Annotated in this window: 29 protein-coding genes and 1 pseudogene (1 of these 30 running past the window's edge); 15 read left to right on the top strand and 15 right to left on the bottom strand. The window is 49.8% G+C overall.

Annotation, left to right across the window (positions count from 1 at the left end; genetic code table 11):
- Positions 1 to 582 precede the first annotated feature (582 nt).
- The gene (locus ACU52_RS04015; protein WP_053397845.1) at positions 583 to 2,331 is read left to right on the top strand and encodes a polysaccharide lyase; all 1,749 of its coding nucleotides are present in this window, start codon (positions 583 to 585) and stop codon (positions 2,329 to 2,331) included.
- A 291-nt stretch (positions 2,332 to 2,622) separates the two neighbouring features.
- On the opposite strand, the gene ACU52_RS14975 is transcribed toward ACU52_RS04015, so the two are convergent.
- Positions 2,623 to 3,003, bottom strand: a complete 381-nt coding sequence (locus tag ACU52_RS14975; RefSeq protein ID WP_053397859.1) for a PAS domain-containing protein — start codon at positions 3,001 to 3,003, stop codon at positions 2,623 to 2,625.
- A gap of 93 nt (positions 3,004 to 3,096) precedes the next feature.
- Positions 3,097 to 3,600: pseudogene (locus tag ACU52_RS14970) on the bottom strand (plasmid pRiA4b ORF-3 family protein); the annotation flags it as partial.
- Positions 3,601 to 4,243: 643 nt separating this feature from the next.
- Between ACU52_RS14970 and ACU52_RS04005 the strand changes: the two are divergent.
- Positions 4,244 to 4,813: a hypothetical protein gene (locus ACU52_RS04005; RefSeq protein ID WP_053397844.1), complete on the top strand. Its 570-nt coding sequence runs from the start codon at positions 4,244 to 4,246 to the stop codon at positions 4,811 to 4,813.
- A gap of 167 nt (positions 4,814 to 4,980) precedes the next feature.
- On the opposite strand, the gene polA is transcribed toward ACU52_RS04005, so the two are convergent.
- Positions 4,981 to 7,746: a DNA polymerase I gene (polA, locus tag ACU52_RS04000; RefSeq protein ID WP_053397843.1), complete on the bottom strand. Its 2,766-nt coding sequence runs from the start codon at positions 7,744 to 7,746 to the stop codon at positions 4,981 to 4,983.
- An 87-nt stretch (positions 7,747 to 7,833) separates the two neighbouring features.
- Between polA and ACU52_RS03995 the strand changes: the two genes are divergently transcribed.
- Positions 7,834 to 8,811, top strand: coding sequence for a polyprenyl synthetase family protein (locus ACU52_RS03995; protein WP_021855794.1), 978 nt, complete (start codon positions 7,834 to 7,836; stop codon positions 8,809 to 8,811).
- Positions 8,812 to 8,982: 171 nt separating this feature from the next.
- Here ACU52_RS03995 and ACU52_RS15795 read toward each other — a convergent pair whose 3' ends face one another.
- The 7 genes from ACU52_RS15795 to mnmG form a co-directional block, all read right to left on the bottom strand.
- The gene (locus ACU52_RS15795) at positions 8,983 to 9,213 is read right to left on the bottom strand and encodes a four helix bundle suffix domain-containing protein (protein ID WP_316936641.1); all 231 of its coding nucleotides are present in this window, start codon (positions 9,211 to 9,213) and stop codon (positions 8,983 to 8,985) included.
- A gap of 499 nt (positions 9,214 to 9,712) precedes the next feature.
- Positions 9,713 to 10,666 (bottom strand): deoxyribose-phosphate aldolase, encoded by a 954-nt coding sequence (gene deoC / locus ACU52_RS03985; protein WP_053397842.1) that lies wholly within the window; start codon positions 10,664 to 10,666, stop codon positions 9,713 to 9,715.
- Positions 10,667 to 10,679: 13 nt separating this feature from the next.
- Positions 10,680 to 11,012 carry a nucleotide pyrophosphohydrolase gene (locus tag ACU52_RS03980; RefSeq protein ID WP_053397858.1) on the bottom strand — a complete coding sequence of 111 codons (333 nt, stop codon included), beginning with the start codon at positions 11,010 to 11,012 and terminating at the stop codon, positions 10,680 to 10,682.
- 166 nt (positions 11,013 to 11,178) lie between these two features.
- Positions 11,179 to 11,631, bottom strand: coding sequence for a D-aminoacyl-tRNA deacylase (gene dtd / locus ACU52_RS03975; protein WP_053397841.1), 453 nt, complete (start codon positions 11,629 to 11,631; stop codon positions 11,179 to 11,181).
- 203 nt (positions 11,632 to 11,834) lie between these two features.
- Positions 11,835 to 13,709, bottom strand: coding sequence for an excinuclease ABC subunit UvrC (uvrC, locus tag ACU52_RS03970; RefSeq protein ID WP_053397840.1), 1,875 nt, complete (start codon positions 13,707 to 13,709; stop codon positions 11,835 to 11,837).
- Between the two features lie 415 nt (positions 13,710 to 14,124).
- A complete protein-coding gene (locus ACU52_RS03965) occupies positions 14,125 to 14,655 on the bottom strand; it encodes an adenine phosphoribosyltransferase (RefSeq protein WP_021855787.1) in 531 nt (176 codons plus the stop codon).
- 719 nt (positions 14,656 to 15,374) lie between these two features.
- Entirely contained in the window at positions 15,375 to 17,246 is a 1,872-nt protein-coding gene (gene mnmG / locus ACU52_RS03960; RefSeq protein WP_053397839.1) for a tRNA uridine-5-carboxymethylaminomethyl(34) synthesis enzyme MnmG, read from the bottom strand.
- Between the two features lie 239 nt (positions 17,247 to 17,485).
- Between mnmG and ACU52_RS03955 the strand changes: the two genes are divergently transcribed.
- The 9 genes from ACU52_RS03955 (at position 17,486) to ACU52_RS03910 (ending at position 34,019) form a co-directional block, all read left to right on the top strand.
- Positions 17,486 to 18,163, top strand: coding sequence for a fumarate reductase (locus ACU52_RS03955; protein WP_053397838.1), 678 nt, complete (start codon positions 17,486 to 17,488; stop codon positions 18,161 to 18,163).
- 52 nt (positions 18,164 to 18,215) lie between these two features.
- Positions 18,216 to 20,198: a fumarate reductase/succinate dehydrogenase flavoprotein subunit gene (locus tag ACU52_RS03950; protein WP_021855783.1), complete on the top strand. Its 1,983-nt coding sequence runs from the start codon at positions 18,216 to 18,218 to the stop codon at positions 20,196 to 20,198.
- A 4-nt stretch (positions 20,199 to 20,202) separates the two neighbouring features.
- Positions 20,203 to 20,955, top strand: coding sequence for a succinate dehydrogenase/fumarate reductase iron-sulfur subunit (locus ACU52_RS03945; RefSeq protein ID WP_021855782.1), 753 nt, complete (start codon positions 20,203 to 20,205; stop codon positions 20,953 to 20,955).
- 715 nt (positions 20,956 to 21,670) lie between these two features.
- Positions 21,671 to 22,096, top strand: coding sequence for an Hsp20/alpha crystallin family protein (locus tag ACU52_RS03940; protein WP_053397837.1), 426 nt, complete (start codon positions 21,671 to 21,673; stop codon positions 22,094 to 22,096).
- Between the two features lie 333 nt (positions 22,097 to 22,429).
- Complete coding sequence (locus tag ACU52_RS03930) at positions 22,430 to 24,316, top strand: AraC family transcriptional regulator (RefSeq protein ID WP_082335155.1); 1,887 nt, start codon at positions 22,430 to 22,432, stop codon at positions 24,314 to 24,316.
- A 284-nt stretch (positions 24,317 to 24,600) separates the two neighbouring features.
- Positions 24,601 to 27,660, top strand: coding sequence for a T9SS type A sorting domain-containing protein (locus ACU52_RS03925; RefSeq protein WP_082335154.1), 3,060 nt, complete (start codon positions 24,601 to 24,603; stop codon positions 27,658 to 27,660).
- A 728-nt stretch (positions 27,661 to 28,388) separates the two neighbouring features.
- Entirely contained in the window at positions 28,389 to 30,275 is a 1,887-nt protein-coding gene (locus ACU52_RS03920; protein ID WP_053397833.1) for a helix-turn-helix domain-containing protein, read from the top strand.
- Positions 30,276 to 30,864: 589 nt separating this feature from the next.
- Positions 30,865 to 32,286, top strand: a complete 1,422-nt coding sequence (locus ACU52_RS03915; RefSeq protein ID WP_204374652.1) for a T9SS type A sorting domain-containing protein — start codon at positions 30,865 to 30,867, stop codon at positions 32,284 to 32,286.
- A 392-nt stretch (positions 32,287 to 32,678) separates the two neighbouring features.
- Positions 32,679 to 34,019: an MATE family efflux transporter gene (locus tag ACU52_RS03910; protein ID WP_053397831.1), complete on the top strand. Its 1,341-nt coding sequence runs from the start codon at positions 32,679 to 32,681 to the stop codon at positions 34,017 to 34,019.
- Positions 34,020 to 34,227: 208 nt separating this feature from the next.
- Here ACU52_RS03910 and ACU52_RS03905 read toward each other — a convergent pair whose 3' ends face one another.
- From ACU52_RS03905 to ACU52_RS03885, 4 genes are all read right to left on the bottom strand, one after another.
- Complete coding sequence (locus ACU52_RS03905) at positions 34,228 to 35,838, bottom strand: carboxylesterase/lipase family protein (RefSeq protein ID WP_053397830.1); 1,611 nt, start codon at positions 35,836 to 35,838, stop codon at positions 34,228 to 34,230.
- A 42-nt stretch (positions 35,839 to 35,880) separates the two neighbouring features.
- The gene (locus tag ACU52_RS03900; protein WP_053397857.1) at positions 35,881 to 37,128 is read right to left on the bottom strand and encodes a class I SAM-dependent methyltransferase; all 1,248 of its coding nucleotides are present in this window, start codon (positions 37,126 to 37,128) and stop codon (positions 35,881 to 35,883) included.
- A 530-nt stretch (positions 37,129 to 37,658) separates the two neighbouring features.
- Complete coding sequence (locus tag ACU52_RS03890) at positions 37,659 to 38,555, bottom strand: metallophosphoesterase (protein ID WP_370798912.1); 897 nt, start codon at positions 38,553 to 38,555, stop codon at positions 37,659 to 37,661.
- Positions 38,556 to 38,805: 250 nt separating this feature from the next.
- The gene (locus ACU52_RS03885; protein WP_053397828.1) at positions 38,806 to 41,589 is read right to left on the bottom strand and encodes a TonB-dependent receptor; all 2,784 of its coding nucleotides are present in this window, start codon (positions 41,587 to 41,589) and stop codon (positions 38,806 to 38,808) included.
- Between the two features lie 585 nt (positions 41,590 to 42,174).
- Between ACU52_RS03885 and ruvB the strand changes: the two genes are divergently transcribed.
- The 3 genes from ruvB to ybeY all read left to right on the top strand — a co-directional run bounded on the left by ruvB (position 42,175) and on the right by ybeY (position 44,291).
- Positions 42,175 to 43,215: a Holliday junction branch migration DNA helicase RuvB gene (ruvB, locus tag ACU52_RS03875; protein WP_053397826.1), complete on the top strand. Its 1,041-nt coding sequence runs from the start codon at positions 42,175 to 42,177 to the stop codon at positions 43,213 to 43,215.
- Positions 43,216 to 43,282: 67 nt separating this feature from the next.
- On the top strand, positions 43,283 to 43,762 hold the full coding sequence (gene coaD, locus ACU52_RS03870; RefSeq protein WP_021855771.1) for a pantetheine-phosphate adenylyltransferase: 480 nt from the start codon (positions 43,283 to 43,285) through the stop codon (positions 43,760 to 43,762).
- Positions 43,763 to 43,874: 112 nt separating this feature from the next.
- Entirely contained in the window at positions 43,875 to 44,291 is a 417-nt protein-coding gene (ybeY, locus tag ACU52_RS03865) for an rRNA maturation RNase YbeY (protein WP_021855770.1), read from the top strand.
- Positions 44,292 to 44,406: 115 nt separating this feature from the next.
- On the opposite strand, the gene ACU52_RS03860 is transcribed toward ybeY, so the two are convergent.
- On the bottom strand, positions 44,407 to 45,756 hold the 3' portion of the coding sequence (locus tag ACU52_RS03860; protein WP_053397856.1) for a S41 family peptidase. 195 nt of this gene lie beyond the right edge of the window; only the last 1,350 of its 1,545 coding nucleotides appear in the window; the start codon falls outside the window, past its right edge; the stop codon is at positions 44,407 to 44,409.

Raw genomic sequence — 45,756 nt, 5'->3', positions numbered from 1 at the left:
GTCGGATTTTTCGCTTTGCTCAACAACTCGTGCATATCCGACAGTACAATAGTCTTGTTGTTTCCGGTCAACTTGTTGGCTTTAACTTAGCCATCCAATTTCTACACCTTTGTCAGCCAACGATATAAATCTACAATGCAAATGTGCCGGCGGATCTGCGCTCCGCCGGAAATAAGTATCAGGATTTTCAATCCGCTGTCTTCCTTTTTATTATTCAACGATAGCATGATGCAGATTGATGTGTAGAAAACAAATCTGAATGTTTTTCGGATCTCGGTGCAGGCTGATTATGGAAAAAATCGGAATGCTTTTCGGATCACAAATTAGCTGCGCTGACCTTCGGTTCTTATATTCTATGCTGTCGGATAGCATATCCGACAGAACAATAGTTTTGTTGTTTCCGGTCAATTTGTTGGCTTTAACTCCTTTAATTTCTCGATATACGTCATCTTGTTTTTACCTTTTGATTTAAATTATTTAACTTTAAAAATAAAGTATGTTAATTGTATGTTACTTTTACACTTATTCTCCGTCTAATATCGGAAATACTTGAAAATTTAATTAGGTTTAAACACGTTATATATGAAAAAATCATTGGCAATTATGGCCGCTGTGACAGGACTGTGCGCACAGCAGGCTATGGCTCAGTATCCTCAGATTACGCCCGAAGCAAAGGCTAAGTTTGAGGCACAGCGTGCCGAGTGGGAGGCTCATTCAGACTCTGCTTGGCAGGTAGCGTTCCCCATCGTAAAGAAAGAGGCCATGGAAGGTCGCCCCTATGTGCCATGGGCATGGCGTCCTTACGACCTGAAGCAGGCCAAGATACCTGCATTCCCCGGTGCTGAGGGCGGCGGTATGTACACTGCCGGCGGACGCGGCGGCAAGGTGCTCGTCGTAACCAACCTCAACGACGACGGTCCCGGCTCATTCCGCTGGGCTTGCGAGCAGGGCGGTGCGCGCATCATCGTGTTCAACGTGTGCGGTATCATCAACCTGAAGACTCCTATCATTCTGCGCGCTCCTTACGTTACCATAGCAGGACAGACAGCTCCCGGCGACGGCGTGTGCATTGCAGGCGAGTCGTTCCAGGTGAACACTCACGACGTTATCGTGCGCCACATGCGCTTCCGCCGCGGTAACACACACGTGTGGAACCGTGAAGACTCTTTCGGCGGCAACCCCGTAGGAAACATCATGATAGACCACTGCTCTTGCGAGTGGGGACTTGACGAGAACATCTCTTTCTACCGCCACATGTTCGACATGGGCGACGGCAAGCCTTCGCGCAAGGAGCCTACAGTGAACGTTACAATACAGAACACTATCTCGGCTAAGGCGCTCGACACATACAACCACGCCTTCGGCTCTACCATCGGCGGCGAGAACACCACATTCATGCGTAACCTCTGGGCCGACAACACAGGCCGTAACCCGTCAATAGGATGGGGCGGTGTGTTCAACTTCGTGAACAACATCGTATACAACTGGGTTCACCGTACTGCCGACGGAGGCGAGTTCTCTACAATGAGCAACTTCATCAACAACTACTATAAGCCCGGACCTCTCACTCCGAAAGATTCGCCTATAGGCTACCGTATCGTAAAGACTGAGAGCCGCAGCAAGAACCTCTTCCCGTATCAGCAGTTTGGCCGCGTTTATGCCATCGGCAACATCATGGAAGGCAACGAGGCTGTTACAAAGGACAACTGGGACGGCGGTATACAGATTGCCGACAAGGACCTGAAGGGCGAGGGCGGCATTCCTGAGGACGTTATGGCCCTGATGAAGTCTAACGAGCCGTTCCCTATGGCTCACATGACCATCATTCCGTCTGAAAAGACATTCGACTACGTGCTCGAGAACGTAGGTGCAACGCTGCCTATACGCGACATCGTTGACCAGCGCATCATCGAGGAGGTTCGCACAGGCAAGGCTTACTATGTGAAGAAGCTGCCGAAGGAGAATCCTTATGGCGACATGTGGGGACTGAGCGACAAGTCGAAGAACGAGGACGGCTTCTTCAAGTATCGTCGTCTGGACAAAGACTCTTACAAGTACGGCATCATAACAGACCCGGCTCAGATGGGCGGATATCCCGAATATAAGGGTGAGCCCCGCGTTGACACCGACGGCGACGGTATGCCCGACGAGTGGGAGATTGCCAACGGTCTTAACCCCAACGACCCGAGCGACGCCAACGGCGACTGCACAGGCGACGGATATACCAACATCGAGAAGTATATCAACGGCATCAGCACCAAGGTTAAGGTTGACTGGACTGACCTGAAGAACAACCACGACACTCTGGCCGGAAAGACAAAGCTGTTCTAATAAAAAGTAGTTAAAGAAGTTAGAGGAGTTAAAGTAGTTAAAGTCAAATGTCTTGCGGCTGTTTACGATGTCGTCAAGGCTTTATTTAAAGACTTTTAGCTACGTTAGCTCCTCTAATTTTTGTTTATGACAATGCTTCTTGCATAATCATAAGAAATAAGATAAATCTTTGTTGTATATCTTATTTTCTATTCAATTTATTTGATATTTTTAATCGGCACTTTCCTTTTTAGTGCATTTGGCTTTAACTCCTTTAACTCCTACGAAGAAAGGCATTTGGCTTTAACTCCTTTAACTCCTTACATAGTGCGGCATCTCCTCCGGTATCACCATCGAAATCTCTACCAGGCCGGCCACTTTGCCGTCGCGTTTCCACGTTGTCTGATATATCATTTTCTTCACTCCGTTCTTCTGTATCGTGTACGAGTTAGTGCCGTCTGTGGCCATCAGTTCGCGTATCTTGGCCTGCGACTGCGGGCTGTGACATTCGAACATGTTGTGCCCAATCAGGTCGCCGTGGCTGGCAAACGTGGCGCGCGATTTCTCGTTCATATACAGTATTTTTCCCTCTGTGTCGCACACTGTTACGGCACAGTGCATCTGCTCGGCCCATTCGTCGTCGTAGAACGGTTCAAAGAGGTCGAGGCTCTCGTCGTCAATTTCTTCTTCCATTATAAATTTCAGATTTTTAAGTTCTATGTTAATTACGTCAAGATCAAGTTTGTAGTCTTCAATGCGCTCACCCTTTTTCAGCCCCAGTTCAGCCCTTATGCGGCGCGCTTCCGCGCTGTTAGGCTTCGTCTCGAGCGTTTCCTTCAGCATCTCGTAGCCCATCGGTCCGCCGCAGTTTTCGGGCGGGCAGCAGCCCTTTCCGGCGGTGCATACAGGGTGAGGATAAATCACGGTCAGAATGTCCTCGAGCACTATCTCATGCACCCAGTCGTCGCCGAAGTCGTAGACATACAGCAGTTTTTGGCGGTCTGTGCCGAACACGTCGCAAAGCTTTGTTTCCTGCTCATCAAGGCTTTTTCTGTACATATTGCTGTCTACGTTGCTTAACATGTCGTCATCGTAGCATCTTGAGCTTATCTCAAAGTTGCCTCCGTAGGGCTTATCGCCAAATCTGTGCAGGTGTTCGTTGTTCCATCCGAAGCTTATCTGTATTGTATGGTGAAATTCTTCAAAAGTGCAGTTCTCTGGTATGATGACTCTTCGCCATACAGGCGGTTTCTTCACGTTCAGCAGTTTAATCTTAAATTGGTATGCCATAGGTTAGATGAAATTAGGTATTATTGTATGGCAAATATAATGTTTTTTGGCGAATAATTAAGTGTTGAGGTGTTTAGTTTTCCATACTTTTTTGTTTTCGCCCTCTCATGCCGCTTTTTAGTGTTGCGCTAATTAGGTTTTATTTTATAATCTTACATAATGCGACATTCTTGATGGCATTTTTATCGGCTTTTACTTTATTATTTCATTTTTGGTAATTGGGTTTGTCATGCTCTCAGTTATGTCAAAATATTTTTGCATATCCATTGTTTTACATCAGTTGTAGTGTTGTAGGTCTGAAATTATATTATATCCCGTCATTTTCAATGTTTTTATCTATGAAATACTGTGTTTTTGCAGAAAAATATTTACATTTGCATTGTGTATGTGATCTGAATCTAATGCATTACGACATTTTGGAATAAAGAAGCGTTATGCTTGTCTTATTGATGCAACTTGAGAAATTTCTAATTGGATATAATGGCGGGATGATGACTCGCATTTATGGTGTGAGCTATTGTCATAGCATCTGTATTTAAGAATTTTTTCATGATTTACATTGAAGATGTTGGCGTAGCAGTCTCACGCTTCAACGTATATTAAAGTGCCTTGTTGGGACTGGCAGGACAGGAGATTTTTTACTATGAAAAAGTTGTTTTTATTGTTTCTTGTATTGTTAACATGCGTTGTGTCATATGGGCAGGAAGTCTCTAGTGTGACACGTTTTCTTGGAATACCTATTGATGGCACAAAAGCAGAGATGATAAGTAAACTCAAAGACAAAGGGTTTACCAGCGTACCTGAGACTGACGGAATGCTTGAAGGTGAATTTAATGGAAAGGATGTTTATGTTATTGTTCAGACAAATAACAGGAAGGTTTGGCGTATAGCTGTTATGGATAAAAATAAATGTGATGAGGCGCAAATAAAAATTAACTTCAATAATCTTTGCTATCAATTTGAGAATAATTCGAAGTATCTTGGTATGGCTGATCAGATGATACCAGAGAGCGAAGATATAAGTTATGAGATGACGGTTAATAACAAACAATATCAAGCTTCGTATTGTCAAAAACTGAATGTAGAAGGTGATACGCCGAGTAGTATGTTAAATCGTTTAGTTTGGTTTACTATAAATAGAACATATGGAGAGTATTGCATTTCTCTTTTTTATGAAAATCGTTATAATATGGCTAATGGTGAAGATTTGTAATTATTGTCATTTATGGTAATAATTATGTAATTAGCAGATTTTCAATAACTTGTAAAGGGCAGTCTTACGCAATACGGAAGACTGCCCTTTATTATATGACATGTAGTTCATCATGGAGTATGAAGCATGGTTTAAATTACTTTTCACTCTTCACTTTTCACTTAAATTTAGTGTGCTTCAAGCCAGTTGGAGCCCCAGCCGCAGTCGGCAACTAATGGTACGTTGAGCTTGTATGCGCCCTGCATTTCTTCGAGCACTATGCGCTCAACGGTCTCTTTCTCCTCAGGCACAACGCTGAAGTTTAGTTCGTCGTGCACCTGCAGAATCATCTTGGAGCGCAGATTTTCGTCCTTGAAGCGCTTGTAGATGCGCACCATGGCCACCTTTATTATGTCGGCGGCAGAGCCTTGTATAGGGGCGTTGATGGCGTTGCGCTCGGCAAAGCCGCGCACCGTGCCGTTGTGCGAATTGATGTCGGGCAGATAGCGGCGGCGACGGAAGAATGTCTCTACGTAGCCCTGTTCGCGCGCCGTCTGCTTGGCCTTCTCCATATATTCGTGCACCTTCGGGAAGGTGATGAAGTAGCCGTCTATCAGCTGCGACGCCTCCTGCCGGCTGATGTCCAGACGCTCTGCCAAACCGAACACCGTGATGCCGTATATTATGCCGAAGTTGGCGCGCTTGGCCTTGGTGCGCTGGTCGCGCGTCACGTCGGCAATGTCCTCTTTGTATATCTTTGCTGCCGTTGCGGCATGTATGTCGTGGCCAGAACGGAAGGCCTCTATCATGTTTTCGTCGCCGCTCAGATGAGCCATCACGCGCAGCTCAATCTGACTGTAGTCGGCCGAGAAGAACAGGCTGCCTTCCTCGGGTATGAACGCCTTGCGTATCTCCTTGCCGTCCTCGCCGCGCACGGGTATGTTCTGCAGGTTAGGGTCAGACGAAGAGAGTCGGCCGGTGGCAGTGGCGGTCTGGTTGAACGATGTGTGTATGTGTCCGGTCCGCGGGTTTATCAGCTTCGGCAGCGCGTCGACGTATGTGCCTAACAGCTTCTTTAATCCTCTGTGTTCCAGTATCTTACCCACAATCTCGTGCTTTCCGCTGAGCTGTTGCAGCACCTCTTCCGACGTTACATATTGTCCCGTCTTTGTCTTCTTGGGCTTCTCCACAATCTTCAGCTTGCCGAACAAAATTTCGCCAACCTGCTTGGGCGACGCTATGTTAAACTCTTCGCCCGCCAGCTCGTATATGCGCTTCTCTATGTCGCTGAGCCTCTTTGTCAGAATCTCCGACGTTTCGGCCAGCGCCGCCGTGTCTATCCTCACTCCGTTTAACTCCATCTCGGCGAGCACTCGTACCAGCGGCATCTCTATTTCGTAGAAGAGTTGGGTTACGCCTACCTCTTCGAGTTTCGGTTCAAGATAGTTTTTCAGTCGCAGCGTTACGTCGGCGTCCTCGGCAGCATAGTCGACGATCTGCTCGGGCGGCAGGTCTCTCATCGACTTCTGCTTCTTTCCTTTCGGTCCGATAAGCTCCTCTATGTGTATGGTCTGATATCCGAGACATGTCTCAGCCATGTAGTCCATGTTGTGGCGAAGCTCCGGCTGGATGAGGTAGTGGGCTATCATCGTGTCGAACAGCTGACCTGTCACGCACACACCGTAGCTTGCCAGCACCTCCATGTCGTACTTGATGTTTTGTCCGACTTTAAGAATTTCGGGGTTTTCGTATAGCGGTTTGAATATGTTAACTATCTTTTGCGCTTCTTCACGATTGGCAGGAACAGGCACGTAGAACGCCTCAAATTCCTTCACAGAGAAGCTCAAACCGACCAGTTCGGCATCGATTGCGCTCGTTGAAGTGGTTTCTGTGTCTAGACTGAGAATTTTTTTTGTCATGAAAAAATCACAGATTTTCTTCATTTCTTCCTCATTATCAATGAGTTTGTATGTGTGAGGCAGTTCGTTTAACGCTCTCAGACTAGCGTTTTTTGAAAAAACTTGGCCGTCGGTCGGATTTTCTGCGAATAAATCGAGTTGAATTTGAACGCTTTTTTTATTATTTTCAGCTTTGTTAAGAAACTTGTCTGCGAGCGTCTTAAACTCCAGTTCGGTGAAGATTTTGCGAAGTTCGTCGGCGTCGGGCTCGCTCACCTTCAGTTCGTCGAGGTTGAGCTCAACCGGCACGTCGGTTTTTATCGTCGCGAGGAATTTCGAGAATTTTATCTGCTCGGCATTCTCTTCAACTTTTTTCTTCAGTGCACCCTTCAGCTTGTCGGTCTGCTCGAGCAGCTGCTCCACGCTGCCAAACTCGTTGATAAGTTTCACGGCAGTCTTCTCGCCGACGCCCGGACATCCCGGAATGTTGTCGGCCGAGTCGCCCATCAGTCCAAGGAGGTCGATCACCTGACTTGTGTTTGCAATGCCATACTTGGCGCACACCTTCTCGGCATCGAGCGTTTCGTATCCTCCGCCGTGGCGCGGGCGGTACATCATGACGTTCTCTCTTACCAGCTGTCCGTAGTCCTTGTCGGGCGTAAGCATATATGTCATCACGCCTTCAGCCCCGGCCTTGAGCGCCAGTGTGCCTATCACGTCGTCGGCCTCGTATCCATCGGCTTCGAGCACCGGTATGCGCATGGCCTTGAGCAGGCTCTTAATGATGGGCACAGCGCGACGTATGTCCTCGGGCGTCTCCTCTCTCTGTGCCTTATATTCGGCGTAGGCCTCGGTGCGGAAGGTAGGGCCGTGGGGGTCGAAGGCCACTCCCAGATATGTGGGTTTTTCTTTCGTGAGCACTTCGTGCAGCGTGTTGCAGAAGCCCATCACGGCCGACGTGTTGAGCCCTTTAGAGTTGATACGGGGGTTCTTTATAAATGCGTAATACGAGCGGTATATCAGCGCGTAGGCGTCAAAAAGGAACAGCTTATCCATGTAATATGAGTTTTTTACGTGTAAAATTACTAATTTTTTAGCATTAATCCGATAAAATAATTACTTTTGTATTAAAATTGCAGCATGATGGATTATTTATCTCTTATTAAGGAGCCCATAAAAGCAGAACTCGATGACTTCATCAGTCTGTTCAACAAGTCGCTCACACATACGGACAACCTGCAGGAAGAAATCTTCAGGCGTATACGCCAGCGCGCCGGAAAGCGCATGCGCCCCATGCTAATACTGCTCATGGCCAAGAACTATGGCTCGGTGAGCAGCGCCACACTGCACGCCGCAGTGGGCCTGGAGCTGCTGCATACGGCCAGCTTGGTGCACGACGACGTGGTTGACGAGAGCACCGAGAGGCGCGGCCAGGCATCGGTCAATGCCCTGTATGACAACAAAGTGGCAGTGCTCATTGGCGACTATATCCTTTCTACGGCGCTGCTGCATGTGGCTGAGACGCACAACGAACTGATAATCAAATATTTGGCTGAACTGGGAAGGACGCTGTCTAACGGCGAGATACTGCAGCTTACGAGCATATCCAACGAGCAGATTTCAGAAGAAATCTACTATAATGTGATACGTCAGAAGACAGCCGCGCTCTTTGAGGCATGCTGCGCAATGGGTGCGATATCTGCCGGAATGCCTGAAAGCGAGATAGGCAAGGCCATGAAATTCGGTCAGACGCTGGGCATAATCTTCCAGATAAGAGACGACATCTTCGACTATTACGACTCGTCGGAAATAGGCAAGCCTACTGGCAACGACATGGCTGAGGGCAAGCTGACGCTGCCTGCCATTTATGCCGTGAACAACTCGGCGCCCGACAGCATACGCAAGCTGGCCTATAAGGTGAAGGAGCGCACGATAACTCAGGACGAAATAGCCATCCTGGTGGACTATACCAAGGAGCACGGGGGCATTGAATATGCCGAGAAACGCATGGAGGAAATGCGCCGCGAGGCAATGGAGTTTATCGAAACTGAGGTTACTGACGACGCGCTTCGCCGCAGTCTCGAGGCCTATCTGAGCTTTGTCATTGAGAGGACAAAGTAAAGTAGAGAGCGATAGAGAGATTCTTGGGGGATTATGTCTTCTGATGGGAGCGATGAGAACTGTTATGGGAGTAATGGGACTTATGTGACCTGTAATTTGTTGAAAATCAGAGATTTTAGATATTGCGCAGGGCTTGCTGAAAAGGCAGGTTCTGCGTTTTTTGTTGGCTTATTATTGGTTCTGTCTGCGCCATTCTTTGCGTGCCGCATACATCTCTCCTTTTATTCCTCCGTGTGTCAAGAACTCGGTTTTCAGATGATCTATGAGCTTTCTCAGCAGCGAGTCAGTCTGATGAATAAGAGTTATCGCTATGTTGGCTATTGTCTCGTCCGGCCTTACCGTTATGGTCTTGCAGAAATAGGCGCTGTCTGTATGCTTCTTGCATGCTTTTCTTGTCTGCATTGCCTTAGTGCTGTTGACGCTCCATTGTTCAAGATTTCTTACTCTCTGATAGTCTTCATAATCAATTAAAAGCTCCTGCAGACTGGCTTTTGCAACGTTTGTAAGCTTCAGTTCGGCCTCTCTCCAGGTGCTGCTTGCTGCGCTTCCCTAGGCAATATTCTGCTTGCCTGAGCGTGCAGCCTGAATCATTTGGTCGATGGTTCTGTCGGCCTTGTCGGGATATTTATGCGCAAAATAAAAAGTGATGTCATAAATACATTCAGCCTTCTGACGAACAATAAGTTATCTGTAGTGTCCGCGCTGCTGAATAAAGTTGTTTTCCATGTGTTTTTGTTGCAGGTTAAATGCCGCGTTTTGCGGCTTGTTGTTAAGGTTAAAAATGACTTATGAGGCTGTAAAACATGGCTAATCAGCTGTCAGTTAGCCTATTATGCTCATGTTTTATCAGCCCCATAAGTCTTATAGGTCCCATCATCTCCGGGCCCTCACAATCCCTCTTTTAGAAGAATTTTGTCTCTTCGCCGAGCAGTTCGCTTAGCAGCATGTTGGCCAGACGGCTTGTGCCGAGGCGGAACCACTTGTTGGTGAGCCATTTTTCGCCCAGAACCTCTTTAACGATGGTGTAGTAGATAAGTGCGTCCATCACCGAATTGATGCCTCCTGCGGGCTTAAAACCAATCTGTATGCCTGTCTCGTCGTAGTATTCCTTGATGGCCTGGCACATCACGTAAGCAGCCTCCGGCGTAGCGGCAGGCTCAAGCTTGCCCGTAGACGTCTTGATATAGTCGGCGCCGGCATACATCGCTATTATTGAAGCCTTCTTTATGTTAGAGGCTGTCTTGAGGCATCCTGTCTCGAGGATAACCTTCATAGGAGCTTCGCCGCATGCCTGTTTCAGCTCGTTGATGTCGTCGGCCACGCCTTCATAGTCGCCGCTGAGGAACTTGCCCACGGGCATAACGATGTCAATCTCCGTTGCACCGTCCTTAACGGCAAGCGCTGTCTCGGCCACCTTGACCTCGATAACGGCCTGTGAAGACGGGAAACTGCCTGAAACACAGGCTATCTCTACGCCGTCGATTTCGAGCGACTCGCTCACGGTCTTGGCAAAGCATGGATATACGCAGATTGTTGCCACGTGGGGCAGGTCGGGGTAGGTGGCGTCAAACTCGTTCACCTTCTCCGTGAAGGCCAGTATGCTTTCCTCCGAGTCGGTGGTCTTGAGCGATGTCAGTTCGATGCTTCCGAAGAGGAATTTCTTTATCTCCGGCGTGTCGTTCTCGTGCACCTTCTCGGCTATAATCTTCTTTACTGCCTCGCGCACTTCAGCGTCGTCAATCTCGGTGTTATATTTGCTCAGAGCCTCGTCGTATTTGCTCATTTTCGGAAACTCTGTCTCGTGCTTGTGCTCGTGTGAGCATTCGTGCTTCTTGTTGTCGTTTTCTGTTGCCATAATGATATAATTTTTAATTTTTGCTTTTTAATTTTTCATTGTTTATATGCCTCGTCTTGTCGCGGCTGGTCTTCTTTTCGAGGTTCTTTCTTAGTGCCTCCGTGAGGTCAACTCCCGTCTGGTTTGCCAGGCACATCAGCACCCACAGCACGTCGGCCATCTCGTCTGCCGGGTCTTGTTCTTCGCCCTGCTTGAAGCTCTGGTCGCCATACTTGCGTGCCATGATGCGCGCCAGCTCGCCCACCTCCTCGGTGAGGCATGCCATGTTGGTCAGTTCGCTGAAGTAGCGCACACCATACTGCTTTATCCATTGGTCTACGAGCTGCTGTGCCTCGCGTATTGTTATGTCGTTGTCCATATATTTATGCGTTTATTTTGCTTGTAAGGCGTTTTCTCTCCTTTTGCTTATAACTATGCCGCCGGTGCTGTTTTGTGGCCTCAGAGGGGCTTAAATGCGGTTTGTTGTGCTTTCAGCTGCCGTCTTGGCCTGCCTGATGCACCGGGCGTGGCGGCTATTCCTTGTGTCTGGTGTCCATGCAGATGGTTACGGGACCATCGTTCATCAGCTCAACCTTCATGTCGGCTCCAAACTCGCCCGTGCCTACCTGGCGGCCTATTTCGCGGCTCAGCTTGTCGCAGAACTCGTTGTATAGCGGAATAGAAACTTCATGCTTGGCGGCATGAATCCATGAGGGGCGGTTGCCTTTCTTGTAGGATGCCAGCAGGGTGAATTGGCTGATGACGAGTATCTCGCCGTTGATGGCTGTTATAGGTATGTTCATCACGCCCTGTTCGTCGTCGAAGACGCGCAGCGATGCCACCTTCTTTACCAGCCAGTCGACATCTTCCGACGTGTCGCCTTCTGCCACTCCGAGCAGTATCATGTAGCCCTTGCCGATGGCCGACTTTACCTGTCCGTCAATCGTTACCGACGCGCGGCTTACGCGCTGTATTACTATCTTCATTTGTTTTTAGTTGTAAAGTTAGCGTTTCTGCTTCTTATTGCCAAATGTTTTATATGAAAAAAGGTTATTTTTGCCTGTCTCTGCCGCTTTTTTCCGTGTCTTTTTGCAGTGCTGCCTACCATGTTTCGTGGCCGTCAGAATGCGCCTGTGAGGCCCTCAGGGCATGTCTTTTGCAGCCTTGTCAGGCACGTTTCGGCGCCTCTTTACGCCTCGTCTTGCTGCTCTTCCGGGCAGTCTTCTGCTGCGGTCTGTTGCCCGCCGTTGAAGTGGTTGTATACCATGGATGCCTTGGCTTTTCCGAGCAGCGATGTCAGCTTGTCAAGGTCGGTCTCCTTTATGCGCTTCACGGTCTTCAGTTCCTTCAGCAGCAGGTCTTTTGTCTTGGGTCCGATGCCCTTAATGTCGTCCAGTTCCGAGTGCAGCGCATGCTTGCTGCGCTTGTCGCGGTGGAAGGTTATGGCAAAGCGGTGCACCTCGTCCTGCATGTGCGTTAGCAGGTGGAAAAGCTCGCTGTCGGTCTTCATTCCGACCACTACGGGCGGCCATCCGTAGAGCAGTTCGTTGGTGCGGTGGCGGTCGTCTTTGGCCAGTCCGGCTATAGGAATGTCGAGGTGAAGTTCGCCCTCTACAATCTCTCTGACCACGCTCATCTGTCCCTGTCCGCCGTCGGTTATTATGAGGTCGGGCAGGGGCTGTCCTTCGTCGCGCAGACGGGTGTAGCGGCGCCTTACAACCTCCTGCATCGAGGCATAGTCGTCGGGGCCTGTAACCGTCTTTATTATGTATTTCCGGTAGTCTTTCTTGCTCGGTTTCATCTTCTTGAACACCACGCAGGCCGCCACGGCGTCGGTTCCGCTGATGTTAGAGTTGTCGAACATCTCTATCTGATAAGGCATCTTGGGCAGCTTCAGGGCGTTCTGAATTTCCTTCATCAGGCGCACTGATTTCTGCTCCGGATTGAGCTTTTCGGCCTGTTTCAGGCGGTCGAAACGATACTGTTTGCCGTTCATCACCGACAGGTCGAGCAGCGTCTTCTTATCGCCTCGCTGCGGCACGGTGAACGTAACGCCTTCGAGCGTCATGTCGGGGATAAAAGGCACTATTATTTCGCGCGACGTACTGCCCACTTTCTCGCGTATTTGCAGTATTCCGAGCTGCAGAATCTCGTCTTCGCTCTCGTTCAGCTTCTTCTTCATCTCGAACGTAAAGGCCTGGTTTATGCTGCCGTTCATCACGTGGATATAGTTCACATAGGCCGTTTTTTCGTCGTCTGTTACCGAGAAAACGTCTACATTATTGATCGTGTGGCTCACCACTTCGCTCTTTGAACAGAAGTTTTCGAGCAGCAGATACTTCTGTTTTATGGCTTCTGCCTCCTCAAAACGCAGTTCTTCGGCCAGTTTCTGCATCTGCGCGAAGAGCATTTTCGACAGCTCGCGCGTGTTTCCTTTCAGTATTTCGCGCGCCTGGGCGATGCTCTCCTGATACTCCTCGTAGCTCTGCTTGCCTATGCACGGCGCGCCGCAGTTCTTGATGTGATACTCCAGGCAGGGCTTATATTTGCCCTGTTCGATGCCTTCGCGCGTTATCGGAAAGCGGCAGGTGCGCGGCTTATACAGCTTTTTTATCAGGTCGAGCACGGCATACATCGAAGGCAGATGGCTGTAAGGGCCGTAATAAGAGCCCCATTTCTTGTTTATTGTGCGCGTCTTGAATATGCGCGGCAGATATTCTTTAGTTACGCAGATAGAGGGGTAAGTCTTGCCGTCTTTGAGCAGAATGTTGTATTTGGGCTGATATTTCTTTATCAGACTGTTCTCGAGCAGCAGCGCGTCTTCTTCGCTGTTCACCACGGTATATGTTATGTCGTGAATCTTGCTTACAAGCACCTTGGTCTTGTATCTGTCCACTTCCTTATGAAAGTAGGACGACACGCGGTTCTTCAGGTTCTTGGCCTTGCCAACATATATTATGGTGCCGCTCTCGTCATAGTATTGATAGCTGCCCGGCTTGTCGGGCAGGTTGCTCACAATGGCCTTCAGCCGTGCCAGCCTCTTCTCGTTTTCTTCTTTAGTCATGCCGCGTAAGTGCCTTATTTAAAATGGTTTTGAAAAAATTTGTTTCACGTGAAACTTTAAATAGAGGAGTTAAAGGAGTTATGGTAGTTAGAGTAGTTAAAGCCATTTGCCTTGCCGGTTGAATACGCCTTGCCTATGTGTCCTTATTCTGTATGTAGTGAGCTTTGGCTTGATGAATATTATAGCATTATGTCTGTAGCGTTTCGGAATGCTATAATGTGTCGGCATACGTAATGGTAGCTTCTATAAGGTATCAGTCTTATATCTCTGAATACTCTTTTAAAGATATAAATAATGCCCGTTATTTTGCTCTTGCAACATAAGAAGTTTTGTAATAAAGCGCGGGCTAATGGCTTTAACTCCTTAGCCCGCGCAGTGGGCGATAACTACTCTAACTTCTTTAACTCCTAAAAATTTATACCTGCAGCAGGCTTGTTATGTCTGTGCCTTCTTCGAAGTTGCTGCGGCCGTTGAGGTCTTCGTGTATAAGTTCGATGAGGAAGTTTACGTATACTTTCTTCGGGTTAAACTTCTTCACAAGGTCGTACGCAGCCTTCATGGTGCCGCCTGTAGCCAGCAGGTCGTCGTGCAGCAGCACGATGTCGTCCTCGGTGATGGCGTCCTTATGAATCTCGATAGTGTCGGTGCCGTACTCCTTCGAGTAGCTCTCCTGTACGGTTTCGCCGGGCAGCTTGCCGGGCTTACGGCACAAAACAACGCCGGCGTTGAGCTTTATGGCCAGTGCAGAGGCCATGACGAAGCCGCGGCTCTCTATGCCCACAATCTTGGTTACGCCCTTGTCTTTGTACATCTCGTAAAGCTCGTCTTCCATTATCTGGAGACATTTCGGATTCTTAAACAGTGTTGTTACGTCTCTGAAATTTACTCCTTTCTGCGGAAAATCAGGAATACATCTCAGATTCTCCAATAGCGTTTTGTTGTTCATCTTTTCTTTTTAGTTACGTACTTTATACTAATATTATCTCTTGTTCGCTGTTTTCGGCGCGTTGTGCGCTATATATATTATATGTGTGCGGCATGGCGTTGCGGCGGCCTTGTTTTCCGGCTGCGCTGCCGCATGATTTTTCCGCCTGCGGCGTTTTGCGGCCTTTCCGGCGCATGTTCTCGCCGTGGTTTTTTTCGTCCGTACTTCCGTCTTTTTCGCCCGTTGTGTTGCATTTTGCTGCTGCGGACAGATACTGCCGCGGCTTATGCCGTTTTGGCTTTTTTTGCCGTCAGATATTTCTGCCGGAATCGTGGCCGCATTCTTCGACGGCAGACTGCTGCCGTTGCAAAGGACTGTTTTCGGGGCTTTCCAAAAGGCCGTCTTTTGGCTCGCAAAAGGTGGTCTTTTGCAGCCCGAAAGGATACCTTTTGCACGCTGAAAGGCCACCTTTTAGAAAGTGGCTTTTCGGCGCCTCGGGCATCGCCTCACGGCAGCCGTCGGGGCAGGGCAGAGCCGTGCCTCGGCAGGGGCACCCGGAGGGCATAATAAGAGGAGTCAGACGTTCTGAAATATTGCTCCTTTTTATCGTGAGGAACATCAAATTTTGCCTTAAAGTAAATTTGTGTCCCGATTTTGTATCTTACTATCTTTCAGTCGGTTCCAACGTTTTCGCTTAACAAAAAATGCTCATTTTGTTTCACGTGAAACATATGGCTGTTTTACCTTTTCATCAGCACCAGCATGATGTTGATGTCGCTCGGCGAGACACCCGGAATTCGGCTTGCCTGAGCCAGTGTGTCGGGGTTGATTTTTGCAAGCTTTTGACGGGCCTCGGTCGACAGCTGTTCCATCTCGAGATAGTTGAAATGGCCCTTTATTTTGATGTTCTCCAGGCGGTGCATTTTGTCGGCCACAATCCGCTCGCGTTCGATGTAACCCTTGTATTTCATTTTTATCTCTGCAGCCTCTGCCGTTTCATCGTTGCGGTTGGGCAGCGAGGCGATGAGCTGCTTCAGTTCGGGCACAAGTTCGGAAAGATTCTGCAGGTTGATCTGCGGACGGGCCACGAGGTCGATCAGCTTGCATCCTTCGCGCAGCGGGGTGGTGCCGAGCGACTCGAGCGCCGCGTTGATGTCCTTCGGCTTGACGTGAGTAGTGGCGCAGAAGTTTATGATGCTTTCCGTCGCTTCCTTCTTCTGCATCCACCAGTCGTATCTGTCGCGCTTTGCCAGACCGAGGTTGTAGGCCTTCTCGGTCAGTCGGGCGTCGGCGTCGTCCTGTCGGAGCAGTATTCTGTATTCGGCGCGGCTTGTGAACATCCGGTAAGGTTCGTCGACGCCTTTCGTCACGAGGTCGTCAATGAGCACGCCGATGTAAGCCTCGTCGCGGTGAAGGATGAACGGCTCGCCGCCGCCGCATCTTATTGCCGCGTTTATTCCGGCAATGGTTCCCTGGCCGCCTGCCTCCTCATATCCTGTGGTTCCGTTCACCTGTCCGGCAAGGAACAGACCTTTTATTATCTTGGACTCGAGCGAGTGGTCGAGCTGGGTAGGGTCGAAGAAGTCGTACTCGATGGCGTAGCCCGGACGGTAGACCTTGGCGTCGCGCAGCGCCGGAATTTTTCTCAGTGCTGCAATCTGCACCTCCATCGGCATGCTCGACGAGAATCCGTTGAGATACATCTCGTTGGTGGTTTCGCCTTCAGGCTCGAGGAAGAGCGGGTGCTGCTCCTTGTCGGGGAAGGTTACCAGCTTTGTTTCTATCGAGGGGCAGTAGCGCGGCCCTATGCTCTGTATCTGTCCGTTGTAGAGCGGCGAGTCGGCCAGTCCGCTTCTCAGCGTGTCGTGCACCTCCTTGTTTGTATAGCATGTCCAGCACGGCAGCTGCCTGAGCTGTCGGTGGGGAGCCATGAAGCTGAACTGGTGGAAGTCGTTTTCGCCCTCCTGTATCTCCATGTCCTCAAAGTGCACCGACCTCATGTCTATGCGCACCGGCGTGCCGGTCTTCATCCTTGCGCTTCTTATTCCGTGGCGTGTTATGCTTTCGGTCAGGTCTTTCACGGCCGGCTCGGCTATGCGTCCGCCTGGCAGCTGCTTGCGTCCAATGTGCAGCAGTCCGTTCAGGAAGGTTCCCGCCGTTATCACCACGCTCTTGGCTCTCAGCTCAACGCCCCACACGGTCTTCACTCCCGCGGCCTCGCCGTTCTCTACTATGAGCTCGCAGGCCTCGTCCTGCCAGATGTCGAGGTTGGGCGTCGTGTCGAGCACCTCGCGCCATTTCCATATAAACTTGCCTCTGTCGCATTGTGCCCTCGGGCTCCACACGGCCGGGCCTTTTGAGCGGTTGAGCATCCTGAACTGTATGGCTGTGGCGTCGGTCACTATTGCCGTCTGTCCGCCCAGCGCGTCGATTTCCCTGACAATCTGTCCCTTTGCTATTCCGCCGATGGCCGGGTTGCAGCTCATCTGCGCAATTTTGTTCATGTCCATCGTCACAAGGCAGGTGCTTGCGCCCATGTTGGCCGAGGCCGTGGCAGCCTCGCAGCCGGCGTGTCCGCCGCCTATCACGATGACGTCATATTTAAGAAGCATATTATCCTTATAATTTTTAGAGCAATATCAATTTGGCGCAAAAGTAAGAAATTAAATTGAATTTTTGATGAAATAGTTTGATTTATCGCTAAAATAGAGTATATTTGCATCCTCATAATAAACGCTAAAATACCTAAAAGAAGGTATTGCGGCGGGGCTGACCTTGGGTTATGCAGTACACTTAAATGTAGAGAAACATTATTAATTAATACAGTTAAATACTTAAATTTCAATCATTTATGTGGTTATGTAATTCATCTATTGGAAGGAAAGTCGTGATGTCCGTAACAGGTATTGCGCTTATCCTGTTCTTGACGTTCCACATGTCAATGAACGTAGTAGCTCTTTTCTCAGGAGATGCTTACAACATGGTTTGTGAGTTCCTCGGAGCCAACTGGTATGCACTTGTTGCAACTCTGGCTCTTGCGGCTCTTGCGGTGATTCACATCGTATATGCGTTCCTGCTGACAATGCAGAACCGCCGTGCACGCGGAAACGAGCGCTACGCTGTGACAACACGTCCCTCTAAGGTGGAGTGGGCTTCTCAGAACATGCTGGTGCTCGGCATCATCGTTCTGCTCGGTCTTCTGCTTCACTTGTTCAACTTCTGGTACAACATGATGTTTGCCGAACTGACAGGCATCAGCGTTCCTCATCATCCGGCTGACGGATTTGCCTACATCGTAGACACATTCTCTTGCCCGGTTTACGTTGTGCTTTACATCATCTGGCTTGCTGCTATCTGGTTCCACCTCTCACACGGATTCTGGAGCGCAATGCAGACTTTCGGATGGAGCGGCAAGGTCTGGTTCCAGCGCTGGAAGGTCATCGGCCTGGTTTACACAACTCTCCTCATGCTGGGCTTCCTCGTTGTAGTGCTTGCTTTCGCTTTCGGATGCGCACCGAGCCTGTTGTAATTGTAGTTCAAAATGCGTAACTCAAAATTCATAATTATTTAGAAAGAATATTATGGCAAAACAAATAGATTCCAGAATACCTGAAGGTCCGATAGCTGAAAAATGGACCAACTATAAGGCACATCAGCGCCTGGTTAACCCTAAGAACAAGCTGAAGCTCGACGTTATCGTCGTAGGTACGGGTCTGGCAGGTGCCAGTGCAGCAGCCAGCCTGGGCGAGATGGGCTTCAACGTGTTGAACTTCTGCATACAGGACTCTCCGCGCCGCGCTCACTCTATCGCTGCTCAGGGCGGTATCAACGCTGCCAAGAACTATCAGAACGACGGCGACTCTGTTTACCGTCTGTTCTACGACACAGTGAAGGGTGGTGACTACCGTGCACGCGAGGCTAACGTTTACCGTCTGGCTGAGGTGTCTAACAACATCATCGACCAGTGTGTTGCACAGGGTGTTCCTTTCGCACGCGAATACGGCGGCATGCTTGCCAACCGTTCGTTCGGCGGTGCTCAGGTGTCACGTACATTCTACGCTAAGGGTCAGACAGGCCAGCAGCTGCTGCTCGGTGCCTACTCTGCACTCAGCTGCCAGATACACGCAGGCCGCGTTAAGCTCTACACACGCTACGAAATGGAAGACGTTGTGCTCGTTGACGGCCGTGCACGTGGTATCATTGCCAAGAATCTCGTAACCGGAAAGCTGGAGCGCTTCTCTGCCAACGCAGTGGTTATAGCTACCGGCGGATACGGTAACACATACTTCCTTTCAACCAACGCCATGGGCTGTAACTGTACAGCTGCCATGTCTTGCTACCGCAAGGGCGCTTACTTCGCCAATCCTTCTTACGTTCAGATCCACCCGACATGTATCCCTGTACACGGAGACAACCAGTCGAAGCTTACGCTTATGTCTGAGTCTCTGCGTAACGACGGACGTATCTGGGTGCCCAAGAAGCTTGAGGACGCCAAGGCTCTGCAGGCCGGAACAAAGAAGGGAAGCGACATTCCTGAGGAAGACCGCGACTACTATCTGGAGCGCCGCTATCCGGCATTCGGTAACCTCGTTCCCCGCGACGTTGCTTCGCGTGCTGCCAAGGAGCGCTGCGACAAGGGCTTCGGCGTTAACAACACAGGTCTGGCCGTGTTCCTCGACTTCTCTGAGAGCATCGAGCGCCTCGGCATCGACGTTGTACGCCAGCGCTACGGCAACCTCTTCGACATGTATGAGGAAATCACAGACGTCAATCCGGGCGAGCTTGCTAACGAGATTAACGGCGTGAAGTATTACAACCCGATGATGATCTATCCTGCCATCCACTATACAATGGGCGGTATCTGGGTTGACTATGAGCTCATGACAAGCATCACAGGTCTGTTCGCCATCGGCGAGTGCAACTTCTCTGACCACGGTGCCAACCGTCTGGGTGCGTCAGCTCTTATGCAGGGTCTGGCCGACGGCTACTTCGTTCTGCCTTACACCATACAGAACTATCTGGCCGACCAGTCTATCTGGCCTCGCATCTCTACCGACCTGCCCGAGTTTGAGGAGGCTGAAAAGGCCGTTCAGGCTGAAATCGACCGCCTGATGAACATCAAGGGCAAGCGCTCTGTCGACTCTATCCACAAGGAACTTGGCCACGTAATGTGGGAGTATGTGGGCATGGGCCGCACAGCCGAGGGCCTGAAGACAGGTCTCGAGAAGATCAAGAAAATACGCAAGGAGTTTGAGACCAACCTGTTTATCCCGGGCTCAAAAGAGGGTCTTAACACCGAGCTTGACAAGGCTATACACCTGCGCGACTTCATCACAATGGGCGAGCTCGTGGCTTACGACGCTCTCTCTCGTAACGAGTCATGCGGCGGTCACTTCCGTGAGGAGTACCAGACAGAGGAAGGCGAGGCTAAGCGCGACGACGAAAACTTCTTCTATGTAGGCTGCTGGGAGTACCAGGGCAGCGACGAGAAGGCGCCCGAGCTTATCAAGGAGCCTCTGCACTATGAAGCAATAAAAGTACAAACCAGAAATTATAAGAACTAAAAATATGGCAAACATTTCATTCACACTGAAATTCTGGCGTCAGAACGGACCGAAAGCCGAGGGCCATTTTGACACACGCGAGATGAAGGACATCCCCGATGATACATCTTTCCTCGAGATGCTCGACATTCTGAACGAGCAGCTCATTGAGGAAGGCAAGGAGCCGTTCGTGTTCGACCACGACTGCCGCGAGGGCATCTGCGGCATGTGCTCGCTCTACATCAACGGACATCCTCACGGCCCTAACACCGGAGCTACAACATGCCAGCTGTATATGCGTAAGTTCAAGGACGGCGACGTTATCACCGTTGAGCCGTGGCGTTCGGCTGCATTCCCTGTTATCAAGGACTGCATGGTTGACCGCGGAGCATTCGACAAGATCATACAGGCAGGCGGATATATCACCGTACGCACCGGACAGCCCCAGGACGCTAACGCCATTCTTATACCTAAAGAGGCTGCCGACGAGGCTATGGACTGCGCTACTTGTATCGGCTGCGGCGCTTGTGTTGCTGCCTGCAAGAACGGTTCTGCCATGCTTTTCGTAAGCTCTAAGGTTAGCCAGCTGGCTCTTCTGCCCCAGGGTCGTCCCGAGGCTGCTAAGCGTGCCAAGGCAATGATAATGAAGATGGAAGAGCTCGGATTCGGTAACTGCACCAACACCCGCGCCTGCGAGGCTGAGTGCCCGAAGAACGAGACCATCGCCAACATAGCCCGTCTGAACCGCGAGTTCATCAAGGCTAAGTTGAACGACTAATGGAAAGAACGCTATAAATTTATTTTTTCATAGTCTCCATGGGCGGGGCGCCGTTGTGCGCCCTGCCTTTTTTTGTGCCCCTGCCTTTCGTTTGTGCCATGAGCGGCTTTTGTCTGTTTCATTCCCGTTGGTTCTCCATGCTTGCGCTTAACACCATTTAGCCTGCCATGCCGGCATTTTGAGTAAAAGTCATGCAGTTGTCTCCGTTATAATATTTGCATGTTGTGTAATATATTGATAATCAGGCGGTTATCCGTTTTATGGGCGTTCGGCTGCAAAATGCCGTGTTTCAGCCTGCAAAAGGTGGCCTTTTGGCGTGTAAAAGGTATTCTTTTATGATGCAAAAGGCATCCTCTTAGAAATTGGGAGCTTGCGCGGCTTTTGCCTGCATGATGCCAAGCCTGTGCCGTAATTTAGGGCTACGGCATAACGATAGTGCATGTTTTGGTGCTGCGAAGGGTGGGGCAGGCTATCATATTCTGACAAAATGCTAGTGTTTTCGGCTCGAATGTTTAAATAAATTAATCATTTCTGACAAATTGTCAATTAATAATGCCAATTTGTCTAAATCTGTAAGTGGCACGCATGTTGCACTTATGTAAGCGAAAGCCTTTGGCTCAGGAGCCTCAGGCAGCCGCAAGGCCGCGGCCGGGATACCGGCGGGCAGGGCGGCAGAAAAATGAAAGGATTAAAAAAATTATAAGGAGGATTTATTATGTTACCAGTAATTAGCAGAAACAATTGGATGCCCGAAGTTTTCAACGACTTCTTTGACACAGACTTCATGACAAGAACTAAGGCTACGGCACCGGCCATCAACGTCAAGGAAACCGAGAAAGACTACACCGTGGAAGTGGCTGCCCCGGGAATGACCAAGGACGACTTCAACGTGAACATCGACAAGGACGGCAACCTGCACATACACATGGAGGCCCACACCGAGAAGAAAGAGGAGGACAAGAAGAGCCACTATCTGCGCCGCGAGTTTGCCTACAGCAAGTTTGAACAGACGCTGCTGCTGCCCGACGACGTTGAGAAGGAGGCTATCGCAGCCAGAGTAAACGACGGCGTGCTCACCGTAACGCTGCCTAAGATGTCTAAGCCCGAGTGTCCTGCGGCACGTCAGATTGAGGTGAAATAACATCCCGTTTAGCGCCGCTTGCGGCAACTTTAAGATGAATATATCATAGCCCAAGGGCGCGGTCCGTAAGAGCCGCGCCCTTTTTTTGTGCCTTATCCGGCATATCTTTTGATAAGGCGTGCTTCCGTATGTAAATGCCAAACCTGAAAACAGCATTCTTATTTGTCTTTTTGCTCACCTTTCGCAATATTCTGATAAGATATGCTGCGGTTCGGCAATAAAAATAAAAAAAGTATTTTTTCATTTTGTATTGCTCTCACCTTTCACTATCTTTGCTGATATTTTGGCTTTCTTTCCAGGCCTTGAATATAAACGTAGAAATCATTACGGATAATGAAAATCATCATAAGTATTATAAATTCATCCTATAATCCGGCATCACAGATATCTCGGTGCCTTGGTTCGCAGCTCTCTACGGCAGAACCTGCACACGATAAGGCCGGTGCCCTTCGTACAGTTTTAAATTCTTGCTTCATGGCGTTGCGCACTATTCTGCTTGTGCTGCTGATGCTCCTGCCCTCATGCGCCGGTGCCCGCGTGCTGGCCAAAGACTATATGACCTTGGTCAAAAAGACGTCAAAGTCGTCGATAAAGAGTGTGATGAGGCAGGCCGACCGCTATCTTGAGGCAGGTCATCAGGACACGGCGCTGGTGTATTACATGGTTGTATGTAACCGTATGGACGACAAGCTGTCCGACGAAGACAAACATCATTGCGCCATGGCGTTCCTGAAGAAAGGCAACATTTATTACATGAAAGGAGGATTTGCAGATGCCCTAAAGGCCTATTTCAGCGGCTTGCGGATAATAAAGACTTGTGAAGACCAGAAAGGAATAGGACGGTTTTATAATAATATAGCAAATGTTTACTGTGCGTTCAATGAGTTGGAGAAGGCTTATACGTATTATGAGACGGGATACAAGTGCTGTAGTAAATACCGTGACCATCAAAATGAGTATAAAATATTAACGAACCTTACCATATTGAATGTAAAGTTAGGAAAGACACGCGAAGCCCGTAAATGTTTTAATTTGTCTGAAAAGTTGAAGGACAAGAACAGCAAGGCTGACAATTTTATGGGGCGCTTTAATTATGGCTTGATACTTATAGCAGAGAAGAATTTCGCCCAGGCCGTCAGTAATTTCAAGAGTTTGTTGTCATATAGCTTTGATGTCGGCATGGAGCCGAGATTTATTTGTTCAGCTTATAAAAAGCTATATAAAAGCTATATGGAGCTTGGCGAGCGCGACTCTACGCTTAAATATCTCAAGCTGTGTGAAAACACTGCTGTGAAGCACGGCATTCATTATTTCTATCTTGATGTTCTTTTGGACCATGCCGACTATTTTGATGCCCAAGGCGACTACAAGTCGGCAAGCAGATACCGTGCCCGTTATCAGAAAGACAGAGACTCGGTTTACAATATACATGATTTCGATAGAGTCAAAAACGAGCAGACGCTTTATGAGATGGACAAGTATGACAAATACATAGCCTCGCTCAACGAGCGCGAGAAGGAGCGTGTGCTCACAATCTCGGCGCAAAGATACACCATAGCCGCCGTGTCTGTGGTAACGCTTGTCGTAGGGCTGCTCTTGCTTGTTGTATATAGACAGAAAAAGCGTATAGACAAGAGTTACAACAATCTGTTTGTCGTCAACCGCAACTTTGTCAATAATCAGGAGATAATGAGGCAGCGCCTGAGCGATGCGGTAAGCCGTCTTAAAGAGTCGGAGGCCGAGGCCGAACAGCTTCGGGGTAGGCTGGCAGCCTATGATGCCGATGATGTCGTCAAGGATACCGGTGCCTCAGAGCTGTCTGACGATATGGCACATAAAGCCAAGTCGGGTGGCATCAATGATGACATGCGCAGAAAGCTGCTCGATTCAGTGATTGATATAATGGAGAACACAACGGAATTTTGCCGTCCCGATTTTTCTCTTGCTCGCCTTGCCGTTTTAGTGGGCTCTAACAACAAGTATGTTTCGCTTGTAATACACGACACGTTCCATAAAAGTTTCAAGAATTATGTTAACGATTACCGCATCCATCTTGCTTGTCTGCGTATGTCCGACACAGCAGGCTATGGTTCATATACGTTGAACGCCATAGCGGAGAGTGTAGGGTTTAAGTCGTACACAACATTTGTTGAACTTTTTCGCAAGATTGTTGGAATAACACCTTCCATGTATAGAGACAAACTTAAAGAGTCTGTTTGATATTTGCGTGTAAGGTTTTTATGCCATTTAAGATTATTTCCTGAAAATTGAAGTCTGATTGTAAATATAATCAGACTTCTTATTATTTATTATCACCGATTTTCAGAAAGTTGGATATCTTCGGTTTGCATTTGTTTAAAGCAATGCATACATTTGCAAGTGAGAAAAGTCTGCCGGACATAATGCTTTCTTGAAGATATTTGTTCTGTTTTCTGGCAGATGTAAATCGGACGATGAATATTTGTGTGAAATAATTGTTTTAAAAACTTTAAACCTTTTTGCTTATGAAAAAGATCTTCATTTTTCTAATGGCTGCTTTTACGGCGTTCACTGGAAACGCCTATGCAGAGAAAGGATTCAAAACTATTGGCGAAAACATCAACGGCAGTGGCATCTCCCCCAACGGACAGTACTTTGTTGGTACATCTGTAGCCATTGAACATTCCATAAACGGAATGGACATGAAAAGCTTCATTTACAACATAAAAGACGGAACGCTTTCATGGATCACAGAGGCTGACCCGAGCGACTTCACAAAGTGTGGCAGGTTTAAGGCCGTAAGCAACAACGGTATTATCTGCGGAGACGCCATCAACACAGACATTAAGCTGGCTTCTGAAGAGAACCCGATTTCTGCCGCTATATGGGAAAACGGAAAACGCACTTTATTAGAATATGGCGACTTTGACATTTCCACCATTTCAAGTTCTGCAGATGGCGCCTTCAGTCAAGATATTTCTGAAGACGGTAACATCGTGATAGGAAACTTCAATATCGGTTCAGGCGCTTTTATTACTCCGTGTAAGTGGGTCAAGAACAGCGAAGGTAAATACGTGATAGAATTCCTTACCGTACCGGAAAATATGAAAAACGGATACGCGATGAAAATATCATCAGACGGAAAAATATTCGGCATCATAACATCCAATGAAGATGACGACAAAGGCACTTACCTGTGCATCTGGGATGACGACAAGATAACCGTCCTGACACACGAAGACCTGGGCATAGAATTCCGTTATTTATGCGTAATGAATCTTATTGATGTAAGCCCGAATGGAAAATTCGTTATTTTCAGCGAAAGCAACACGTTCAAGACTTATATATACAACACAGAAACAAAAGAATGCAGACCTTTGCCTTCTTTTGGTGAATATGACAACTGGAACAACTTCAGCTATGCAAGCATTGACAACAATGGAAACGTTGCCGGAGCATACGACTATGGCAACCCAATCTTAGGTCCGATGCCTTACACACATCCTTTCTGGTATTCATACGAGCGTAATGCAATCTACGACTTCAGCTATTACATGACAATAGCAGCTGAGGGAGTAAATTCTGACATTGATTTCACTTTCGATGAGGAAACACTGACGATACCATCATTCATCTCTGCTGACGGCCAGACTATTGCAGGAAATGCAGATATCTACAACACATTCCTCCAGCAGACACCTAAATTCTGGGTGTTGAACGTGGATGACATCAGCAACACTGAAATACCATTGACCCCAACCGGACTCAATGCAAAGTCTGACGCACTGAAAGAGGCAAAACTGTCGTGGACAAAAGACGAAACTGAATATAAGACTCTTACACTGAAATCATATAACATATACCGCGACGGTGAACTTATAGGCAATATAGAAGCAACAGAGCAGGAAATGTCTTTCAGAGACAAAGACATATACGGACACCCCGAATATACTGTAGAGGCAGTTCTGGCAAAGGCTGACGGAGGCACAATGCTTTCACAAAAATCAGTTCCTTTTAAAGCATCTGTTCCCGACACTTACGCACTGCCATTCTTTGACGACTTCGACTCAGGCTCACTCGAAACAAACTATTGGACTACTGAGGCTGACTATGGCGAAGGCGAAGACACTAAATGGATTTTGGACGGTTACGGACTGCTTCAGACAACATGCGCCGCTATATACGTAAGCAACGCCAAGCCCCACTCATCAAGTCTTGTATCAAGACCTATGGACGCCACCAACGAAGAATCAGTGAATGTTTCATTTGCCAATATCTACGGATTCATCAACATTGAAGACCAAGCTCTTGACAACGACTCGATAAGCCTCGAAGTGACAACAGACAACGGCGACACATGGAAATCTGTAGGCGACTGGTCGATTGCAGAATTAAACCCGCAGCACAAATGGAACATGATAAACGTGGACATATCAAAAGAGGTTGCAGGCAAGATATTCTCTATCCGTTTCCACAGCCACGGCCAAGGCAAATCATTATATTACGTGGATATTGAGAACGTGAAAATAACAACGGGCAACGAAGTAAAGAAAGACGCTCCCGAAGGACTCACAGGCTGCAAGAACAGCAGCGACACACCGCTTTCACTTATATGGAAGAACAATTTCGGTGCTTATCAGCTGAACCATATCAACAGCGTGGTTGAAAGCATGTTTACGCTCGGCAACGAAGGAAAAGAAGTAATCGGAGCCAACGCCTTCGACAAAGACGACCTGGCACCGTACAAAGGAAAGTATCTGACAGGAGTAACAACCATCATCAATTTCTACGACTGGTATGAAGTAAACAAAGGCATACACGCCGCAATCGTTGTATTTGAAGACGGCAAGCTTGTAAGAGAGCAAGAAATAGAAGATCTGCCATACAATGAATACTTTACGACAGCACTTGACGAGCCTCTGCTCATTGACGGAAGCAAAGAGCTTAAAATAGGCATCAAGGTACACGACTATGATGCAGAACAGATACCTCTGCTCTACGCCGTTTCAGACAAGTTTATTGCAGGAAAGAGCGACCTGTTCTCTGAGGACAACGGAGCAACTTGGCAAAAAGTGTCAGAATTTTACGGTGAAAACAACGAAAAATCACCTTGCTGCTGGAACATTACCGGCTGCGTGACAGACGAACCGGAACTGAAGCCATCAGAAACAGAGAACATATACTACAGCGTCTTCCGCAACGGAGAGTTGTTGTCTACAGCTGTTCTCGACAAACTTCAGACCCACTACTTCGACAATGACGCAAAGGATGGCGACAGCTATTACGTAATGGCATATTATACTGACGGTTCTGTGTCTGACGCATCAGAAGCCTTCATCTTCGACAGCAGCACTGACATCAGCCAATATACTATCGACGACCTTAGCATATCGTTCAATTCTGAAACGAAGAACATCAATATTAACGGTGAGTTTGACAAAGCAGAAATCTTTAACACAAACGGTATCTGCGTATCACAGTCTGCCGCAAACGCCATATCACTTAACGGCGTAACACCGGGTATTTATGTTCTAAAAATAAGCAAGGGTGGAAAAGCTGTTGTGAAAAAGATAATTATCAAATAACACGTTTCCATGATTAATAGCCTTTAAAAACGTTATAACTTATGATGAACAAATGAAATTGACGATGTCAGCAACCAACAGACTACATATACATAAAACCTGGACAAGTTAATTTCAGATGTTAACAGAAAAAGCCTTCCCAAGCAACGGTCTTGAGAAGGCTTTTGTATTCAACAAAGACGGGATTTGTCCCGAATAGCCTCAGGAGCTGAAAAGCCAGACATCCCAGAGTATTTTACCGAAGAGGAACTGGCCGTCTATAATCACGCCCTTGAACTGTATAAAGATTCTTTGGCTAAAGCAAGCTGGCCTGTACTTTTTGATGAAGGAGGCTATCGCAGCCAGAGTAAACGACAGCGTGCTCACCGTAACGCTGCCTAAGATGTCTAAGCCCGAGTGTCCTGCGGCACGTCAGATAGAGGTGAAATAACATCCCGTTTAGCGCCGCTTGCGGCAACTTTAAGATGAATATACCATAGCCCAAGGGCGCGGCTCTTACGAACCGCGCCCTTTTTGTGCCTTATTTTGCTTGTTTGCCTTAGTCATGGTATGCAATATGTATTGCTCTCGCCTTTCACTATCTTTTGATAATATAGGCATCGGTTCGGCAATAAAAATAAAAAAATACGTTTTTCATTTTGTATTGCTCTCACCTTTCACTATCTTTGCTGATATTTTGGCTTTCTGCAAAGAAAGCCTTGAATATAAACGTAGAAATCTTACGGCTAATGAAAAACATCATAAGCATTATAAATTCATCCTATAATCCGGCATCACAGATATCTCCGTGCCTTGGTTCGCAGCTCTCTACGGCAGAATCTGCACACGATAAGGCCGGTGCCTCTCGTTCTGTTTTAAATTCTTGCTTCATGGCGTTGCGCACGCTTCTGCTTGTGCTGCTGATGCTCCTGCCCTCATGCGCCGGTGCCCGCGTGCTGGCCAAAGACTATATGACTTTGGTCAAAAAGACATCTGACGCCTCGATAGACTATATAATGAAGAAGGCAGAACATTATCTCAATGCCGGACATTCTGACACCGCCCTGGTGTATTATATGGTGGCGTGCAACCGAATGAACGACAAACTCTCCGACAAAGACAAGCAGCAATGCGCCATGGCATATCTGAAGAAAGGCAATATTCTCTATATGAAAGGCAACTACGCAGGTGCTCTCTCAGCTTATTTCAGCGGACTGCGCATCTACAGCGCATGCAAGGACAGGCGGGAGATAGGGCACTTCTATAACAACATAGCAAGTGTCTATTGTGTGTTCGAGGACTATGCCAAAGGCTTGTCGTATTACAAGAAAGGCTATGAATCTTGTCATAAATATGGCGACAGGGCCAATGAGTACAAGATTCTTGCCAATATGACCGCAGTGAGCACTCAGATAGGCAAAACGAAAGAGGCGCGAAAGTATCACCGCATGTCCGAGAAGGTGAAGAATCCTGCCGACAAGGAAAACTGCTACATGAGCATTTTTAATTTCGGACTGATTCTCAGAACTGAAAAAAACTACCGTGAAGCCATTAATACATGCAACGACTTGTTGAATTATGCTGTTAAGAATAAAATGAGTCCGAGATATATTTGTTATGCTTATATAGAGCTTTATCAAAACTATATTAGCCTGGGCGACCGTGACTCTACGTTGAAATACCTGCGTCTGTGCGAGAGTACGGCCGTAAAGCACGGAATACTGCATTCGTGTCTTGATGTCCTTGTAAAATATGCAGACTTTTATGATTCAGTAGGCAATTACAAGGCTGCAAGCCGATACAGGGCGCGTTATCAGCATGAGAAGGACTCGATATTCAACACTAACGAGTTTGATGCCGTCAAAAACGAGCAGACGCTTTATGAGATGGACAAGTACGACAAATACATAGCCTCGCTCAACAAGCGCGAGAAGGAGCGTGTGCTCACGATCTCGGCGCAAAGATACACCATAGCCGCCGTGTCTGTGGTAACGCTTGTCGTAGGGCTGCTCTTGCTTGTTGTATATAGACAGAAAAAGCGTATAGACAAGAGCTACAACAATCTGTTTGTCGTCAACCGCAACTTTGTCAATAATCAGGAGATAATGAGGCAGCGCCTGAACGATGCGGTAAGCCGTCTTAAAGAGTCGGAGGCCGAGGCCGAACAGCTTCGGGGTAGGCTGGCAGCCTATGATGCCGATGATGTCGTCAAGGATGCCGGTGTCTCAGAGCAGTCTGACAATATGGTACATAAAGCCAAGTCGGGTGGCATCAATGATGACATGCGCAGAAAGCTGCTCGATTCGGTAGTCGACATAATGGAGAACACCACAGAATTCTGCAGCGCCGACTTTTCGCTTGCACGTATGGCTGCCCTTGTCGGCTCAAACAGTAAGTATGTCTCGCTCGTAATCAACGAGACATTCCACAAGAGTTTTAAGAACTACGTTAATGAATACCGCATCCATCTTGCTTGTCTGCGTATGTCTGATACGGAAGGCTACGGTTCTTATACGCTGAACGCCATAGCCGAGAGCGTAGGTTTCAAGTCGTACACCACATTTGTCGAGCTGTTCCGCAAAATTGTAGGCATCACTCCGTCAATGTATAAGGACAAACTTAAGGCTTGTATCTGACATCTGTCGCTTAAAATTATTACAGAATGGGAGTAAAATCCCGGAATATAAGAGGCTTTATTTATCTTAAGGCCTCTTTTTTGTATGAATTATCACCAATTTCAAGAAATTGGATATCTTCGGTTTGCAGTTGTTTAAAGCAATGCATACATTTGCAAGCGAGAAAAGTCTGCCGGACATAATGCCGTCTTGAGGGTGTCAGCATAAAATCTGTGCCATGTTATGGTTGGCTTAAATCTGATAACGGAAAATATTTATATGCGAAATATTGTTTTAAAAACTTTAAACCTTTTAGCTTATGAAAAAAATTTTATTATCAGCTTTTGCAGTCTGCTGTATGTGTGCAGCTCCGGCACAAGAAAAGCCTGTTCCGTTTCAAACTCATCAGGCTGTGATAACTAATGTGTCGTCAAATGGAAACTGGGCAATAGGTTCCTTAGAAGGTATTTCATATTTTATAAATACTCGTACCTGTAAGCTTACTGAGTACAATCAGTTACCCGAAATCTCGTATTATCTTGATTATGTTTCTGATTGCGGTATTGCTGCCGGATCGCGTTCGACATCTGAGGGAGAAATGCCATGCTATATGACAGAAGATAAGGGATTTGTGTCTCTGCCTATGCCAAAGGATATAACATCTGGAACTTGTTTGCGGGTTTCTTCAGATGGTTCCATAGCTGTAGGAACTATTTCTGTGCATATTGAAGGCACTGAGGAGAGTTATTATAAGCCGGTGTTATGGTATCGCAACGAATCGGGTGAATATGATATGTTTGAAGATTTGCCTTATGAGAAGTTAGGTTTTGACAAACGTATTAATCAAGGAGTGTGGATTCTTGGCATTACAAGTGACGGACTTAAGATTTATGGCAGATTGATAGATGCCTTCGGTATGATTTATTGGCCGGTGATGTGGGAGAGGAGTTCTGCACAGAGTAAAGACTGGACTTATAAGATTCTGTGTGAGGACTACTTTTTCAATAAGGACGAGATATGTCCTGAATGGCCACAATATCTGCCTGTTGAACCAGATGCCACGAAATATTATTCAGATGAGGAGCTTGAGGCATTCAACAAGGCCCTTGAACTTTATAACGACTCTGTAGAACATGCTGACTTCACAATTCCTGCGGAAGAAAGATGGCCTTATCCAACATATAATCCAAATGAGCATGAGGCAGACTTCTTTGATACGAGTACAACTGAAGGCATTGAACGATATAACAGATATGCCAATGATTATAATAAGTTCAGTGGTGAAGCAGCTGAATATAATGACTCTTTAAATTTATACTTTGAACGTTATGACAAGTATGTGATAAATGAAAAGAGATTCCAGATTCTTTCTATGAGTGTGAGTGATAATGGAAAGTACATGGTTACCAATACGGTTAACAATGATGTTGTGATGATTAATCCTGAAACAGAAGAAGTCAACGTTTTAAATGATACCGAAAGTCTGTTCCCAACGGCTGTACTTAATGACGGAACTGTATTCTTGGGACAAGTACTTCCAATGCCTCCACTTGACAGAGAACCATATGTATATGCTGACGGTAAGGTGACTTATTTTGCCGATTGGGTGAGGTCGCGAAGTGAAAAAGCTTATAATGATCTTATGGAACAGTTCCCGGACGGACATTTTGGAATAGTAAATTCAAGCAACCCTGAAGGATTGTCATTTGGAGGTTTCAATCAAGGATTAGACTATAGATATGTCGGATGGGTTATGAATCTTGATGCATATGATGACTATACCTCAGGCATATCAGATAACAAAATATCTGACAATGATATAAGTATATCTGTAAGTCAGGCATCGGACTACATCGATATCTTGGGTGCAGACAACGCCGACGTTCGCATATTTGCCGTAAACGGCAGCTGTGTATTCCATAATTCGGGTGTCAGTGGACGCATTTCTGTGTCTTCACTTGTAAAAGGAGTATACATTGTTGAGGTGAAAGCAGAAGGCAAGATTCTGCGTAAGAAAATCATACTGCAGTAGTCTTTTGATTCTGTTGTCGGTTTCTATATTCAACTGACAGCCTTTAAAACAGTCGAAGGATTTTACTTGAGGTTGATAAAGGTAAAGTAATAATCAATAATCTAATAATGGGTTAGTATATATGTCTTTCCGTGGCTTTATGGCAGCCTGAATGTGTTAATGGATGCATAGGTCATTGAAGAAAATCGGACATAATTCTTTTGATGAGCATTAAAAGGCGGGGTGTATGTCACTCCGCCTTATTTTCTGCGCTGACAAGATTTATTTTCATGCCTGTCCGTTTACTGCCGGTGTGTATGCAGGCTGTTTTCTGATAAATATTTTGTCATCGCCGTGCAAGGAAGGGCAAAAGGGTGGGCTTTTATGAAAAAAGCACTATCTTTGCACCCGTTATGCACTTCACACTGAAAAGATACACAACACACTACCGCGCGCTCGTTTCGCTCGGCGTGCCCATCGTGGTGGGACAGATCGGAAACGTGGTACTCGGCTTTGCCGATACGCTCATGATAGGCCACCACAGCATGATGGAGCTGGCAGCCGCCAGCTTTGTCACCACCATGTTCACCCTGATCGTTATCTTCGCCATGGGCTTCTCTTATGGTCTTACGCCCATCGTGGGCGCCATGTTCGGCCGCGGCGAGAAGGAAGAGATTGGCGGCATACTGCGCAACAGCCTTGCCGCCAACGGACTGATGGCCGTCATCCTGCTTGCCGTCTCCGTGGTGTTCTATCTCAACCTGCACCGCATGGGGCAGCCCGTAGAGCTGTTGCCCTACATGCGCTCATATCTTCTGGTGAACATCGTGTCGCTGCCATTCCTGTGCATGTTCAACGCCTTCAAGCAGTTTTACGACGGAATAACCGACACGCGCGTGCCGATGTTCGTCATCCTGGGCGGCAACGTGCTCAACATCTTCGGCAACTATGTGCTCATCTACGGAGCCTTCGGCATGCCCGAGCTGGGCCTTCTCGGCGCCGGCATCAGCACCATGGTGTCGCGCATCGTTATGTTCGTGGCCTTCGTTGCCGTGTTCGTGTTTCACCGCAGCTATGCCCCTTACCGCCGCGGATATGCCGCCGGACGGCTCAACCGTGCCGACTTCCGCCGCATCAACACCCTTGGCTGGCCCGTTGCCATGCAGCTCGGCATGGAGTGTGCTGCCTTTTCGCTCTCTGCCATCTTCGTGGGCTGGATAGGCATAACGGCCCTTGCCGCCCATCAGGTTACGCTCACGGCCTCGCAGCTGCTCTATATGGTCAACAGCGGCATGGCTGCCGCAATAGCCGTCAGGGTGAGCTATTTCCACGGACAGGGCGACACCGCCGCCGTGCGCGACGCTGCCTATGCCGGCTTTCATGTCATCATGCTCATAGCCTTCGTGCTCTCGGTGCCCGTGTTCCTGCTGCGCAACACGTTCAGCTACTGGTTTACAGACAGCGCCGAGGTGTGCGTCCTTGTGTCGCAGACCGTCATACCGCTCATCGTCTATCAGTTTGGCGACGGCCTTCAGTACACCTTTGCCAACGCCCTGCGCGGCATTTCGTGCGTGCGTCCGCTCATCTGGATAGCCTTTTTCTCCTATTTCGTGGTGTCGCTTCCGCTCGGCTGGTTCCTCGGCATACACAGCGGCTGGGGCCTTGTAGGCGTTTGGAGCGCGTTTCCCGTGTGTTTGCTGTGCGCAGGCATACTTTATTGGCTCTGCTTCATTCGGCGCCTCAGACGGCCTTAAAATGGCTCCTGCGGCCATTCTTCATGCCGTATGTCCTGCGGCGCTCATGTTTTGTGGCGATAAATCCATTATAAAACGATATAAACATCAAAGGGAGACATGCCTGTGTCGGCGTGTCTCCCTTTCTCGTTTTATCATATTGCGATATCAGCATGCTTCTTGTCAGGGCATGCTTACTTCAAATCCTACCGCCAGTTTACGTGCAGTGTTATTTCTTCGTGCCCCACATCATTGTGTCAATTAGCTTATACCGCTCCTCGGTCTGCCTGTCGGTGGTCATCGTCGTGTTTACGTCGAGCCGCAGCACGGGCACTGCCTCTTGTCCGTTTGCCGGCGTCCAGTCTGGCAGTCCCAGTCCGTTGGGGTTGCCCGTCTTTATGAAGTTGGCGTAATATCCCGAGAAGATGTCCGACATGAGGAAGTCTTCCGGCTGCCAGTCGAACACGCGGTTGGTGGGCAGCGTGCTCATGGCATACTCTATGTCGGCCGAGTGTACGGCTCCCTTTGCCTCGGGCGCCTTGTCGTCGCCGTCGTCCTTGTCCTTCACTCCGCCAGCCAGTCCTGCCACCTTTCCGCTTATTCTCATTGCCGGGCGCGGGTGGCAGTAGACGTATCTGTATACGGGCTGACCGCTGCTCATGGTGTGCATGTGTGCCCATTTCCACGTGCCGAAGCCTATGAACATGTCGGAGGCAAGCTTCATGCCCGGCTCTCCGCTAACGTCGGCGTCGGTGCTGATGCCGTAAAGCTGCACAACCTTCTCGGCGTTGCTGCCGAACACGGCTCTGGCTGCCTCTGTGGCGTTTGCCACCGTGGCCGGCTTGCCCTGCAGGATGAATGACGGCTGAGCCTCCTCAGAGTTGCCGCCAACCAGCAGCGGCACCCTGGCCTGTCTGCCCCCGGCAAAGGTCTGTTCGGGCTGCTCGGTGAAGAAGTAGCCGTCTATGTTGTATGCCGGCCTGCTCCTTACGGCCGCGCGCTCCATCAGTTCGTCGGCGCTGAGAGCCCTTAGCTCCTCGAGCGACTTGCACCCCATCTGCTTCATCTTCTCCTTTCCTGCCTTTTCGGCCTCCTTCAGTGTGGCAATCTTGCCGAAGGCTATCACCGAACCGCTCGAGCCTATTGCTCTGCAGAAGAGGTTTCGCGACACGGGCGATGCCATGAGCGCGCTCACCGACATCGAGCCTGCCGACTCGCCGGCAATGGTTATCCTGTCGGGGTCGCCGCCGAATGCCGCTATGTTGTCCCTGAGCCACTGTATGGCTGCCGCCTGATCCATAAAGCCGTAGTTGCCCGAGCCCTTGTATGCTGTCTCCTTTGACAGGTCAGGATGAGCGAAGAATCCGAATATGCCCTCGCGGTAGTTTGCCGTAACGGCCACGATGCCCTTGCGCGCCATGCTCATTCCGGCATACCGCGGCTCGCTGCCGCTGCCTGCCATCAGTCCGCCGCCGTTGAAGTAGATCAGCACGGGCAGCTTCTCGTCCATGCTTTTTGCCGGCGTCCAGATGTTAAGATACAGGCAGTCTTCGCTCATCTTCTTTGTGCCGAAGTTCATGTCGCCGTATATAGGCTGCTGCATAGGGTTGGGACCAAACTCCGTTGCCTTGCGCACGCCCTGCCATCGGGCTGCCGGCTGCGGTGCCTTCCAGCGCAGTGGGCCTGTGGGCGGCGCTGCAAAGGGTATGCCCTTAAACACCTTTATGCCCGACTCGCAGGTGCCTTCAACCACTCCGCAGGCTGTCCTTACCTGCGGTCCTTGTGCCGTTGCCACTGCCGCAAGCAGCGCCAGTGCCAGCGATAATATAGATTTTTTCATTGCTGTTTATGTTTTTTGTTATGTTGTCATATCTGTTCCGGCTCACTCCTTGGCGCATATTATCAGCACGTGCGAGCCGTCGGCCGTGGTGGTGGCCATGATGTAGCAGTCGCCCCCGTCGCCCAGCTTCAGACGCTTTCTCAGTTCTTCGGCCTTCATCGGAAAGTTGCGCGTGGTTATGTTTGCCTTGCCTATGCCGCCGAGCGCCTTCTTCAGTTCCTTGCGGTTCATGCTGCTTATGGCCTTTATGACGAAGGCGCGGCCCGGAAATCCGACGGCTCTCTGCTCCGACACGAACAGATGGCTGTCGCGGCTTATCTGTCTTGCGCCGAAGGCTGCCTCTATGCGGCCGAAGCATCCTGCCTTCATCACCGACGGATTAGGCTCATAGAGGCTCATGCCCGGCTGCAGGCTCAGCGGCGCGTGGCTGCCGTTGCCGCCGGCGTCATCGCCCGTACCGTCTTCATCCGTTATATTTCTCTGTATGTCTGTCTGCGGATTATAGCTGAATATGCTGCCGTCGTTGACGCACGTGACGCTGGTCAGTCCGTCAAAGCGTGCCGACATGACGAGCAGCAGCTCCTTACACTCGTTGCCTGCCGACACGATGTGCACCTCGCCCACACAGCTGCCGAAGTCGGCCACCGTCTTGTGCCAGTCGAGCATGGGCGACAGTTTCAGCATCACGAAGTCGGCCTTGGCCAGCATCTCGTCGCGCATGGCCAGCACGTCGGGCGTGCAGTCAGCCACGGCAAAAGTCCTTCCGCCATGGCTGTCGCGCCGTGCCGGGTCGGCAAATATCATCGTGACATGCCCCATCTGGCCCATAAATTGCTCAGAATCGGTGCAGACCACCTCGGCCTGACTGATGCCCAGCACGCCCATGTTATGCCGCGAGAGCTCACACAAATGGCTCTGTCGCTCAACGTAGACGCCACGGCTGAAGCGGCGCGCCATGTAAGAGAAGTCGACGCCCAGTCCGCCCGTCAGGTCAACGAGCACGCTCTCTGCCTCGCGTGGCAGCCCGCTGACGAGCCTCTGCGCCACGTCTGCCTTGTAGATGGCCGTCTGTTCCGACGAGCACTGCTCCATCGACAGGTGCGGCGGATACTTTATGCCCTCTGTCGCGGCCCATTGCGGCAGCTTCCTGCGTGCCGTCTGCCATCCTGCAATCTGGTCGAGCGCGTAGCCCAGGTCTATGTCCTTCGCTCCGGCAGCCTTCAGGGCGAGCGCCCTGACGTCGTCGTTGCGGTGGAGCATTATAAATTCTTCAGTGTTCATTGTCTTCATATAAGTTTGTTGCGGGCGCATTGTGCCGTTACCGTGGCCGGTATGCCGTGCGGCGTGCCATGCGGCGGTGCAGCCCTTCGTCAGGCACAAATATACAACGTTTGAGGCTCACGCACAAGTAAGGAGACCATAAATTTTGCCTGCCGGGCATGATTGTGCTGCCGGGGCAGGGTGGTGTGGCGTAACGGCGTGATGTAAAATATTTTCAGCACTGATGCCTTCTGTTAGGCATGCCCTGCGATGCCGTTTTCCGAAATGCCGTGTCTTGCGCTGCAAAAGGCCATGTTTCGCCGTCCGAAAGGCCATCTTTTGCAGGCTGAAAGGGCACGTTTTGCATGGCTGTATTTATGTGGCTGATTATCAGAAGGTTATGAAGTACGTTGCCGACAGCTGTTTTTGCACATCGAATACACATGAAGAGGCACGCTTTCCGGGCGTGTAAGCATGCCGCAAGAAAAGCAAAAGGCGACAGGGATGTTGTCCTTGCCGCCTTTAATAGTGCTTAATTTTAAAGAAAAAAGAAGAATTTGTTATTTCTTGTGGTTAACCGTGTATACCACCTTTCCGTCCTTGTCGATGAGATGGAGCGACAGGGTGGTCTTGTCGGCACATACCAGCGAGAAGCCCGTCACGCCGCTGCAGAACTGTGTTCCGTCTACTGCCTTTACCTTCGGACGGCTCAGCGATCCGCTCGTGTTCACCACGTAGTCGATGTTGCAGCCCGGCTTGCGTATGTGCTGGAAGTTGTGTATGTGTCCGCAGATATACATGCTCACGTTCTTGTGCTTGGTCAGTATCGGGTTCAGGCGTGCCTGCATGTCGCCGCGCTCAGATGTGTCCTTGCCCGTGTCGGCATAAACGGGGTGGTGGCCCAGCACGATAACCCAGTCTTCCTTGGCCGAAGAGAGCACAGAGTCGAGCCATTCGAGCTGCTTGTTGTAGTCCTGCTTGCCTGCGTCGGGATATTTCTCTGTGTCGTTGCGGTATTTGTCAATCATCGGTGCAGTGTCTATGAACACCAGTCTTACGGTCACTCCGCCGTCCTCAATCACCTTTGTGTAGTATCTTGCCGGCATGGCCCAGCGTGCGCTCACGTTTGTGTAGTCGAGCACGGCCTGCGTGTTGCCGCGGTACTCGTGGTTTCCGAGCGTCGGATACCAGTCGAGCATCAGTTCGGGATGGCTGTATATAAGCTCATAGTTGGTCATCCAGAGGGGGTCCTGCGTGCTGCGCACACCCTCAAAGTGGTGCACGTCGCCCGGCGCTGCCACACATTCTATGCCCACGGTCTCGGCCATGCGTCCCATCAGTTCGGCTATAGGCTTCTGGTCGTAGTATCCGTTGCGTCCCAGGTCGTTGGCCACGTAGAAGTTGACATCCTTCTCCAGCTTGGCCCACTGCTCGGGAGTCTGCGCCATGATGCTCATCACGGCCACTAAAAGCAAAATCAGAGTTGTTGAAAGTTTCTTCATTGTTGTGATGTTTTTGTTGTTTATATTCGTTTTGAAAGCAAAGCCGGGACAGCAGGCCGAGCACATACTGATAACTTGCTGTAAGTCATTTTGTACTCTCTCACGCCTGTTTTCCCGGTTTCATCTGTGCTAATCCGTTTCAGGAATTCATTATAAATCTATTCTTCTTAAACATTACTCTCATGACCGTTCAGTCGTTTCCGGCTTAGAAGCTGAGCTTGAATCCGGCCTGGAGTTTCACTCCGTAGTACTCCACCTGCATTGTGCGGTCCTTCTCTCCCTGGTAGTAGCGCAGCGGCTGGTTCAGCAGGTTGTTGGCAGCGGCATAGAAGGTGTACTTGATGTCCTTGCCCCATGTGTAGCTTGCGTTCAGGTCGAGATAGTTAACCTTGTCGTAGTAGCGGCGCAGCTGTGCCTCTTCCTGATACTCCTCGTCGTCCTGGAAGGCAGAAGTGAAGTTGTAAGAGAGACGCACGTTCAGTCCGCCCTTGTCGAAGTAGAGCGACGCGTTGGCCATGTGCTCCGGCGAACCGGGCAGAGCCTGCTCGTCTTTGTTGCCGAATACAGACTTGACCACGTTGCTGTGAGTGTAGGTATAGTTGCCGTAGAAGCCGAAGCACTTGAGTGACGGATGTATGAATCCGAAGTCGCGCTGCAGTCCGAGCTCAACGCCCAGTAGGTCTGCGTCGAATGCGTTTACGGGTCGTGTTATCTTGCAGTCGTCGTAGTTGCCGTAGCTGCCTTTAGACACATGCTCAACCATATAGTCGTTGATGCGCTTGTAGAAGAGTGATGCAGACACCAGACCTACGCTCTTGAAGTAGTATTCTGCCGACAGGTCGTAGTTGTTAGAGATAACCGGCTTCAGGTCAGGGTTGCCCACGAACACCTCAACAGGCGATTCGGTGCGGTTGATGCTGCTGCCCGGCATCATGTGAGAGTATTTAGGACGTGCCAGCGTCTTGGTGTAAGATGCGCGCACCTTCAGGTCGTCTGTGGCGTTATATTTCAGCAACACGCTCGGCAGCCAGTTGATATAGTTGTTCTTGTAGGTGCCGGTCGGCTCGAGATATTCGTTCTCGTCCTCGTCGACAATCCAGTTGAAGCCGCTTGTCTTCAGGTTTGTGGCCTCCATTCTGAGTCCGAGCATAAGTTCAAGTTTCTTTCCGAGCTTCTGCTCAAAGCGCAGATAGCCTGCCGAAACCTGCTCTGTTGCGTCGTAGTTGCCTGCCGACTCCTCGAGCACCTGCTCGCCGCCCATGGCTGCCAGGTCAACGTGGCTGATGCCTCCGAGGTAGTTCTTGTCGATGAACATTGTCGACTTATACTGGCTTCCGGGCATGAATCCGTCGCGTATGCGGTTGATGTAGTAGTTAGAATAGTCGTCGCCGAACATTGCTTCGTAGCCGTCGGTGTAGTCGTAGCATACAACGTCCTTTGTCTTCGACTTGCGTGTGTATTTTCCTCCGAACTTAAGCTTGTTGCCGTAGAGTCCGTTTGCGAGCGGCAACTCGAAGTCGAGCTTGAACTTCCACTCGTTCTCTATGATGTTCTCGTTGGCGTTTGTAAACTCGTCGAGCTTCCATTCGCCCTCGTCGAGGTTGATGTATGTTGTAGAGTAGGGCTGGCGCAGTCCGGCGTCGGCCATGTTGATGGTTATGTCTTTCTGCTCAAGACTCATGTAGCGCTCGTCGGGGCGTCCCTCAGAAGCTCTTGAGAACGATGCCGACCAGTCGGCAGAGAGCTTGTCCCAGAGCAGGTGCTCGCCGCCAAGGGTGTAGTCCATGGTCTGCTGGCGCTCAAGTCGTGCGCCGCGGTTGTCGGCAGATCCTCCCTTGGTTTCTATCTGTGCCTTCATCTCTCCCTCGCCGTCTGCCAGGTCTTTGTATGACACGCGGTAGCGGTTCTCCCAGTCGTTGCGGCGGTTGTAGATACCGTTGAAGAACACTTTATGGTTGGGGTTGAACACGTAGTCGAGTGAGAGCGAGTAGCTCTGACGCTCACGTGTAACGTAGTATTGTCTTACCTCGGCGTCGGTGAGCACCACCTTGCCGTCGTCGTCGATGTCGTATTCAAACTCAGTGTTGTCCGATCCAGCCGGTGAGTTCTGGTAAGAAATGGCTGCCATGAAGCCCAGCTTGTCGTTGAAGAAGCGGTTGCCGTAGGTCAGTCCGAGGTTAAGCTGCGGCTTTTCGCTTATCCAGCTGTAGCCCGTTCCAGCCGTTATGTTGAACACTTCCTTGTACGGAGTGTTTTTGGTTATGAGGTTTATCGATCCGCCGATGGCGTCGCCGTCCATGTCGGCCGTAACAACCTTGTTCACTTCGATGGTCTGAATCATGTCGGCCGGTATGAGGTCGAGCTGCACGTTGCGTATGTCGCCCTCGGCAGAAGGCAGACGGTTGCCGTTGACGGTTACCGATGTGAGGTCGGGTGATGTTCCGCGCACCTGTCCGAAGCGTGCCTCGCCCTGGTCATACTGCACGTTGATACCGTTGATACGCTTCAGGGCGTCGCCGATGTTAGAGTCGGGGAACTTGCCGATCTGGTCGGCCGACACGACGTTGGTTATGTTAAAGTTATTCTTCTGAGTGTTTATCGCACGGCTCTGTCCGTGGAACGCTCCTTTTACCTCAACGCCCTTAAGCTCCATTCCCTCTGACAGCACGAAGTCTTTCACTTCTGTCTTTTCGGCAGATATGGTCAGTTTAGCCGTTGTCGGCTGGTAGCCTACGTAAGAAACCTTCACCGTGTAGACTCCCGGTTTCAGGTTGGGTATTGTGTAGAATCCGTTAGCGTCGCTAACAACACCTGTGTGCAGATTCTCGATCATAACGGTTGCGCCGGGCAACACCTGATTAGAGTTGTCGACGATTCGTCCGCGCATGGTTCCTAAGTTAGCTTCGTTAGAGTCAGTAACAGCCACTGCTGCTACAGAAAGCATCGCAGATAAGCAAAATAGCGATAATTTTTTGTAATTTTTTCTCATAAAAAACTAAAATAATTTTAACGCTGCAAAGGTCTGCATTCTGTGTTACAAAGCCGTTACGCTGCGGTTATAGTGTATTTAACAACTTGTTACAAATTTATTTCAATTTATTAAAATCTGTTTAAATACCTATTTATATAGTCTCTGCGTTAACATAATATGACATTCTGACGGTTTTCGGGCAGGTTTTAAGGCGTGGCGCACGGGGTGGCGTGCGTGTGGCGGCGGGGGCGCTGTATATGGCTTGGCGGCGATGCGTCGGTATGCCCCTGCGTAACGCCCTGATGCTCAATGCGTTGCAAAAGGCCATGTTTTAGCCTGCAAAAGACGGCCTTTTGGCGTGTAAAAGGTGCCCTTTCGGAATGCAAAAGGGCACATATCGGAAAACGGCCGCTGCACGGGCACATTTCAGCACGGCACGGGCGCCGGCACGACATGCCCCGCAGGCAAGACTGAGCGGCGGCAGGGCGGCCTGCCGGAAACAGTGACGCCGCCGTCTGCCGCGGCTGAGATATTCTTATGGTTTTGCGTGATTATAACAAATAAAATGCTTAACTTTGCATTCGACTGAAAGATAAAAGAATAATGGACGATAATTTCGATATAAGAAAAGAGTCGCTGTCGTCGGCCGAGAAGGAGTTTGAGAACGCCCTCAGACCGCTGCGCTTCGGCGACTTCAGCGGACAGCAGAAGGTGGTGGAGAACCTCGAGGTGTTCGTAGAGGCCGCCAAATACCGCGGCGAGCCGCTCGACCACACCCTGCTGCACGGCCCTCCCGGACTGGGAAAGACCACGCTGAGCAACATCATTGCCAACGAGCTGGGCGTGGGCTTCAAGCTGACGAGCGGCCCCGTGCTCGACAAGCCGGGCGACCTGGCAGGCATACTGACGTCGCTCGAGCCTAACGACGTGCTGTTCATCGACGAGATTCACCGCCTGTCGCCCGTCGTTGAGGAGTATCTCTACTCGGCTATGGAGGACTACCGCATCGACATCATGATAGACAAGGGACCGTCGGCACGCTCGATACAGATTGACCTCAACCCCTTCACTCTCGTGGGGGCAACAACCCGTAGCGGACTGCTCACCGCGCCGCTGCGCGCCCGATTCGGCATCAACCTGCATCTGGAATACTACGAACCCGAGACGCTCACCAAGATTCTGAAGCGCTCGGCATCGATACTCAAGGTGCCCATCGACGACGACGCTGCCGTAGAGATAGCCCGCCGCAGCCGCGGAACGCCACGTATAGCCAACGCCCTGCTGCGCAGGGTGAGAGACTTTGCGCAGGTGAAGGGCACGGGACGCATAGACACAGCCATATCGAAGGTGGCGCTGACGGCGCTGAACATCGACCAGTATGGCCTCGACGAGATTGACAACAAGATTCTGCTGACAATCATCGACAAGTTCAAGGGCGGCCCCGTGGGCATCACCACCATAGCCACGGCAATAGGCGAGGACGCCGGAACCGTTGAGGAGGTGTATGAGCCTTACCTCATCATGGAGGGATTCATCAAGCGCACGCCGCGCGGACGTATGGTCACGGAGCTTGCCTACAACCACTTCGGCCGCAATCCGTATGCCGGCAACGTGATGGAGCCCGACCTCTTCGGCATGGGATAGGCCATGCTGACGGTGCAGTCAGACAGAATGTATATATAAAAATCAACAAAACAACAGATAGAAATCAATGCAGAGAACAGGCATTTTCGTAGGAAGCTTCGACCCCTTCACCACCGGTCATCATGCCATTGTCAGACGTGCGCTGCCGTTGTTCGACCGGATTGTCATCGGCGTGGGCTTCAACGAGCGCAAGAAATACATGTACAGCGCGCAGACAAGGGTGAAGGCCATTGCACGCCTGTATGCCGACGAGCCTAAGGTGGAGGTAAAGGAATACAGCGACCTCACCGTCGACTTTGCCCGCCGCGAGGGCGCCGGCTTCATCATCAAGGGCGTGCGCAGCATCAAGGACTTTGAGTATGAGCGCGAGCAGGCAGACATCAACCGCAAGATAGGCGGCATAGAGACCATCCTGCTGTATGCCGAGCCTGAATATGAGAGCGTGTCGTCGAGCATGGTGCGCGAGCTTATCCACTTCGGCAAGGACGCCGCCGAGTTTCTGCCCGCACCTGAGCAGGGACGCAAGACAGAGATTAAGGAGCCTTAAGACGTGCCCGCAGAGGGCAATATAACGCCTTCTGACGCACTTAAGCGCATCTTGGCTATAACTTACCGCACGCCGTGCGGCAAGCCTTCAGAACGAAAATAAACAGCAAAATATGATAACATACAACACCGACGGCGTAAAAATGCCGGCAATAAGAAAGCGCGACACATCGGCATGGATAAAGGCCGTGGCCGCCGAATATGGCCGCAAGGTTGGCGAAATAGGATATATGTTTGTCAACGACGACAAGATTCTTGAGGTTAACAACGAGTATCTGGGCCACAACTACTACACTGACATCATCACGTTCGACTATGACGAGGACGACACAATCAGCGGCGACATAGTCATCTCGCTCGACACCGTGCGCTCAAACGCCGAGCAGCTGGGCAAGGACTACAACGAGGAGCTTCACCGTGTGATTATCCACGGCATACTGCATCTCTGCGGCATCAACGACAAAGGCCCCGGAGAGCGCGAGATTATGGAGGCTGCCGAGAACAAGGCGCTTGCCATGATTAAGCTCTGAGAAGCCCCGAGAGGATAAAAGTAATGGGACCAATAAGACCGATGGCCGTGCAACAATATCAGCACAGGCGCCATATCAGTCTTATTGGTCCCATTACTTTTATCCCGTCAGCCCTTTATTTGCCTGCCGAGAGCTCCACTCCCTTCTTCACGATGTCGCTTGTCTCGTTGATAATCTGGAAGTATTCGCTCATGTCGAAGAGGTCGCGCGCCACGAGAGCCTTCAGCTGCGATTTCAGATAGGGCAGCGTGCGCTGCAGTTCTTCGTCGTCTTTCGGCTTTATCTTCTGCTTCTCCGCCTCCTTCATTATCTCGTCGATAAGTTCCTGCGGCACCTCAAAACGGCTTCTGAACGCCTCGAACGTCGGGTAGTCGCCTACGAGTTGCTTGCGGTTCTTGTCGATATATCTCAGGTCGGTGTTTATCACTATGCCCTTCAGCACGAGCTGGCGGTGGAACTTGGTGTACTGAAGTGTGTCCAGAGGCACGAACGTGTCGGGCATTATTCCGCCTCCGCCGTACACCGTGCGGTGCTCTTTCAGCGTGTAGAACTTCAGCGAATCGGCGAAGTGAATGCTGTCGCGGTTGGTCAGTTCGCCGTGTTTCAGGCGCTTCTCAAAGTCCATCGCATAGTCCTCTATGTCTCCTTTGGTGTATGGCTTCTGTATGCATCGTCCCGAAGGAGTGTAGTAGTGGGCAATGGTTAGTCGTATCATGGAGCCGTCGGGCAGGTCGATCGGGCGCTGAACGAGGCCCTTGCCGAACGTGCGGCGGCCGATTACGATGCCGCGGTCGTGGTCTTGTATCGCTCCGGTAACAATCTCTGCGGCCGACGCCGTGAACTCGTTGACGAGCACATACACGCGTCCTGTCAGGAAAGAGCCGTTGCCGCGCGCCTTATAGTCCATGCGTCTGATGCGGCGTCCGTCGGTATATACAATCAGATCGTCCTTCGGCAAGAACTCGTTGGCTATCTCCACGGCAGCCTGCAGATATCCTCCGCCGTTGTCCTGAAGGTCGAGTATCAGGTCTTTCATGCCCTCGGCTTTCAGCTTCTCCATGCCTTCCATAAACTCCTTGTATGTCGTCGCGCCGAAGTTTCCTATCCTTATGTAGCCTATCTGCGGGCGAATCATGTAGACGGCGTCCACGCTCTTCACCGGAATCTTGTCTCTCTTCACCGTGAAATACATCACGTCGGGCACGCCGCGGCGCACAATTCCCAGCTTCACCGTTGTGCCTCGGGGTCCGCGCAGACGCTTCATTATCTCCTCTTTCTTCATCTTCACGCCCGCAATGGCAGTGTCGTTCACGTTCACTATGCGGTCGCCTGCCATGATGCCCACCTTCTCCGACGGGCCTTTCGACACGGGCTGAATGACGAGCAGCGTGTCGTCAACCATGTTGAACTGCACGCCTATGCCGTCGAAGTTGCCCTGCAGCGGTTCGTTCATTGCCTTCACTTC

This window comes from Xylanibacter rarus (assembly GCF_001275135.1).
Classification (GTDB): Bacteria; Bacteroidota; Bacteroidia; order Bacteroidales; family Bacteroidaceae; genus Prevotella; species Prevotella rara.
Note: the sequence above shows the minus strand (reverse complement) of the source record. Positions and strands in the feature narration are given on the sequence as shown.

What these genes read in the sequence shown, in the direction of transcription:
- ACU52_RS04015 (WP_053397845.1), top strand. Translation starts at nt 583, where the DNA reads ATGAAAAAATCATTGGCAATTATGGCCGCTGTGACAGGACTGTGCGCA.
- ACU52_RS14975 (WP_053397859.1), bottom strand. Translation starts at nt 3,003, where the DNA reads ATGGAAGAAGAAATTGACGACGAGAGCCTCGACCTCTTTGAACCGTTC.
- ACU52_RS04005 (WP_053397844.1), top strand. Translation starts at nt 4,244, where the DNA reads ATGAAAAAGTTGTTTTTATTGTTTCTTGTATTGTTAACATGCGTTGTG.
- polA (WP_053397843.1), bottom strand. Translation starts at nt 7,746, where the DNA reads ATGGATAAGCTGTTCCTTTTTGACGCCTACGCGCTGATATACCGCTCG.
- ACU52_RS03995 (WP_021855794.1), top strand. Translation starts at nt 7,834, where the DNA reads ATGGATTATTTATCTCTTATTAAGGAGCCCATAAAAGCAGAACTCGAT.
- ACU52_RS15795 (WP_316936641.1), bottom strand. Translation starts at nt 9,213, where the DNA reads ATGCAGACAAGAAAAGCATGCAAGAAGCATACAGACAGCGCCTATTTC.
- deoC (WP_053397842.1), bottom strand. Translation starts at nt 10,666, where the DNA reads ATGGCAACAGAAAACGACAACAAGAAGCACGAATGCTCACACGAGCAC.
- dtd (WP_053397841.1), bottom strand. Translation starts at nt 11,631, where the DNA reads ATGAAGATAGTAATACAGCGCGTAAGCCGCGCGTCGGTAACGATTGAC.
- uvrC (WP_053397840.1), bottom strand. Translation starts at nt 13,709, where the DNA reads ATGACTAAAGAAGAAAACGAGAAGAGGCTGGCACGGCTGAAGGCCATT.
- ACU52_RS03965 (WP_021855787.1), bottom strand. Translation starts at nt 14,655, where the DNA reads ATGAACAACAAAACGCTATTGGAGAATCTGAGATGTATTCCTGATTTT.
- mnmG (WP_053397839.1), bottom strand. Translation starts at nt 17,246, where the DNA reads ATGCTTCTTAAATATGACGTCATCGTGATAGGCGGCGGACACGCCGGC.
- ACU52_RS03955 (WP_053397838.1), top strand. Translation starts at nt 17,486, where the DNA reads ATGTGGTTATGTAATTCATCTATTGGAAGGAAAGTCGTGATGTCCGTA.
- ACU52_RS03950 (WP_021855783.1), top strand. Translation starts at nt 18,216, where the DNA reads ATGGCAAAACAAATAGATTCCAGAATACCTGAAGGTCCGATAGCTGAA.
- ACU52_RS03945 (WP_021855782.1), top strand. Translation starts at nt 20,203, where the DNA reads ATGGCAAACATTTCATTCACACTGAAATTCTGGCGTCAGAACGGACCG.
- ACU52_RS03940 (WP_053397837.1), top strand. Translation starts at nt 21,671, where the DNA reads ATGTTACCAGTAATTAGCAGAAACAATTGGATGCCCGAAGTTTTCAAC.
- ACU52_RS03930 (WP_082335155.1), top strand. Translation starts at nt 22,430, where the DNA reads ATGAAAATCATCATAAGTATTATAAATTCATCCTATAATCCGGCATCA.
- ACU52_RS03925 (WP_082335154.1), top strand. Translation starts at nt 24,601, where the DNA reads ATGAAAAAGATCTTCATTTTTCTAATGGCTGCTTTTACGGCGTTCACT.
- ACU52_RS03920 (WP_053397833.1), top strand. Translation starts at nt 28,389, where the DNA reads ATGAAAAACATCATAAGCATTATAAATTCATCCTATAATCCGGCATCA.
- ACU52_RS03915 (WP_204374652.1), top strand. Translation starts at nt 30,865, where the DNA reads ATGACAGAAGATAAGGGATTTGTGTCTCTGCCTATGCCAAAGGATATA.
- ACU52_RS03910 (WP_053397831.1), top strand. Translation starts at nt 32,679, where the DNA reads ATGCACTTCACACTGAAAAGATACACAACACACTACCGCGCGCTCGTT.
- ACU52_RS03905 (WP_053397830.1), bottom strand. Translation starts at nt 35,838, where the DNA reads ATGAAAAAATCTATATTATCGCTGGCACTGGCGCTGCTTGCGGCAGTG.
- ACU52_RS03900 (WP_053397857.1), bottom strand. Translation starts at nt 37,128, where the DNA reads ATGAAGACAATGAACACTGAAGAATTTATAATGCTCCACCGCAACGAC.
- ACU52_RS03890 (WP_370798912.1), bottom strand. Translation starts at nt 38,555, where the DNA reads ATGAGCATCATGGCGCAGACTCCCGAGCAGTGGGCCAAGCTGGAGAAG.
- ACU52_RS03885 (WP_053397828.1), bottom strand. Translation starts at nt 41,589, where the DNA reads ATGAGAAAAAATTACAAAAAATTATCGCTATTTTGCTTATCTGCGATG.
- ruvB (WP_053397826.1), top strand. Translation starts at nt 42,175, where the DNA reads ATGGACGATAATTTCGATATAAGAAAAGAGTCGCTGTCGTCGGCCGAG.
- coaD (WP_021855771.1), top strand. Translation starts at nt 43,283, where the DNA reads ATGCAGAGAACAGGCATTTTCGTAGGAAGCTTCGACCCCTTCACCACC.
- ybeY (WP_021855770.1), top strand. Translation starts at nt 43,875, where the DNA reads ATGATAACATACAACACCGACGGCGTAAAAATGCCGGCAATAAGAAAG.